Origin of the sequence: Shewanella sp. ALD9 (genome assembly GCF_002836315.1) — a bacterium.
Taxonomy (GTDB): Bacteria; Pseudomonadota; Gammaproteobacteria; order Enterobacterales; family Shewanellaceae; genus Shewanella.
Genome location: NZ_PJCD01000002.1, coordinates 749,727 through 807,397, shown reverse-complemented (window position 1 = coordinate 807,397; position 57,671 = coordinate 749,727). Strand labels below are relative to the sequence as shown.

Genomic DNA, 57,671 nt, shown 5'->3' with positions numbered 1-57,671 from the left:
ACCTACAGCCGTTGAAATTAGTTCAATTAAGCTACTCGAAAAAGAACATTTTGGGCCTATTTTGCATGTTATCCGTTATAAAGCGGCAGATTTGGCAAAAGTGGTTGATGAAATCAACAGCACAGGTTTTGGGTTAACATTGGGTATTCATAGCCGTAATGAAGGCCATGCGCTTAGCTTAGCAGACAAGGTTAACGTGGGTAACGTATACATTAACCGTAACCAAATTGGTGCAGTTGTAGGTGTACAACCATTTGGTGGCCAAGGGCTATCAGGTACTGGTCCTAAAGCGGGTGGCCCACACTACTTAACTCGTTTTGTGACTGAAAAGACTCGTACCAATAACATTACCGCTATTGGTGGCAATGCGACGTTATTGTCACTAGGCGATGCTGAAGAATAAACCTGAAGTAGTTGCATTAAGCCCACTTTTTAGTGGGCTTTTTGTTATCTCGAGTTTAGGTTATGTGACTCTAATGGGTATAAGGCTATTTAATTATGAGGCAATTTAATGATGACTCTGGATATCATTGCGTTGTAAGCCACGACTGACATTTTTACACAGTTTTCCAAAGCGGCTGATATCGCCAAGTGAAGGTATAACGCCCTGGGCAATGGCTGCGTCCCAGTAATTAACTTCAGCATCAACCAAATCGAGTAACTTTTTAGGGCAGCCAACACAGTTGTTGTTGGGGCCACAGCTAAATATACCGGGTTGATCAAATGGTAAGGTATTTTTTACTTGCTCAAGGAGTCGCTTCATTGCACTCACTCTGTCTGGTTTACGTTCCATAGCCTCACCTCTATATAAGTTAGAGAATCCTTGTCAGCGTAACAAATCGGCATTAGGTTATGATTAACGTACATCAATTTTTTAGTGAATAAAGAGACCTAAATAGATAAATTGATTATGGTTATGTAAAATATTTGTAGCAGTTCTCAGGTTTTAGAATAAAAAACGCTTTGGAAGCAAAGAAGTCTAGACGTCTAGATTGACAGCGGCGAACAGTTCTCTTATTCTTGGCACAACTTGTTATGATGTGACTGCAATATTTAGCACCTTTGAATCTGTTGTTAAATAATCACCGATGACCGAGATTGTGTCGTACTCGCTTTTCTCATCCAACAATCCCTATTCGTTAAGATAAAGAGAGATCATTTTGACCAAAGCTACTTCATCAGTTACCACAGCAGGAAACAGCCCGGCATCGTTTGTGGCGTTATTACCGTTATTTTTGTTTTTAGGATTATTTATTGGCGCAGGCTTATATTTTCAAAGCCAAGGTGTTGATTATGCGTTCTATCAATTACCCAGTGTGATTGCGATTCTCCCTGCCATCGTGTTGGCAGTTTTGTTGTCGAAACAGAAAATAAATAGTGCGATAGAAACCTTTATTGAAGGTATTGGCCATAGCAATATTATAGCCATGTGTTTAATTTATTTATTGGCAGGCGCATTTGCTGCAGTGGCTAAAGCCACTGGTGGCGTTGATGCCACCGTTGCGCTTGGTTTATCGTTTATCCCATCAAATTTATTATTGCCAGGTTTCTTTGTTATTGCCGCTTTTATCGCGACCTCAATGGGTACATCTATGGGCACCATCGCGGCGGTAGCACCAGTGGCACTAGGTGTCGCAGACCAAGCACAAATTGATTATGCCTTAATGGCGGGTGCGGTGATGTCTGGTGCATTATTTGGAGACAACTTATCGATTATTTCTGATACCACGATTGCGGCAACACGTACTCAAGGTTGTGAAATGAAAGACAAGTTCCGTGAAAACTTAGTCTTTTCGATACCGGCGGCGATCCTCACCTTGATTGCTTTTTCGATTGTAGGTCAAGGACAAGCGGATATTGCAGCTCAGGACATCGAAATATTAAAAGTATTACCGTATTTAACCATTCTGGTGTTAGCTGTGATCGGTTTAAACGTCTTTGTAGTGTTGTCGTTAGGGATTGTACTTGCTGGCATGACAGGCGTGCTGAGCTCGGGTTATAGCGTTATTCAATTTGGTAATGATATTTATACTGGTTTTACTAATATGCAGGAAATTTTTATTCTGTCGATGTTAGTCGGTGGTTTAGCGGCGTTAATGCAGCAACAAGGCGGATTAACTTTTGTCAGTAAGCAAATTGAAGGTTTAATCAGTCGCTTTTCAAAAGCCAATGGCGAAGCATCAAGTCGTGCGGCAGAGTTAGGCATGGCAGCGATTGTTGCCGCCACTAATACCTGTGTTGCTAACAATACAGTATCGATAGTGGTCACCGGTGACATTGCTAAAGAGCTTGCTGAAAAACATGGGGTATCGCCAAAACGAGCTGCGAGTATTTTAGATATCTTTGCATGTATTATTCAGGGATTAATTCCACATGGTGCCCAAGCATTATTAATTGCCTCGGTGTTTACCATCAGCCCATTAACTGCAGTGTCTAATGCTTGGTACTGTATGATTTTGGCCGTTGTAGCGGTGATAATTGTAATATTGCGTCAACGTAATTAAATTGGCTACAGGGTAAATCACACTGTCGCTAAGGTTAACAAGATTAAGGTTAAGGTGACGATTTAGCCACTATTGCAACCAATGCCCAGTCAGTAACGATTGGGCATTTTTATTTTTATTTTTGGTTTAAGTTTTTGGTTTAAGTTTTTGGTTTAAGTTTTTGTTTAAGTTTTTGTTTAAGTTTCGGCTTAGGTTTAGTTTTTTGGTTATGTGATTATCGGCTTTTACTTTTTGGCTTTCCGCGTTAACATTCTCATCCCATTTTTGACATAAGTATCGTTCAGTGACAGATAGAGTCCGTAATTATGATTTACACCTAGTGATTGTATTTATGTCATTGGCTGCGGCTGTAATCTGCTCTTTTGGTGTAGGAAGTGCGTTAATCGTGCAAGCCGACGGCATCAATTTGGACATGTTGATGATCCGCCCCGATACACTTGGCGATTATATGCATTCGTCGTTTGCAATCGTGTTCAATTTATCACTATTAGCAGGTGGCTCATGCTTCTTACTCGCCATGGTGGCGGTGTTTAATACTTTCCCTGATTTACTGAGCCGCTACATCGCCATTATTGGTGGCGTAGTGGGTGTGAGTATTGTGTTAATGGGTGTGTTTCCGATTAACTTTCTAGACTTACACCGTAAAGCGTCGACGCTTTATTTATTCAGTACTATTTTTTTGCATTGTATTTGCCTACTTGATTACTTTAAACCTGGCAGCACGATGACCAAGCGAATGCTTAGTTTGAGCATTATTTCACTGTGTAGTGGGTTATTATTATTAACGTTGTTCGATTGGAGTCAGCTGGATTTTACCGAGTGCTCAACGGATTTACCTCAGTATTGTATTGTGTCTTCAGCCATGTGGACATTAACGCAAGCGAATATTCTATGGTGTATTTGCCTTGGGTTAAGCCTACTGACAACCATTAAAACTCAACAACATAGTGTGTATCAATTTCTCGAAACCCGTTAACGTCTATTTATTCTTGCTTGAGTACTATCTATGACATCAATGCGATTAAATCTATGACATCAATGCGATTAAATCTATGACATCAATGCGATTAAATCTATGACATCAATGCGATTAAATCTATGACATCAATGCGATTAAGTCATTATTTGGCGGTGTGTGGTGTGGCGTCAAGACGCCAAGCTGCACGGCTTATCGACAGTGGTCGAGTGAGTATTAATCATCAATTAGCTAAACACACTGATCGAGTTAACCTTTGCGAAATCGAGACAATTCTAGTAGACGATAAACCGATCCTTGCTGTGCAAGATAAACAGTATTGGCTATATCATAAGCCTGTTGGAATGGATTGCCGTTTATTAGTTGATGATCCTCACAGCTTACTGCATGTATTACCTGAGTTACCAAGGTTGTATCCTGCAGGGCGTTTGGATAAAGATTCTCGTGGTTTGCTACTACTCACTAATGATGGTCAATTAACGCAAGCGCTCATGCATCCCGATTATTATCATCCTAAGACATACGTGGTCCAAGTTGATAAGCCAATTAGTGCTAGTTTTCTATCGATGATGACAAAGGGTGTCAGTTATGGCGATGTGCAAACTCGACCATGCGAAGTTCGGCCATTGAGCCTGGCGAGTGCAGAAGACAGGTTTGAGATTGTATTAACCCAAGGATTAAATCGGCAAATACGCCGTATGTGCAAAGCATTAGGTTACAAAGTGATTGATTTAATGCGAACACAATTATTAGATATACGTATTGATGAGCTTGCAGAAAAAACAATGCGGCCATTAACGACCGCAGAGTTATTGAGTCTTAAACGTGCAGTAAACTGAACGTTATCTAACGATTTCCATTTCAGCTAATAAGTTGTCAGCATTATCTAAATACTGCATTACCCATAGCATGTAGCGGCTGTCTACTTGGATAGAACGGTTACTTTGTGAGTCGTATCCCCAGTCTCCAATGATACTTTCGTACACACCATCAAACAGTAAACCCACTAGTTCAGCACGACCGTTTAAGGTGGGTGAGCCTGAGTTACCACCCGTTGTGTCTAGGGTAGATAAGAAGTTAACCGGTACAGAGTCAACCGCTTTGACGTAGTAATCGCCGTATTGCTTTTGTTTAATCAGCTCAAGTTGTTTAGCTGGCGCATCGAAAGGATCAACACCAGTGTCTTTGGCTAAAATGCCTTCTAAGCGGGTAAAAGGCACCGCCACTAAACCATCCTGTGGAGAATAACCTTTCACGTTACCTACCGTTACACGCAGGCTTGAGTTTGCATCAGCATAAACAGGTTTTCCTAACTCGCGATTGTAGGCAATGATAGCGTCCATATATTGTGGACGTACTTTCATTAAGTCACCTTCTAATTGCTTTTGCTCTTTTTCGCGCGCCATGTCAGCATCATAGGTTTGTACTGCAAATTGAATGAATGGGTCGTTAGATGCTTTAAAGTCGGCAACCGATTTGTTCATCCATGCTAAGCGAGTTTCTTTATTGTTTAGCTTGGTGTTGGCGTACATTTTATCGAGTGTTTTAGCTAATGCTTTAGCATCGAACTTGCTGCTAATACCAAAGGCTTTATCTAAAGCGGCTAAATGCTGCTCTGCAGGTAGTGCAGCATAACGTGTCAGTAAATCGGCTAGCAGGGCTTTATCGACACTGGCAGCATAACGGCGATCAATCCGTTCCATGCTTGAAGTGAAGTTGGTCATGTCACGTTGTTGGTAGCCTGGTTCACGTGCCATATCAGCTAAGGTTTTCTCATTAGCTAAGCGATACAAATCACGTGCGGTAGTGACCATAGTGGTGTAACCGATGTAACCTAATAAAATGTCACGTTGCTGATTTTGCTGACTCTTTGCCACTAACTTTTCTAAGCTTGATAGTGTTTCGCCATATTGCTGTTGGCGTTTTTTATCTTTACCAATCCAGTTTGCTAAATCGCTTTCTATTTTCTCACGATCAGCGAGCATGGTTGATTTTCCATAATACTCAATCATCGAGGTAAAGTTTTTAGCATAATTAGCTAAACCAGCAATCAAGCTTTCGTATTTAATCCGTTCGTCGCTGCCTTCAGAAGCTGTTTCTTTGATGATGCTAATCATGCGCTCTTGTAGGACTTTGCCTTCTGGATAAGCCCAATTAAACTGATTGTTAACTTCATCGGCTGTGCGGTAACGGTTGGTACGGCCAGGATAGCCAGCAACCATCACAAAGTCGCCATCGCTAACGCCTTTAGCTGATACTTTTAAAAAGCTTTTTGGCTCGTACGGTACATTGTCTTTGCTAAAATCGGCAGGCTTGCCGTCTTTAGATACGTAAGCACGATAAAATGAGAAGTCTCCAGTATGACGAGGCCACATCCAGTTATCGATATCACCGCCGTATTTGCCCACGCTAGCGGCTGGGTTATAGGCTAAACGTACGTCACGAATTTCTAACTGCTTAACAAGATAATATTCTAGGCCGCCATGGAAACTATACACCTGGCAACGGTAACCATCTTCTTTTTCACATTCAGCAACTAAGGTTTTTTCTTGTAGTTCTATACCTTTATAAAACTCATTACCCACTTTATCCATCTGGTTTGCTTTAACTTTATCAGTAACATTGGTTACCGCTTCAGTTACAAAAATACGTGAACCAGGTGTCGCAGGTAATTCTTCTGCGTAAGTTTTGGCTAAAAATCCGTCTTTAAGGAGGTTTTTTTCTGGGGTGGAGTTGTACTGAATTGAGCCATAGGCACAGTGATGGTTGGTAACCACTAAGCCTTTTGGCGACACAAATGATGCGGTACAACCACCCAGGCTGATAACGGCATTCATTGGGAATTCGGTTAATTTTGAAATTGAATCAGCGCTTATTTCTAAGCCTTTTGCTTTAAGTTCATCAGCCATTGCGGGAAGTTGATGTGGTTGCCACATACCTTCATCTGCCGCAGCGCCAAAGCTGGCTGCCATAGCGACAGTTAATAACCATTTTTTCATTATAATAATTCCATTTGGGGTGTTCACGGGTAATCAATATTGCCGTAAGTCGTGTCGATTTCTTGTTTAATCATCTAGGTCAGTGTTGGCGGACTATAAAAACGTCGGACCATAAAAACAAAAAAGTCAGGCTAAGCCTGACTTTAACAAATGTTTTACTATCTTAACAGCGTTTGAAAAACTCGCTTACAAATCCACTTTATCAGTCATCCGATTTAGGCTAATGCCACCATCAACTGCGCCACAACAATTAATGTGCCCAGTAATCCTGCGGCGATAAGCCCCAATGTGCCACCAGACACTTGATATCCGCCCATTTTCTGCGCGCGTTGCTTTAATGCCATCGCAATGGGTAAATAGATAATCATCACCACTAATGGAATGGCTGCAAAACCAAGCACTTTGAAAAATCCGTCTGGGTAGTAAAGCGCACATAACAGCGGCGGTATAAAGGTTATCAACCATGTTTTAGCACGACCAACAGCGTCATCTTTAGCTCGGGTCAGTTCGGCGACATAATCAAATAGGCTCATGGTGACACCTAAAAATGAGGTCACCAATGCAAGGTTGGCAAACAGATCAATTGCTTGGCTGATAATGTGTGACTGGGCTAAGCCTTGCAAAGCAGCAACCAGTTTAGGCAGTGAACCACCAAAGCTATGAACTGTTTCGCCGCCTAAAGAACCTAGCGTTACGAGCAACCACAGGATGTAACAAACCAGTGGAATGGTCGAGCCTATTAATAACACTTTTCTAAGTGATGCAGCATCACCTTCTAAGTAGCGCACAATGGTGGCAATACACACATGGAAACCAAATGAAGTGAATACCACTGGGATGGCTGCTAACCATAATTGTTGCAGGGCGGTGCCCGAAGCCACATCGGTTGAATAATTGTTTAATGCACTGATTAAATTAACGTCTGGTAATAGAAATGCCACCACAATGACCAGCAGCACCACCATAGAAGTAAATAAAATACGTGATACTTTATCAATCCATTTAACACCAATGGCAATCAAGCCACCAAAAATAACCGTAAACAGTATGACGGCGACTTGGTTGCTCATGTTAATGCCGATGGGTTGTAAACGGGTTTCTAATAGCGATGACCCTCCCATTAGATACACCATGGTTAAGGCGAATAATAAGCTAAGGAATGAGCCACCTTGAATGAGCTGGCCGACTTTGCCCAGTGTTTTACCGGTAATGGCATGGACGTTATCGCCGACACCACTATGAAGATTAATTTCTAACATCAGTAACGAGGTGTAAGCCGATAAACCCCAAATAACCACTAATAAGATTAATGCGGGGATCATCCCCAAAGCTGCTGTTGCTAATGGTAGCGCTAGCATGCCTCCGCCAATTGCCGTTCCCGCGACAATCGAAATAGAACCTAAAGTTTTAAAATTCACAGAAAACGTCCTGTTTAATTATTATTTTATTTGTGTCGGACATTAGCAGAAGGGTGACAGAGCAGGCAAGGATCTTTGACTGTTAAAGGCTAACAGCTATGTTTATAAACAATTACACAACAATAGACCAAACTTTTTTACACGTGATTATTGCAATAGCGTAGCATTACGGCGTTACGATTAGGGTAAGGTTATTTATATGTCGAATTTACAATGTAAAATGAGTGCGTTGAATAAAATTATTTAATCGTTATAATGCGACTTGTTTTAGGGGAGTAGCTAATCTTGTCTTGCTGTTATGGCACACAAGATGTCTGTATCAACATAATTGGCCTCACGCCATGGTGCAGACAGTAACACACTGTTAATCAGTGATTTTACCAAGCGAGACCTAAGCACAGTAACTGCATCAAGGGGTATGCGGTGGCTCGTGCTTAGTTGTCATTTACCCCTAGGAATATCACATTGGAAGCTTTATTCGCCTCAACTCTTACTGTTGCCATCGCTGAAATAGGCGACAAAACTCAATTATTAGCCTTACTGCTCGCGGTGAGATTTAGCAATAAAACCGCTATAATCTCAGGCATTTTGTTCGCCACATTATTAAATCATTTTCTTGCTGCATGGTTAGGTCAATGGGCCATTACGTGGATTGATCCACAATGGGCGACCTATCTGGTGGCCGGGTCATTTTTTGCTATTGCACTATGGGTGCTGATACCCGATAAAATGGATGATGATGATAATCGCTTCTATAAACTCGGTGCTTTTACTGCGACGTTTATTTTGTTTTTTATTGCTGAAATAGGGGATAAAACTCAAATTGCGACAGTAGTCTTAGCGGCAAAATACCAAGCACTGACATGGGTTGTCATCGGCACGACATTGGGAATGTTAATTGCTAATGTCCCCGTTGTGCTGGCTGGGCATTTTAGTGCTAACAAATTGCCCATGAAACTGATTCATCGCGGTTGTGCTGTGTTGTTTGCGCTACTTGGGGTCGCTACACTGCTGTGGTAAAAGGAGGTTCCATGTCCGATAACCAAGTTCTTGATGCAGATACTGCCCGCGGGTTGCCCTGGGTTGTTGCCATTGCTTTTTTCATGCAGTCACTCGATGGAACGATCCTTAATACTGCATTACCCGCTATGGCCAGTGATTTAAATGAAGACCCGCTGCGTATGCAAGGCGTGATTATCGCTTACATGCTCACCGTGGCATTGCTGATCCCTGCTTCTGGCTGGATCGCTGATCGCTTTGGCACCAAAAAAATCTTCTTTGGTGCGATCTTATTGTTCAGCTTTGGATCATTGCTTTGTGCATTGTCCAATTCATTAGACATGTTGATTGGTGCTCGGGTGGTACAAGGGTTAGGTGGTGCTTTAATGTTGCCAGTCGGCCGACTTGTAGTGCTGCGGGCATATCCACGTTCGGAATTGGTACGGATTATGGGCTTTATCACCATCCCCGGTTTACTGGGGCCACTGCTTGGTCCAACGATGGGCGGTTGGATGGTGCAATACTTGACATGGCATTGGATCTTTTTGATCAATCTGCCTGTCGGTGTAGTCGGTTGTTATGCGGTGTGGAAGTTCATTCCAGATCTGCGTGGTAAGGAAAAATCACGTTTCGATAGCTTCGGATTTTTGTTGTTTGGGGCTGCGATGTTATTGATCACCATCGCTATGGAAGGACTCGGCGAACTGCACTTGCCGCACTTACGGGTGATGTTGCTGTTATTTGGTGGTATGGCGTGTTTGATAGCATATTGGCTGCGGGCTGGTCGTATTAGTAATCCACTGTTTTCGCCATCGCTATTCAACACCAAAACATTTGCTATTGGTCTTTTTGGTAATCTGTTTGCGCGTTTGGGCAGTGGTGCATTGCCATTCTTGGTGCCGTTGTTGCTGCAAGTTGCACTGGGTTATTCACCATCTCAGGCTGGAATGAGTATGCTGCCGCTGGCCGCTGCAGCAATAATGGCCAAATCAGTGGCTCGACCGATTATCGAACGCTTAGGTTATCGAGTAGTGCTTACCGCGAATACTTTGGCGCTTGGCGTTATGCTGGCGACCATGGGCTTGGTTAGCGAACAAACTCCTTACTGGTTGCTATTAGCTCTGTTGGCGATTCTTGGCGCGATTAACTCGTTACAATTTACGGCCATGAATGCCGTGACCTTAATAGATCTTGATGATGTTAATGCCAGTAGCGGTAACAGTCTATTGTCGGTAGTAGGTCAATTATCATTAAGTTTAGGGGTTGCGTGTGCAGGTGCTTTGCTCGGTGGCTTCAGTACCGATGTCGGCAGCGGTACAGGGGGAACAGTACTTGGCGCTTTCCAACTGACGTTCGTTACCGTTGGTCTTATGACAATGTTAGCCGCAGTGATATTTTCGCAATTATCTAAAGACGATGGCCGTCGGATAACCCATTCATAACAGTGCATCATTTCGCCGATTTCGGATAAAAAAAGGTATTTTGCGATTATTTATAACGCGGTATTTTTTACCAAAATGATGCTCTGAATATGATGCAGATAAACCTCAATTTTAATTTCCCATTAGTTTTTTGTGCAGTCCGGCACACACTTCATTGTATGGTTGGTTAAAATATAATCATGCATAAGCTTTATGGATAGCCGTGTGCATGTAAATGTGTAAGCGGATGGTAAACGGATAGTAAGCTGATAGTTAAAGGAGTCACGATATGGATATGAAGAAACATGGTTTATCGATAGGCATAAACCGAATTGAAAATGTGTTTTTTGTGACATTAAAAGCCATTGGCACATTAACCCACGAAGACTATCTCGTCATTACCCCTATGCTAGAGGGGGCATTAAGCCAAGTTGATCAACCTAAAGTGAGTTTATTTCTCGATGCTACCGAGCTCGACGGCTGGGATTTACGCGCCGCGTGGGATGATTTAAAGCTGGGGTTAAAGCACAAATCTGAGTTTGAAAGAGTGGCGATTTTGGGCAATAGAGATTGGCAAGAATGGGCGGCCAAAGTCGGTAGTTGGTTTATTGCGGGCGAGATAAAATATTTCGACGATGAAGATGATGCGTTGAAATGGCTTCGATACTAATACGATGTTCAAGGTATGTTTATCTCGAATGATGCCTAGATCTTTACCGTTGTGATGGCATGATTAACCCTAGGAACAGATTCTCTAGGGCTATAAGCATTTACGCCGTGGTATTAACATTGTGACCACTGTTGCCAACGGGCTGCGGCGCAGGTGGTTGCGCTGCTTCAATGAGCTGCAATGCCATTTGACCTTCAATCTTTTGCTGTTCTTTAGCCATTACGGCCACTTTTAAGCTGCTGCCAGAATCAATCGTTGTTGGCATTGAAGACGGTGAATTAACACTAATTGACATGGTTAACCTTAATATAAAGTCGGATGGTAATAGTATATCGGCTGAAAATCAAAATGCTTGACACATTTTTGCTAAAAAGCATTCGTTGAGCTTTTTTTGATTATAGGTTGCGCACAACCAATGTTATAATTAACTCATATTATTGGTTAGTGGAGTGAAGCCTATGTCTAATAAAGCGCTTACTGAGTCTCAATTACCTTCAGCGCAAAACCCGCTAGCACTTGAAAATCAAGTGTGTTTTTCATTGTATAGTGCGACTAATGCGATGATCCGCGCATATCGACCATTATTAGATGAGTTATCGCTGACTTATCCTCAGTATTTAGTGATGATGGTACTTTGGAAAGAGCCGGGGATTAGTGTTAAAACCTTAGGTGAAAAATTACATCTAGATTCTGGAACGTTAACGCCCTTGCTAAAGCGTTTAGAAGGCAAGGGCTTAGTGAGCCGTGGTCGCAGTGAGTTAGATGAACGCGTGCGGGTGTTACATGTTACTGAGCAAGGCCAGCAATTACATCAGCAAGCGTTGAGTATTCCTGAACAGATGCGTTGTAAAGTAGGTGGCACTATTGAAAACTTACAACAATTAAAGCAACTGTGTGATCAAGCATTTACCATGTTAAATTCCGGAGAGGCGAGCAGCTGTGAAATGTGATTATTTTGAGCGTGGCGATTGTCTGTCATGCCGCAATATTCAACTACCTATGGTTGAGCAAGTGAGTGTAAAGCAACAACAATTAACCGATTTGTTTCGCGGCATCTCAGTTAAACAATGGTTAGCGCCAATATTAAGCGCAGAATCAGGTTTTCGTAATAAAGCCAAAATGGTCGTTTTAGGTGCAGCTCACAAACCTATTTTAGGTTTGGTTAATCCTAAAGGGGAGCCGGTCAGTTTATGTGACTGCTCGTTATACCCTAAAGATATGCAATTATTGTTACACCGTTTAGAACGATTTGTGCAGCAAGCTGGTATACCGCCTTATCGGGTCGATAAAAGCAAAGGCGAGCTAAAATTTATTTTATTGACTCGCAGCCAAAGTAGTGGCCAGTTTATGCTGCGTTTTGTATTACGTAGTGACCAAGCCATCGTGAGAATTGAACGAGAATTACCCCAATTATTACAAGAGTTTCCCGAAATCACCTTAGTCTCGGCCAATATTCAGCCAATCCACATGGCTATTCTAGAAGGCGAAAGGGAAATATTTTTAACGGAAACAACACGATTAGAAGAACAACTTAATAATGTACCGTTGTTCATACGGCCAAAAAGCTTTTTTCAAACTAATCCGGAGGTTGCCGCCCAGTTGTATCAAATAGCGAGGGAGTGGGTTACTGAATTCAAACCGAACTATATTTGGGACTTATTTTGTGGTGTCGGTGGATTTGGGCTTCATTGCGCTAACAGCAATACCCGTTTAACTGGAATTGAGATCGAATCTGAAGCAATAGAATGTGCCATCTTGTCAGCAACCAAACTAGGGCTTACGCAAGTGGATTTTAGTGCACTCGATTCAACTCATTTTGCTAAAGGACAATCTGCTCAAGATAAACCGGATCTTATTATTGTCAATCCACCTCGGCGTGGATTAGGCAAATCATTATGCGATTTATTGAGTGAGTTTGCGCCTAAAGCAATCGTGTACTCTAGTTGTAATCCACACACCTTAATGAGCGATTTAGAGTGCATTACGGGTTATCAAATCACCAAAGTTCAAATGTTTGATATGTTTCCTCATACCGATCATTTTGAAGTACTGGTTATGCTAGAACAGCTGTAATAGTCTTTGCTATCAATTAAGGTGTTTTATAATCGAAATTAAGTACTCGTTTGGTGTCGCTAAATTATAGGTTATATCGAACAAAGGTAGCTGTTAGGTTGTGGTATATATTGTCATCATAAAAATGTCATCTCAATGTCATAACATTGTTTATTAACATAAAAAAGGTACTAGGACGATGTGGCAAATTTTCAGTCGCTTTTTAGCGTTAGGGTTAATCAGTTTCGGTGGCCCTGCGGCTCACATAGGCTATTTTAGAAAAGCATTTGTTGACGACTTACAATGGCTAGACGGTAAACAATATTCAAGTTTTATCGCCCTGAGTCAGTTTATGCCTGGGCCAGGCTCAAGCCAGATAGGGTTTGCAATTGGATATCACCGAGGTGGTTTATTGGGCGGATTAGCCGCCTTTTTAGGTTTTACCTTGCCGTCTTTTTTACTGATGTTTTTATTTGCTGTGACCAGTGCTCAATGGTTGGAGATAACGGCCGTAGAGGGGGCTATTCATGGCTTAAAGCTACTGGCAGTGGTGGTCGTAGCGGATGCGACTTTGTCAATGTTCAATCAATTCTGTCAACGAAAAACCGCTAAAATACTCATGGCTGCCACCGCCGTTGCTGTCATATTAATGCCTTCATTATTAATGCAAATTGGCGTACTAGTTGTGGCCGCTATTGTTGGAGTCATGTTGATGACTCGGGGTGAGCGTATTACGCCAGACACACCTGCTATCGAGCTTAATTATGCTTGGTTAGCGTTATTTATTATAGGCATCGCAGCATCTTTATATTTGATCAATCAACCTGACAGTCTTGGACAGATTTTTGCGCAATTCTTCCAAGTGGGCAGTTTAGTATTTGGCGGTGGGCATGTGGTATTGCCCTTGCTTGAAACCAGTGTCGGTGAATACATTACCCCAGATCGATTTTTAACTGGCTATGCACTTGCGCAAGCCATTCCTGGCCCTATGTTTACCTTAGCAACCTTTTTAGGGGCAGATTTATGGTTAGAATCTCCTATTTTGGGTGCGTTAGTGGCGACGTTAGCTATTTTCCTTCCAGGTTTTTTATTGATGCTGGTGGGCTTAAAAAGTTGGCATTCTATTAGCCAACATCCTGCCATAGCCGGTGCGTTAGCGGGGGTAAATGCAGCCGTTGTTGGTTTATTGCTTTCAGCACTTTATCAACCTGTGTTTACTAGTGCGGTGATCATGCCGCTAGACATGGCATTAGTGATCATTGGTTTTAGTATATTAAAAGTCTTTAAGCCCGGTCTTGTATGGTTGGTAATAGGATTTGCAGCAATGGGCAGTGGATTGACAATGTTGTAAAAAGGTTATTATATTGGATGACTTTGCGATAGGTCTCACTTTATTGAGTTGCAATAGTTTGTTAGCTTAACCATCTATAATAAATAGACTATTATATTGATAGACTATTACCTTAAAAGACCTTCAAAAGGCTGGCCACTATGTTGAGATCTTCCCTACGCAATAAACTACTGGGGTTATCGCTAATTCCGCTTTCGTTAATCCTCGTCGTACTACTGAGTATTTTTTATGTTAATGAAGGCTCATCGCTGAAAAAAGATGTTGATAATTTTCGCAGTGAGTTAATTTCAGAACGTAAAAATCAACTAAAAGAATCGGTTCAAATTGCCCAAGGGGTTATCGAATACCAGTTGGCTCTGGGTGATAAAGGCAGCGTGAATGATGCATTAAGAGATTTACGTTTTGGCAGTGCAGGGTATTTTTTTATGTATGATGATGCCGGCGTCAATATTTTTCATGCGACTATGCCTGAACTTGAAGGGCAAAATAAAATCGATATGACCGATCCTAATGGCACCAAGATTATTGTTGGGCTATTAGATGCGGCTAAATCGGGTGCGGGTAATTTTTCCTTTTACTTCAAGAAACCGGGTAGCGAGCAGCTTGTTGAAAAACTCGGTTTCGCAGTAATGATCCCTAATACCAATTGGATGTTAGGCTCGGGCGCTTATATTGATGATATTGAAGAGTCTATTGGCGGGTATGAAACCTATAAAACTGAAGAGATGAATCAAAAAGCATTCATGTTTCTATTAATTGCTTTAGGTCTTACGGGGATTACTGCTTTTGGCGTGGTAGTGATGGCCCATAAAATGGTGGTGCCAATTCAAAATATGGCGTCATCGCTTAATGATATCGCTAAAGGTGAAGGTGATTTAACCAAACGTTTAGATATCACCAGTGAGGATGAGATTGGCCAATTAGGCAGCGCATTCAATCTGTTCATCGACAAATTACAACATATTATGGGTGATGTGGCTGGTGCGACCGACAGGGTTAAGCATGCGGCTCAAAGTATCAGTGGCCAAACAGTGTCAATGACAGAGCAACTCTACAATCACAATAATGAAATTGACCAAATTGTCACCGCGATCACCGAAATGTCGGCGACGGCGCATGACGTGGCCCACAATACTAATATGGTAGCTGAAGCCACGCATGCTGCCTCTGATAACGTCACGAAAGCGCAAGATTGTGTCGATACCTCATTAACGGAAGTGTCTAATTTAATGAACCAAATTGACAACGCTGCGGCCAACGTCAAATCATTAAGTGAACAATCTAAGAAAATTAATTCAGTGCTGAGTGTGATAGGTGGGATTGCTGACCAAACTAATTTACTGGCACTCAATGCGGCAATCGAAGCAGCCCGAGCGGGCGAGCAAGGTCGGGGTTTTGCGGTTGTTGCTGATGAAGTGAGAAACTTGGCTAGTCGAACCCAAGCCAGTACGGTTGAAATTAATGAAATGCTGGCAGAACTGAATAAGCTAGTGACTCAAACGGTACAAACTATGGAAGAAAGTCAGGTGAGTTGTTTGAGTTCGGTGGAGTCTTCTAGAGCGATTTCTGAAAGTTTAGGTGCCGTGACATCATCAGTAACCAGCATTAATGACATGAGTACTCAAATTGCCACCGCGGCTACTGAACAAAGCTCAGTGACCGAAGAAATCAATCGCAATATCAATTCAGTGCAAGAGATTGTTAATACGTTATTGGTGGCCAGTCAAGATGCGTCCGGTATGAGTAAAACCGTTGCTGATGATGGTCAGACGTTAGCGGAATTAGTGGGTCAATTTAAAATATAATGTTTACTTGGTAGGTAATTAAAAATGAACCCGAAGCGGTTCATTTTTTTTAGTCCAATTTTTAATCTACACCAGAGCCTAAATTTGAACCTATATTTGTTGAAGCAAACTTTAACATTATAAGCGGTCCATTTATTCTATTCATTCGTGGGTAAGCGTTTTTCCAGATGTTGATTTGATGAAATATATTCGTCATTTGTTTATTAATAATCGGCCTTCCGGTCTAGGTTTAGTGCCTATCATGGGGTAAAATACGCCGTTGCACCTTTTGTTAACCGCCAAATTTAAGTTGAATATTCATGTTTGAAGTTAATCCGGTAAAATTCAAAATTAAAGAGCTAGCCGAACGTACTGAGTTACTTCGGGGGTATCTTTGACTACGCTGCCAAAAGTGAGCGTTTAGAAGAAGTCAGTCGCGAGCTTGAAAGCCCTGAAGTGTGGAATGAGCCTGAACGTGCTCAAGCATTAGGTAAAGAGCGTGCTGCGTTAGTGGTTGTGGTCAAAACCATTGATGATATGGACACGGGTCTAGAAGACATCCAAGGGTTACTTGAGCTTGCCATTGAAGAAGATGACGAAGAAACCTTTAATGATGCTGCCGCAGAACTTGAGGAGTTAGACACTCGTCTGGCTGATCTCGAATTCCGCCGCATGTTTTCTGGTAAGAGTGATGCTTCAAACTGTTATCTTGATATTCAATCTGGTTCAGGCGGCACCGAAGCACAAGACTGGGCCAATATGGTTCTGCGCATGTATTTACGCTGGGGTGACGCGCATGGTTATAGCCCAGAGTTAATGGAAGTGACCGACGGCGATGTGGCAGGTATTAAGGGTGCTACGATTAAGTTCACTGGTGAGTACGCTTTTGGTTGGATGCGAACAGAGACGGGTGTGCACCGTTTAGTACGTAAATCGCCATTTGATTCATCAGGTAAACGTCATACTTCTTTCTGTTCTGTTTTCGTTTACCCTGAAATTGATGATGATATTGAAATCGATATCAATCCATCAGATTTACGTATCGACACTTACCGTGCTTCTGGCGCGGGTGGTCAGCACGTCAACAAAACCGATTCTGCGATACGTATTACACATTTACCAACCAACACTGTGGTGCAATGTCAAAACGATCGCTCGCAACATAAAAACCGTGACTCTGCTTTTAAGCAATTAAAGGCGAAGTTGTACGAGTTAGAAATGCATAAACAAAATGCCGATAAACAAGCTGCTGAAGATGCAAAATCAGATATCGGCTGGGGCAGTCAAATTCGTTCATACGTATTAGATGACGCCCGTATCAAAGATTTACGTACAGGGGTTGAGAACCGCAACACTCAAACTGTGCTGGATGGTGATTTAGATAAGTTTATTGAAGCCAGCCTAAAATCAGGACTTTAATTAAATTAACTTTTTCCGCCATGTAAGTGTGGCGAGTAAACGCGAGAATATAATATGACTGAACACGTACAAGATGAAAACAAACTGATTGCTGAACGTCGCGCTAAATTAGACCACATCCGCACCAACTGTCCTGCGAATGCTCATCCAAATACATGGCAGCGTAGTCATAAAGCGGCTGAGTTACAGGCTCAATATGGCGAGCAAACCAAAGAAGCGCTAGAAGCGTTAGCTTTTCAAACAAGTATTGCTGGCCGTGTTATGGCCAAGCGTGGTCCGTTTTTAGTGATTCAAGACGTGTCTGGCCGTATTCAAGCTTATGCTGGTAAGCCAGTACAAGGCGATTTAAAAGAGCGTTATCAAGGTTTAGACATCGGTGACATCATTGGTGTTAAAGGTCAGCTGCATTTATCTGGCAAGGGCGACTTGTACGTCAACATGGAAGAATACCAGTTGCTGACTAAAGCACTGCGTCCATTACCTGAAAAATTCCATGGTTTAACCGACCAAGAAACGCGTTATCGTCAGCGTTACGTTGATTTGATCGTTAACGAAGATTCGCGCAATGCCTTTATTATGCGTTCTAAAGTGGTTGCCGCAATCCGTAACTTTATGGTCAAAAAAGAGTTCATGGAAGTTGAAACCCCAATGATGCACGTTATTCCTGGTGGCGCTTCAGCACGTCCATTTGTAACGCATCACAATGCATTAGACATGGCGATGTACTTACGTATCGCGCCAGAGCTGTACCTTAAGCGTTTAGTGGTTGGTGGTTTTGAGCGTGTGTTCGAAATTAACCGTAACTTCCGTAACGAAGGTTTGTCACCACGTCATAACCCAGAATTCACCATGATGGAATTCTATATGGCATATGCTGATTACAAAGACCTAATGGACTTAACCGAAGAAATGCTGGGGTCAATTGCTCAAGAATTATTAGGCAGTACTAGCATGCCTTATGGTGAAGAAACTGTTGAGTTTGGTGGCGCTTATGCACGTTTAAGCATGTTAGAAGCGATTCAGAAATATAATCCTGACAATGCGACTATTCAAGCTATGACCTACGAGCAAGTTAAAGACGTAGAGTTTATGCGCGATTTAGCATCGAGCTTAGGCATCAAGCTAGAAAAATTCTGGACGTGTGGTCAGTTACTTGAAGAAATTTTCGGTGAAACGGCTGAAACTAAGTTAATGCAACCTACGTTCATTACTGGTTACCCAGCGGATATTTCACCTTTGGCGCGTCGCAATGATAACAATGACTTCATTACCGATCGTTTTGAGTTCTTTATCGGTGGCCGCGAAGTGGCTAACGGCTTTAGTGAGCTCAACGATGCTGAAGATCAAGACAACCGCTTTAAAGCGCAAGTTGATGCTAAAGATGCAGGCGATGACGAAGCAATGTTCTATGACGCTGACTACATCACAGCACTAGAGCACGGTTTACCACCAACAGCAGGTCAAGGTATTGGTATCGACCGTTTAGTGATGCTATTCACTAACACGCATACTATTCGTGACGTGATTTTATTCCCAGCGATGCGCCCACAAGCGTAATGGCATAGGTTGGCAGTAGCTGACACTGAGGAATAATCAAAACCAGCTTTCGGGCTGGTTTTTTTTGACTAAAATTAACTGGAAATTTGTCTCGTACTGGTTAATTTGCTGCTTGCAAAAAACGCTAGCCGATGACGCCACTTTTAGGTTGGATAAACTTTGCCGATGCTGTCACGAAAGCTTTATTGTTAACAAAGAGCGCAGCTTCTAATTGGTACATCCCTAAACGTTGGCTCACCAATCGACCGACAATTTTGATGGCATCACCAACCTTTATGGGGGCAATAAAGCGGATGGTCATTTCGGCGGTTAAGGCCTTAATACCTTGCATCAGCAAACAATGAGTCATCGCCGCATCGACTAAGGCACTGGCAACGCCGCCATGCAAGAAACTGTTGTAGCCTTGAAGCTGCGGACTCACTTTATGATAACCAACCACTTGATTGTCACCGTTAGCAAAAAATTTACACTGTAACGACAATGGATTTTGTTTAGCGTCGCCACAGACAACACATTGACTGTGGCTTTGTTTGCTCTCTTGATAACGGTTCACACAAGACCTTATTTATTGATGAGTATAAATCCCAGCAATGCTTTAAAAGCGCGCATTAACCATTTGGTAGGTTTTATAACCACCAGTGAGGTTACGCACTTTAAAACCATGCTGTATTAACATGCGATAAGCGACATGACCGCGTAAACCCACCTGGCAAAATACCAGTAACTCTTTGTCTTTAGGGAGTTCGTTTAGTCGGTCTCGAAGCTCTGGCAGTGGAATATTCATTGCGCCTGCAATTGATCCCACGGCCGTGAGTTCTCCAGGGTTTCGAACATCGACAATGATTTGTTCTGCGGTCAAAGCGTGTAAATCTCGAGTGTGACATATGGCTTCATCACCTAATAATACATTGGCTGCGACCATACCTGCTTGATTGACCACATCTCTTGCAGAACCAAATGGAGGCGCGTATGTGAGTTCAAGATCGGCTAAGTCATGCACCGTCATACCAGCGCGTTGCGCCACGGCTAATACGTCCATACGTTTATCAACGCCGTCAATCCCTGCTGCCTGCGCGCCTAAAATACGGCCTGAACTAGGGCAGAACAATAGCTTTAAGCTAATAGGGTGAGCCCCAGGATAATAGCTGGCGTGGCTTGCTGTGTGGACATAGATTTTTTCAAATGGGATATTTTGCTTGAGTAAACTTTTCTCATTTAATCCTGTTGAAGCAATGGCCATATCAAACAACTTACAAATAGCTGTGCCTTGAGTGGCACGATATTTTTTATCACCACCAAGCATGTTATCGGCAGCTAATCGTCCTTGGCGGTTGGCAGGGCCCGCAAGGGGGATGAGTGTCGGATTACCAGTAACAAAATCGGCGGTTTCGATGGCATCGCCCACAGCATAAATATCTGCATCGGAGGTTCGCATGCCTTCGTCAACCCGAATACCACCGAGTGGGCCTAATACTAAACCGCACTCAGACGCCAAGCTGGTCTCAGGTTTAACACCAATGGCGAGGATGACTAAATCGGTTGCTAAGGTGTTGTTATCACTCAATGCTAGTTGCAGATGGTAGTGAGGTAATATTGGCTTATCATAATCACCGGTATTATCGGCTTCAGCCAGTTGTATCGGGTATTCATCAACAGCGGTTAAGCCGGTTTTTAAGCGTAAATCAACGCCATTATCAACCAGTTTTTGATGCAGCATGTTGGCCATTTCAAGATCAACAGGCCCCATCACTTGGTCTGCTAGTTCGAGTAAGGTGACGTCTAACCCAAGGTGGCGCAGCGCTTCTACCATTTCTAAGCCAATAAACCCACCGCCTACTACCGTGGCATGTTTAGGTTTATGCAGTAGAAGATTCGACAGGATTTTATCCATATCAGGAATATTACGCAGGCTATGGACGAAATGGTTATTGTTGCCGCTAATGGGTGGTTTTATTGGTGATGCACCGGGGCTGAGTAATAGCTTTTCATATGACTCTTGATACATTTCATTGGTCATAAGGTTACGTACGGTTAATTGCTTGGCTTGTCTATCAATCGCCACGACTTCATTATGTACCCGTACATCGACATTAAAACGCGACTTAAAGCTTTCGGGTGTTTGCAGTAATAGTGCGTCTCGGGATTCAATTTCACCACTAATATGGTAAGGCAAACCACAGTTGGCAAATGAAACAAATTCGCCCCTTTCAAGGATGATTATTTCAGCGGCTTCAGATACGCGTTTTGCTCTTGCTGCTGCCGATGCACCACCAGCAACACCACCAATAATGACTATTTTGGTCATGCTATTCTCCAATAAAATTAACGATTAACCTAGCGACTATCAATCAGACTTTTTGTTTTCTGATTTGCTATTAAGTGCTTTTTGGCAAGCAAAGCAGTGACCGTACATATTGAGGCTGAGGTGGTGAATACTCATGCCGTGATGTTCTGCCGCTAATCCTAAGCGAAGCTCAATTAAGGGGTCGATAAAATCGATTAACTTGCCACAGGTTAAGCAAATTAGATGATCATGACGTGGTTTATTACTGAGCTCATAAACAGTATTTTTAGATTCAAATAATCGGCCTACGACGAGGCCTGCTTGTTCAAAATGCGCCATAATTCGGTCTACAGTATGAAGGCTAATGGTCTCTCCCTGTGCATTTAACCCTTGATAGATATTTTCTACCGTTAAATGCTGTTCATCGGTTTGAGTAAGAAACTCAAGTAACTTACACCTTTGAGTGGTTATTTTGAGACCAGATTCTTTCAATACTGCTTGCATTAGATTGACCTAAACACGTCGATACGTGTTAACTGTGTTTAATCTTCAGCTGATATTATTTGTCATCAACGCTTTGCCATTAATAAGACTATCAACCACCTTATGCCTAGCTCCTTTAACCAAGTTCGCCAACGTTTGACGAGAAATATTCATTGATTTAGCTGCTTCTTGTTGTTGCATCCCCAGTAAATCAACTAAGCGTAAAGCCTCCATTTCATCCTCTGCAAGTGGTACCTGTTCTAACTGCGTCATCGGAATACCATTGGGCTTAAAACAGATGTTGGCAGCTTGGCCGCATATAGTTCGGGGGATTTTAGGTCTTGCCATGTAACACCTCGTTTGTAGCATATGCTATATATACTGAATGTAGTTCACACATGCAAGCTCTATTCTTTATTGAGTATGAGATACAAACAGATCTTTGATCTAGCCCATAAAACTGACTATTCAACGATACTGATTTTATCACCGTGCTAAATCCAGCTGGCTTTGGAATTGTTAGTGACTGTTTAGTGATGCTATTGATTCATACGGTTACTATCCGAGAGATTATTGATTACCAGTGATACGCCCAACAGTGCCTGTATCTATGAGGTGCCAATTGCCAGTCAATCACACGAACAATGCAAATCAAATAACGCTGTTATGATTTTTTATTATCTCTGGTGGAGATAAACTTATAAGCTCCAGGTCTCAAGTGCGCCATCTGAGCTTAAGGTCAATAGCTTACCATTAGGTTTGATCACCATTGAAAATACCGTAGTGCCAGTGTTATAGGCGGTGATATCCCAATGAGAAAGCTCTTTTCCTGATGAAGCATCCCAATAGATAACACTTTGTTTTGACGTTGCGGTAATTAAGTTTTTGCCGTGATTGACGAATAACGCCTGCCGAAAATAGCGATAGCGCTCAAGGTAATCTAGATGACTTACTGGCTGCGTTGTTTGGGTATCGATAATGACATTGTTATCGAGTGCATCGGCAATAAATAAGCGCCGATTAGCGTCATCAAAACTCACGCTGGTGATTTGTTGAGGACGTGAGAAACTGCTGATCAACTCACCGCTATAAGCAGCCCAAATATGGACATCACCATCAAGTCCTGTCGATAAAACCTGTTGTTCAAAGCCTGATAGCTCAACATGATTAACGGCGGCGCTGTGTTGTTTAAACAATGACATTGTCATGCTACTTCGTTGTATCACTGTGATTGAACCATCATTCATCCCCACCAAAATAGTGCTGCCTGTTTGGCTCAGAAAAAGGCTCGAAATGCTGGCATCGGGATTAAATCCGTGGGCGGGCCAACGTATATCTAATTTGCCTGTCTCAAGGTTAAAAACGGATATTTTTTGTTTGCCAGCCGTCGCAAGGAATTGTTTGTTACCAGACAACGCCAGCAGATAATTGGTTTCATCAAAGTCATCGTCAGACCATTGGCGTAATAGTTGGCTTGTTGCCACATCCCAAATCGATAATGTACGGCTTCTGCCTAATGTGACAGCCATACTGGCATCGTTAGACAATACGCCATCAATTAGCGTTTCTTGTACGAGTGGTTGAATATTATCGGGGGTTTTCATCACCTCAGCTTGATTGCAGCCAGAGACAGCCATCATTATCGTGATGACGCTAATAAGGTGCACACTTATCTGTAATCTAAATCCGGCATTAGCTAACAATTTAATTCCCCCTATAAAAAGATGCTTTCAACATAATAGCATAGAGCGTTACCGCCGGTTTTATGGGCTCGCAACTGCATGAATCGTGAAATATTTACTATAAATGGCATGACTTTTTGCTATAGCAAAGTCAGCGTTCAAATTATGCATCTATTAAGAAAAAGTGAATTCAGGCACAATAACGGCTAACAATCTGTTATTTAAGCCAAGGAACCCACATGACGCAAATTACCTTAACCACTCCCGATGATTGGCATCTTCATTTTCGAGATGGGGATATGCTAGGTGAAACGGTTCCTGCAACGGCTAGACTGTTTCAACGCGCGATTGTGATGCCTAATTTAGTCCCACCAGTAACGACCGCTACAATGGCTTTAGCTTATCGAGATCGTATCTTGGCGGCGCGCCCAGCCGGAAGTAGTTTTCAGCCGTTAATGACGCTATTTTTAACTAATAATACCAGCGCTCAAGATATTATCGATGCCAAAGCGGCAGGGGTAGTGGCTGGAAAGTTATACCCAGCAGGTGCGACCACAAATTCAGATGCAGCAGTTAAAGCCTTGGATGAGTTGTTTCCGATATTTGAGGTTATGGCGCAACAAGGCATGTTGTTATTAGTACATGGTGAAGTAACAGAATCGCATATTGATATTTTTGATCGCGAAAAGATGTTTATCGATCGCTATTTATCGCGCATTGTCGAAGCCATTCCTAGCCTTAAAGTGGTGTTTGAACATATCACCACTAAAGAAGCGGCTGAGTTTGTCGCAGAGGCTTCAGCTAATGTTGCTGCAACCATTACCCCACAGCATTTATTGTTAAATCGTAATGATTTACTCGTCGGTGGTGTTCGTCCGCATAACTTTTGCTTACCCGTATTAAAACGCAACATTCACCAGCATGCATTGCAAGCTGCTGTGGCGACAGGCTCAAGTAAATTCTTTTTAGGTACTGATTCTGCCCCGCATGAAAAACACCGCAAAGAGTCAGCCTGTGGCTGCGCAGGTTGTTACAGTGCCTGGAGTGCATTAGAACTCTATGCACAAGTATTTGATAACTTAGGGGCATTAGATAAGTTAGAAGGTTTTGCCAGCTTACATGGCGCAGACTTTTATGGCTTACCACGCAACAGCGGCACTGTGACGCTAGTGAAGCAAGAATGGACGGTACCAGAAGAGATTATTCTGCCAAACGGCAATCCTATCGTGCCATTTTTTGCAGGACAAAAAGTGAATTGGAAAGTGAAAACGGCTTAAGTTAATCACTAAGTTATCTAGGTAATTAACGCAGCATGCTGTTTTTATCACGGGTAGCTAAGTAGAAATAGTTTAATAACCAAATAGATTTATTAATGCCTGTCAGTTTGCTGACAGGCATTTTGATCAGCGTCTTATTAAAGATCTCTTATTGGCTGTTTCATTTGTTGCCTGCGCCTGTAAAAGTGCTTCAAATGCTGCTTGGGGTAATGGTTTACTAAATAAGTAACCTTGGCCGTAATCACATTTCAATGCATTAAGCAGATGATACTGCTCTTCTGTTTCAACGCCTTCTGCCACGACCGTTAAATTGAGCCCATGCCCCATAGCGATTGCCGCACCAACAAGTTCTAGATCGCCCGGATCGACGGTTATATCGTTAATAAAGCTTTTATCTACTTTTAAGGTATTGAATGGGTAACTGCGCAGGTAACTGAGCGACGAATATCCGGTACCAAAATCGTCCATTGAGATACTGACACCAATGTTGTTAATGGATATCAAGTTACTGTCGATGACGGCGTCGCCACTGAGTAAGACTCCTTCGGTGATTTCCAGTTCAATAGTGCTAGGATTAATCTGATGTTTATCTAGCTGGATATTAAGCATATCAACAAAGGTATTTTCCCTGAATTGTTTTGGGGACACGTTAATGGCAATTTTAAAATGAGGATTATAGGTTTGTTGCCATTTTTTGGCTGTAGCAAATGCAACCTCGATAACATATTGACCGATTGTGACAATGAGTCCCGTTTGTTCAGCAATAGGGATAAACTCATCAGGAGTGACTTGACCGAGCAAAGCATTATTCCAGCGTAAAAGGGCTTCCGCGCCGATAATTTTGCGGCTCTTGATATCTACAAAAGGTTGAAAGTAAACCTCGAGTTCTTTTTGCTTCAATGCACTGCGTAATTGCTCTTCAACTTTCAAGCGCCGATTCATATCGTGGTTCATTTGATGTGTATAGAAATTATAGGTATTTCTGCCGCGATCCTTTGAATGGTACATGGCTGAATCTGCTTGTCTTAGCAATTCTTTAGGGTCTTCACTATCTAGCGGGTAAAGGGCAATACCAATACTGATGGTTGACACTAGCTCACGATTTTCGAGCCTAAAAGGCTGGTAAAATTGCTCGAGTAGCTTACGGGCAATAATTTCAACTTCAGTGGGTTCATTAATATTGCTCAATATAATGATAAATTCATCACCTCCCAACCTACCCACAACATCACTTTCTCTAATGGTATTTTTTAACCGAACCGCCGCTTGGATCAACAGTTCATCACCAACAGAGTGACCCATGGTGTCATTAACCTTTTTAAAATCGTCTAAATCAATAAACAATACTGCCACATTATTTTTGGCTCGATGGGCGTCTTTAAGCATTTGCGACAATCTATCAAGTGACAGTAGTCTATTAGGCAGGCCTGTTAAGCTATCGTAATGGGCTTGATGAAGAATTTTTTCTTCTTGTTGTTTGTATTGAGTGACATCTTGTTTTAGGGCTAGATAGTGTTTAGTGACGCCAGCGTTATCAAAAATAGGTGCAATATGAGCATGTTCCCAAAAAATATCGCCGTTTTTCTTTTTGTTTTGCAGCTCGCCTTGCCATGCATGTCCGGTAGAAATAGCATTCCATAATTCTTTATAAAGTGATTTTGGGGTTAATCCCGACTTTAGCATGCTGGCCGATTGGCCAATGACTTCACTCGCGGCGTAGCCAGAAATTTTTTCAAAGGCACTATTCACATATTCAATTTTGCTGTCGATATTAGTTAATATCATTGATATTGGGCTTTGTTCTATTGCTTGTGACAATGTAAGAGCTTGTTCTTCAGCCTTTTTTTGGGCGCTTAAATCGATATCGATACAGTACATTTCTGCTTCATTATCGGTATTGTTGATTAACGTATGGGATGAATAAACCGCTACATTACTACCATCTGCACGTTGCAGGAGTAATTCTTCAGCGAGAATAGGAACCCCTTCATTAATCCATGCATTGACGTTATTGATCACATGTTCTCGGTAAGGTGGGGGAATAATGAGGTCTTCTAATTGCTTCCCTAATGCTTGCTCTTTGGTATATCCATAAAGCTTTTCACTGGCCTGGTTCCAAAAAATGACCGAACGGTTTTTATCATAACCTTGGACCGAAATTGAGGGTATTTGTTCAAAAATATGTCTAAACTTAGATTCACTCAGAAGCAGTTTTTGTTCGGCATTAATGCGCTGTGAAATATCTTTAACAAAGCAGAATAACATCCCATCATCACCATCCCAAAAGCTGATGCTCACCTCAACATGAAACAAATGACCTAACTTATGTCGGTGTTGAGAGGTGTAATTAATAGACTTTGTTTGCTTAACTTTAATGACATTTTGAGTAGAATACTGGTGTTTTTCACTGGTTTCGATCTCTCCAATCGGTTTATTGCTCAGCTCGTCGAGAGTATAACCGGTCATATTAGCGAAACTCTGATTCGACTCAATTATTTTGCCGTCCACCGACACAATAACAAAGCCATCTTGCGCGGTACTGATAATATTACGATAAGTACTTTCACTGCGGCGTAACTGTTCTTCAATGAGTTTTCGGTCGGCCATATCTCGACTTACGCCCACAATCCCCTCAATTTCCCCAGACAAATTAGTAAAAGGCGTTTTATGGGTTTTAAAAATATGGGCGATTCCATCGGGTGTTGTGACCCATTCTTCATTCATCCACGGCTGGTTTTCTCGTAATACAAAGCGATCGGCTTTGATAAAGCTGTCTGCCTGTTGACGATCAAATAAGTCATAGTCTGTCTGATGCTTAATATCCTCGGGTTTAAGGTGTAACGCTTCAGAGAATGCCTTGTTACAACCTAAATAAATCCCGTCGACCGATTTGTAAAAAATGATATCGGGAATGCCATCAATAATGCTTTGTAACAGGTTTTTCTCGGTTTCGAGGAGGCCTTTGTGATGATGTAACTCTTGATATATTTGTTGCCTTTGTTGATGCTGTTTTAGCAATAACCCCACTAGCATGGTGCCACATGTATATACCGTTAATAATGTCGGACCAATTGTAAGAATAATGTCGTATTTATCTACCACCGGCATGAGTAATAAACACAGCAAAACGCCAATCTCCACCACAAACCCCATGGCCAGTAAGTTTTGCCAATTGGGTTGTTTGTTTGCAGATTTCATCCAGTATCGCCAGCCTAACCCAATGGCAGAGCTGATAATAATAATTAAGGTTCCAACGTATAAACCGGCGCCGCCTTGATAAATACGGAAACAAGCAGCGAGTAACACGGCAATCAATGTCGGGATAAAACCAAAAAATAGCCCACTTAAACTTAACAGTACCCAGCGAGTATCAAAAAATATTCCCGGCCTTAACTCCCAAGGATTATTCATGACACAAATTGCAATCATTCCGATAAAAACCCCACTCAAGACATTTCCATATTTCTTGGGGGCTATCTTTTGTAATTTTATGGCATCATAAATAACGACAAGTGCCAGTAACAATACGGTGTTACTCATCAAACTGAAAAAACTATCCATTCTTTCCCCGCATAAAAAGAGCATTGCCTTCATTTACTGTAGTTCAAATCTGATAATAATAAAAAATAAACTATTTTTATCATTACGTTAATAAGATTTTTACCATTATTATCTAACGCCTGTGACCATTAATATCTAACGCCTGTGACCATTGAAATCTGAGCAAAGGTTCAAATAAATGGCATGATCAAGTTTAGTCGTTAAACGGTATTTTTGTGTACTAAATCTTCATCCGTTGACGAGTTCTGTGAAACACCGCGCTTCATTTTTATCGGCTGTAAATGTAGGGGGAAAACGCAATCTAGCTAAAACGATAGAATGATGACTTATCTAAGGATGAATGGCTGAATATTGAACGATTATTCAGCTATTCAATAGCTTGAGTTTCTGTCGAATGACAGGGTGTTGAATGATCTGTCATTGGCGTGTGTTAATTCATTTCGGGGCTATGCATTATAAAGCCGATTACATTTATAAAATGCTAACTATCAATAATACAATAAGATAAAGCTTAACGAGTGACACTAATTTGTATTAAGTCATCTTTAATATAAAAAGTTGAAATTTATTTGTATATATCGAGGTCTTTTACATTAATACCAACATACTTAATCGTTAAGTATGAAATATGGATGAATATTATTATGACGACTTCATTTTCTGTAAAAATGTTACTCACCTCAACCACCGTAGGCTTAACGCTATTATTTGGCATGCCAGCTCAAGCATCGAGTATTACAGTACCGGACTCAATGATAGTTGAAACCGTGAATGGTCAGAACGTCAGTATAAAAAATACGATTGGACTTAGCCGTGGGCAACAATTGGTTGAAATTAACTATCGCGACTTATTTCAAGATAATGCTGATGATTCAGGCCATTGGGTACGTTCTGAATCCTTGTACCTCACATTAGAAGTTGCTGAAAATCAACGTTATGAGCTTGCTACACCTGATATTTATAGTGCAGAAGCTGCTCGTGATTTTTTAGATAACCCACAAGTCACGCTGAGTATTAATGGTCAACAACACAAAAGTGTCGCATTATTGACTCAGTCGCAGTTATTAACTCAATTAGTGTTGAGGTAAGTTTAAAAGTGGTTAGCAAGTCTTATCATCAGAAGCGGCTTGCTAAAAATTATTTTAAGACACTGCTACTCTCGTAATACGGATCTATATCGCCGATTCTATAACTTGTTATTGTGTAAATATTAATTTAAGTAATAATATTTCTAATTGTTAGTTTATTTGTTAGTTTATTTGTTAGTTTATTTGTTAGTTTATTGGTTTTTTTGATAACTTCAGCTCATTAATTTTATTGAGTTGATATTATTGAGTTGATATTGTCGATTAATGTTGTCGATTAATGTTGTTTGGATTATTTTGTTAATGATACCTATAGGTTGATTTATAGTTTTGTCGTGTTTTTAGATATTTATTGAAAATAGTAGATTCAGTTTCATCATTAATGTGTATTTAGTTTCCTCCATTCAAATTTTCAACACGCCAACTAGCTTTTATACTATGTTGTCGAACATATTTGCCATTTTTCTGGGGTATTGAGTTGTAGAATACAGCTGCCCAACGCTTATTGCTCATGAGTGTTTGCTTTAAATAATAGATACCGAGCCAATGACTTTTATCAATGGATTATATCGTAAACTATTGATAAATATGGGCTATTATGGCATCTAAAAATGGAGTTTATTTTTTTGTGTTCATCCTACGATGAACACAACTTACCAAAGCAGTCCTTAAACAATATCGTTGGTAAGCAAAGCATTGGTTCTTGTAAGATGAACTCGCGGCGCGATAATCAATTCATTTATTGATCATTCTCTGTATTTTAGTAAATCATTTGCGTTAATATACTGTTGCATTCTAGAGCAGTTATTTGTAATACAAATGGCTAACATAAAGTAAAATAAAGGAATATTAATGCAGTTACTTTTTAGGAAAGCTATCACTCCGTTATTGGTTACCGCCAGTTTAACCGTTGCAGGTTGCAGTGGTGGGGGAAGCGAGTCAGCCAGTAATAATGTCACACCTCCGGTGACAGACAGCAGTAGCATTACTTGGACCAAGGGCCAGTTTACTCCATACGCGGATGTCGCATTACAGTGCAAGGCCGATCAAACTGGATCTGAACTCACCGAAAAGCTTTGGCTTCGCTCATGGAGTAACGACACTTACCTTTGGTATGATGAAATTTTCGATCGCGATCCAGCTCCTTATACCGTAGCGCAATACTTTGATTTATTAATCACAGATGAGCTGTCTGAAACCGGTAATGTAAAAGATAAGTTTCATTTCTCAATGCCGACTGATGAATGGGAGCAATTAAATCAATCTGGCGCATCATTCGGTTACGGATTTAACCTGTCACTTCGCAATGCATCTGCGGGGGTAACTCGTCAGGTCACCATTACTTATAGCGAACCTAATTCACCGGCAGTTGCCGCGAGAATAAATCGCGGCGCTATTATTGTTGCTGTAGATGGCGTCAATGTGGCTAATGCTGACGATAGTGCAAGCATAGATACATTAAATGCAGGGTTGTTCCCAACTCAAAGTGGCAAACAAACGACATTTACCGTGCGAGATCTCAATGCCATTGTCGATCGCAATGTCATATTGTCGGCCACCACAGTTATCTCTACCCCGGTGCAAAATACCCAAGTGATCCAAACCGCAAGCGGCAAGATTGGATACTTACAATTTAATTCTCATATTGCGACTGCAGAGCGAGGGTTGTTTGATGCTATCACCACGTTAAGCGAAGCGGATGTAGAAGATTTAGTCCTAGATTTACGCTACAACGGTGGCGGTTTACTCGCCTTAGCGAGTCAGTTGGGTTACATGATAGCAGGTGATACCGCGACCAATAATCGCATATTTGAACGCACCAGTTTTAATGATAAATATCGAACTATCGATCCCGTAACTAGAGCAATACTCGAACCAACGCCGTTTATTCCGGAAACAATAGGCTTTAATACTGGGTTGCTGCGTGCAGGGATTACACTGCCTTCACTAAACCTCAAGCGGCTTTATGTATTAACAACAGCAGATACATGCTCGGCCAGTGAAGCATTGATGAATAGTCTGCGTGGTATTGATATTGAAGTGATTCAAATTGGTGGCACAACGTGCGGAAAGCCTTATGGATTTTACCCAACACCAAACTGCGGTACCACTTACTTTAGCATTCAATTTAAAGGCGTAAACGATAAAGGTTTTGGTGATTATTCAGATGGTTTTGTACCCACTACAAGTCCAACACTCGACAGTGAAATTGAAGGTTGTGCGCTAAGCGATGATTTAAACCATGCGCTTGGTGATACCAATGAGCGACTCTTAAGCGCCGCATTGTATTACCGTGATAATAACCAGTGTCCAGAGCTGACGTCATCAGCGGCTAAAGTGTCAGCGGCTCCAACAATGATGGATAAGGGCTTTATGTTGAAAGATGACCGTCACTCAACATTGCTTAAAAATAATCGGATAATGTCGACAGGAGCCATGTAATGTCCCGTTTACCTTCTGGTTTACTTATTGCTGTAGTGATGTTTTCCACGGCTTTTATGGGGTGTGGCACTTCAACGGCCGGAAACGATAGAGCGGTTCCTGCGCTAATCACGTCGCCAAATAGTGCCAGTGTGGATGAATTACAAGCGGCTATTGCCAGTTTGTTGAATACAGACCATGTGATGATTGCTCAAAGCGCGTTTACAGACACCAGTGTCTTGTCTATTGAACCTGCAATGCACAAAGACACTAATGGTCGTTTATTAATGGGTCGCTCTACCGAGATGCCAGAGAGTGTGCAATTATTTATGCAAGCTGATACTTGCTTGCTTGAGCATGCCAAAAGTGGCCAACGCAGAATACTGCAAATAACCACCTGCCGGGCCGAGTAACACTGGCTAACTTATGGCGTAGTTACCTGTTAATTCAGGCTTGGACTCAGTAGTACCAATGACGAAATATTATCATTGGTACTACTGGAATATTGCTGGTTTATTACCGGAGTTTTATTGTCAATCTGATGGATATTATTGTGGTTATTTAACGCTTCAGCGTTAATCACAATAATGAGTTAAAAGTTAAGAGTTAAGAGTTAAGAGTTAAGAGTTAAGAGTTAAGAGTTAAGGATTGAGTTAAGAACTAAATTCAGGACTAAATACAGACTACGTATTAACCTTGTGTCTGGTAAGTAAAATATTCTTAGTGAATAGAAAGGTAGCCTAGGCTGCCTTTCTATGATTACTTCTCCAGTGAGATAATTATCTATTATCTGTAGCAGAGGTTATTTATTATCTGAACGTATCACTAACTCAACGCGGCGGTTTTGTTTCTGGCCCGCTTCATCAAGATTATTGGCAATAGGCGAGTACTCACCAACCCCTTTGGCTTCAACTTGTTGTGCAGAAATAGAGAACTGTTTGATCAAACGGGTTTTAATTGCAGTCGCGCGTTTTTCTGACAAGGTTTGGTTATAAGCTTGCGAGCCCTGGTCGTCTGAGTGTCCTACAACATAAAACAGCTGCTTAGGGTGTGTTTGTAGGTATTGAGCTACCACTTCAACAATCGGATAAGCTTCTGGCAGTAATTCATCGCTATCATATTTAAACAACAAACCGTCTAGCGCCACATGGCCTGTTTTGGCTATCTCATCGGTTAAGCCCTGCAAATCAATTCCCACACGATTATTGTTTAATGTGATTTCTTCAATGATCCTGATTTCAGCGGATAATCGCCCTGAAAACCCAATAACGTAAACCATAGCGTAAACATTACCTTCAGCTCTTTCTAACTTATAGAGTCTATAAAATTGGTTTTCTTCGCGACCAATTGCTGAATGTAATGCTATCTTAGTTTCTAATGTATCTTCGTTTCCGCACGCCTTCCCTAAACAGGTATAAACTTCCGTAAAACCAAGTTTGGTTAATGCGTTATGGTAGTTTGCATCAATCTCAAATTCTGAGAAAGTACGTGGCAATATGTATGTAATATCGGTAACTTTCCCTTCCAGTTCCAACGTTTTATAGTTAGCTCCAGCAAGTACCATGGTTTGGTTAAAGCCATGAGTCATATATTCCTGTATGTAAGCTCCAGCGACTCTGCTAAGCATTGGGTGGTCAGCCGAGTTTTTAGTATCTTTATCGCTATTGTCTTTAACCGTTATTTCACTCACAGCTTGTGATAAATAACTTTGATTAGTGGCCACCAAATCTAATGGCTCAGCGATGACTTCTATAATATCCAATTCTAAATTGGTAGCATTCTGCCAGCTAATCGCATATATCGACACATAAACTTGTTTTTTAGGCAGGGTAATATGTGCTGTTATTAATGATGGCAAGCTACTGGAAATATTTGTCAAAGGCGAGATAAATGAAGATAGCTTACGTTCATGACCACAACTTGCTTGCTCGCATTCAAAGAGGATCTCGGCATTGAGCGCGTTAAGCTGATTTTTATAGTTATTGATTAAATGAGCAGGTGTATAAGACGGCGGCAGTTCATAGTTGGTTCTAGTTAGTTTACCTTTCACTTCTTTTGATTGAATATTTTTATCGTCAATTGCCGTGATCAATTGCACAGGCGTGAAGTGCCTTAATTCATTTTTTGTGTCTTTTACCTCTTTAGGCTCAGAAAATAATTCTTGTAATGTTGCCGAATAGGCATTCATCGCTGGTATCACTGCAATGATAATGGCTAATGACATAAGTACGGGTTTTAACATTTCAACTCCCTGTTGTGTGGTATCCAATATTTTGTGAAATAACATTAAGTGATCATAAGATATTCAAACATCAATAAGGTGTAAAACAATTTGTAATATGATGACTATATACCTATCACTTTTAGTGCCTTTTGTTTTTTGCTCCATCCTTAAGGATGTATTTAAGTGGTGAGTAATATTTTATTAGGAAAAGGTAACAGGTTTATTGGTGAACATTCTGTTGATGGTGATAAAATTTGAGTACATTAATAAGGATATTGCTCACTAATAATCATTATGGCCAAAATAATAGAGTTAGATGATAAATCTTGGTTTTATAACCTGTACATAAAAGGGATGCGTAACTTTAACGCGCAAAGTGACGTGGGTTTATATGTCGCTAATATAGGTTACCCTCTGTCTTTGGGCGTTTCGTTGTTACTGCTTATTTTGATGGTCGGTTTGGCTGTGCTACCTCTTAGTGTTCCTAATACTGAGCTTGCTCGTGCATTAGTATTAATCAACATTGGATTATTACCTGTCTACTTAATAGGACGTTATTGGCTGGTTAGGCGACGTTACGGTATTACCGGGACATTACGTTGCTATGTGAGCCAGCAGCGTATTGCCATTCCTGCGAATGCAATAATGGATAAGCCTGTGGGGCAGTTGGAGTTACAACGCGATGACATTGATCGCATAAAGGTAAAATATAAATCTCAAATGCATCGTTTACATGTGCGCAACCATATTACCGCGTGTGATATTGAGCTTAAGAGCGGTGAAGTCATTACCCTTAATGCGATGTATTTTCCGCTTAAACACATTGTTTACATGCTGTGTTTTTTCGACTACCCATTAACAACGCTGCACGGCAATTGGTCATGGGCTTTTTTGCCTAATATTATAGCCGTAATACTCCCTGTTTTAGTCAATGTCGTTGTCACAGGCATATTAGTGAAACACTATTTTTTGTAGTGTATATTCAATTGATTACATACATGATTGATTGTGAGTTTTTAAGCGTTAGTAAAGCAATAACGTAAAATTAAAAGGATGTTTTCATGTACAAATTAATCGCTATTATTTTATTACTATTTATCTCGACAGCGTCAATGGGAGCGACTGAAGATGAGCAAGCTCAGTGGATGGAAGCCGCAAAGAAAATTAACTTATCTGAACCGCATTCCTTGTGTAAAAAATCAGTTAATGTCGTAATCAATCAAGATGTAAAGTTATTCAGAACAATATTTGCTGAGATACCAGCAACAGATGAACAAGTAAAAATGCATTTAGCCGACTTACATGATAAATATTATAACAAGTCATATTTGGGTATCGATAATTACCGAATTGATGAAGGACGCGAGTTTGCGTTTGAAGATGCTAAAAACGCTAACAATAATTTAGTTCGTCAATCTGCGCAGATGCGTGGACATGATCTTGAGGTATGGGTGGGATATCGTTTTGATACTGTTTCACCGAAAACCAACAAACCTCGTCAAGCGAGTGGATACTGTAAACTAGCCTATCTACAAAACCAGTGGAAAATTATTTCGTTATTGTAGGCCATTATATGGTACCTGCTTATCCTTTTTGTTCATTACCGGCATGTTAATGACGTAATAGAATTATATGGCTAAAAATAGTCGATAACGAGGCTCTTTATATAGCTGGTAGACACTGACAACAATCTTAAAAATGTAAATTCGATTAAGGAACAGGATGTTTAACAAGTTAACAGGGACGTTATTGATTACCGCGTCATCATTTTCAATCGTGTCAGCCGTTGAAAAAATAAAGTGGATTTTTATATGTTTTAATCTGATTTATGTTGTGTTGGCGGTAAGTGTCTTTTCTTTTTCGGCTGAAACTGTCGGGCGTTTAATGCTCAGTATATTGTTGATCTTGGTAGCGTTTAGTTATCAATGTCGATGGTGTTTTGATGCCTCACGCAATGTGTTAATACAGTTCCATGGTTTCAAGTTAGGGGGGGATCCATTTATTCCCTTCAACAACAAGATGTTGATTACTCGATAATAAAAAATATTGAGTTAAAAGAAGTGCATAATACTTATAAAGTGATTTTGCATGTTAAAGAGAGTCAACAAGCTCAATTTCCTGAACCGATATCGATATCGTTAAAAGTGAAGCAACATAAGTTGCCCGCATTAGTGCAACAATGTCGAAAAGAGTTAATGTCGCAGGGGATTAATGTTGTCGGTCAATTTGATAGCGTTAGTCGTAAAGATTGGCCAACCTTTAGTTCAGTTCCGCTCGACCTAGATACCGTAAAAGCCTTTATCGGGATTAAGTTATTTAACGACCCGATAAAACTACAATACCCCGTCACACTGTTTATGCTGCCTTTACCTCGGCAATACTTTCATCAAGTCTGGGCTTCAAGTTATATTAGTTTTATGGCTGCCCTGTTTATCCTTTATTCCAGCCATAATATCGTAGCGGCCATAGTGGTTGCCTTATTTGGGGTAGCTGTGTCTGCTGTAAGGCGAAAGCTCATTTGCGATAAGCATTATACACAGGGTATATCGACTCCTAATGAGATTGTTATCAGTGAAAATTCACTTGTTATTTCAAGAGTGTATTTTGAGGACAAGCAAGTTAGACAGATAGAAAAGTCTGCGATTAAATCAATTAATATTGAGTGGAATTGGTATAAAGCTGGCGATGGTGACAGTACCCGGAGGCAATACAGGCGACCTTTTGTATTTAGAGTAAACATTGATGTGAGTAACGGTGAAAGCATTACGTTAGCCGGGCAAACATTTGATAGTAATAAATTTGTTATTGCACTGTCTCAACTCGGCTACAGTGCAACGTTGACGCAAATCCCAAAAATAGCAGCGGTATGGCGTTTTTACATACTCATACCGATGGCTATAGCGCTACTAGGTATGACAGGCTTTGGCTTGTTCTCGCTGTATATTCGTTATTTGGTTTAAGAATAAACATGGCCACCCCAAATTGTCGACTATGGCAAAATTAACATGAACATATATGGCTTGATTGTTTTCAAGTATTCAACTAACAGGATGTTATCGATGAACATGATGAAAAAAGCCAGCTTACTGGTGGCCATTACCACTGCCATTACCACAATGAGTTTTGCTGCATTGGCGAGTAACCAAGCTGCTATTGATGCATTTGAAGCTAAAACCAAACCCATAGCACAAGATGCAAAAGTGCTATCCGATAAGCAGCTAGTCTTGATGCAAGAGTTTAATCAGCTCATGGATTCTGGCAATGCGTCGGCTGTATTCCAAAGTGGCAAGGTGCAAGAATTACAAGCACTCGGTGAGCAGACGTTGGTGCAAGCTAGGTTGTTTGTAAAAGAGTATCAGCAGTTTTTATCGCAATTACCTGAAACATCTACCTGTTATACGCCAGAAAACGTCACAGAATATAACAGCTTGATTGATGAGGTCTCTGCTAATAACCAGTCGTTATCTGAATTGAGCGCTACAGTATCACCCGGCGATGATACAGGTGCCACCATGGCATTATTAAATGTACAAATGCATGCAGGACGGGTTAGCTCTTTTGTGCAAATGTTTCAGCTGGTGAAGATGTGTTATATAACCGAAGCCATGGGTTACACCAAGCAAGATGTTGAGCGTATGGAAGCGGAAGAAGATCAGTAAAGTTTACAAAAGCGAGCAAAATATTAATGTTGTATCAAAAATAAACCCCATTCGCTTTTGCTCATGGGGTTTATTTTTATATGTGAAAACGCCTTAAATTAAGCGACACAAATTACTATATGACTAGGGTTAAAATACCAGTGGATTTACCTGATCATATAAGTGTTGGTATAACGTTTGAGTAAACCCTGTGTTGTTATCAAAGGTGACTGACACATTGTTAGAAGCAGACGTTTGCATTTTTTCATTGAGTTCAACTCTGATCAACCGCTGCTCATCAAATAAGAAGTAGTCTGGATACACATATTCCTGTGCGGTGCCTTCGACGATTTCAGCCACTTTAATTAATAACTGATCACTTGGACTATTGCTTTTAGTCATTTGATAACGTTGTTCAATATTGCCATCGCTATCAAGCAAGGCAATGGTTTGGTTTTCTTCATCGATAATGATGTCGAGCGGGAAATAAAAATCAAATAAGACTTCGGCTACCATTGTTGTAGAAAGTGTTTCTTCAGTGACAAAGCTTGATAGCGCATATGTTTCATAATCTTCAACTACACGGCACATCACATCATCGGCTTGAGTGACCGTTAAACTATACAGCGTATCTGGCCAGGTTAATGCGTCTAATTTTAACATTTCTGGAGATGTATTTAACACTGATTGCCAAAAGTCGCTGGTGTTGGCGTTAGTGATCTTATTGATATCGATAGTAATAGGAACATTCGTGCCTGTATAAACCGTATTGTAGGTATTTCCTGTAATGCTAGGTTCAGTCACTGGGCCATTGTCTTCTGTATACCAGCGCTTGTCTGTTGTGTGCCAACATTCTGTAAGCTCGTCATCGTCTTCATCTAATGGTGCTTCAAATGCTAGGCCTTGGCCGGTTAGAGCGGAGACCCAGACCAACACTTTTGTGTTGTCGGCATTTTGCATAGAAAACCCACTTAGATCAGAAGATAAAGTAAGTGATAAGGTGTTAGCAAAACCGCTTTCATTAATGATATTACCTAGCACAACATCCCAATCATTTTGTGACAAAATACGAGAATCGATAGGTAATTCTGTAAATCCTAATGCGATGGCTGAGTCGCTAAAGAGTATATTAATGGCTAAGGTAAAGGCGTCATCTGAGAAGAACTCTTCGATAGAAAGGCCGCTATCACTTAATATTTGCCAAAGCTCTGCATAAGTCGCAGCAAGTATTTTTTCTGCTGCGATTATGTTTGGAATTTGAGTCGCGATGACTTGTTGTAAATAGGCAATGACATATTCTATGCGGGTAAAACTCGCGGTGGCTGACATTTCAGCAGAAACTGAGTACAGGGTATTTGCATCTAATTGATACAAAATAGCTAATAGCGTGTCTAACTCGGTTGATAGTTGACTAATGTCACTGTCAGACAGGTTTTGATTCATCATTTCCATCACCCGAGACTGCTTGATATGAGTCAGGTTGTTAATCGCGCCATTATATTGTGGGCTCGCGATTAATGTACCCTGCCCAGCCTCATTAACGATAGCTTTTGGCGCAGATCGGGTGGTCGGGTTTTTAACGTTAAGCGCCAAAGAACGTGCTTGAATTGCTTGGGTTGCCTTAGCCGCTTCCCAATTAGCTACTAAATAATAATCTGGTGTTTCGACTTCACTTTTCCAGTCTATTTGATAGTTACCGTCAACATCTGTAATAGTAAAAGGTTCATCGCTATCACAAACTAAGTTTTTATTTAAATCAGCACACACGGTTGCGCCAGATAATGCCCCTTGGTAGACCGCAAGGCCGTTTACCTGGTGAGTGTATTCTGATGCTACTGGCGGCGTAGTAATCGGGGGAGGTGTACCTGAATCTGGTTGCGTGATTTCGGTATTAGAGTCGTCGTCAGATGAACCGCAACCGACTAAGAGTGTGCCAGAGATTAATATGGCTAATATGCTTTTATGGTGCATTAATGTGTCCTTACATTATGGGGTGAAGTGTTTTTAAACAATGAAAATATCGAGTGTGAAATATTAAGCGAGCCTAATAATGTATCGTTTACTGGATACATTGTTAGGCTCACTTTTTAAGTGCTAACTGGAGTATTTGATAGAGGATTAACCGGCAGCGAAAGCAAATAATTGGCCACGGTTTTTAATCTTGGTTTTTTTATAAATATTCTGTACGTGCATTTTGACGGTATTAACAGAGATGTTGAGCTCTTTGGCCATTTCTTCGTTGGTTAATCCATGCAGTATAAGTGATAAGACTTGTTGTTCTTTTTTTGTGGTGACGGCAAGTATTTTGGCGCGATTACCTGATGATGGAATACGCTTTCTTTGGAGGATGTATTTAGAAACGGCTTTAGGGTTAAAGCTAATGTCGCCATCTTGCACTTGTTTAATGCTTTGTATTTGATGAGCGATAGAGTCAGAGACACTAATGGCGCCATGAAATCCAGATGAAATAAGGATAACTTCTAGTTCTACATTCAAAGCAGGACAAAATGCAATGTGCAGGTCGCTTTTAAATAATTCAGCAGATAAGTAACCAATTTCTTGTAATGGATTATCAAGATAATGAACCATAATGGCGCTGCCATTTTCGGCATTTGATGCAGCAGACAATTCTGATAACGCGCAGTTCGCATTGGTTGGAATTAAGTTAAATTCAATCAAACTAGCGAGATTTTGAAATTGTCCATGAAGGTGGACAGGGAAATCTACGATTATAAGGTTATTGCTGAACATGTCACATTCCTTGTTTAAAAAACCAGCGTCCGTTTGCTGTTGTTTTATACTTTTTCGATGTTTGTTTGTGCTATTTATTGAAAACTTGCAGCAACACTAGCATGTATCAAATCAATAAAAAATGCATTTTGTGTAATCTATTAGCATGAGTGATTATACAATGTTTACTGTAAACCGATGTTTTATTTACATTTGAGCAATATTGATTGTTTAAATAATGCTCAGAGCAGTATCCTACAACATAAAAAGACTATTGCATACGGTAAAATGATTATTTTTAACCCGTAAGCTTATCCTAAGCGGTGTATCACTTATGCTGTTTTTTGGATCAACGTTTAGGTTTTCTTGAATGACTTGGTTTACCTTTATTCGCCGCCGGCTTTTTAGGTTTCGCGCCTCGACCTTGTATAAAGTGCTCTGGACCTTCAATTTTATCTCGTAAACTTTGAGTCGGCTTTTTCTTGGCTTTTTTGGGCGCGTTTTTGACTTCTGAAGATGAATGTTCAATTAACTTCATTAGCGTGCTGAGTTCTTGCTCATCCAAATCGCGCCATTCTCCTACAGGCAGCCCTTTAAGCGACACATTCATAATTGACTGACGTTCTAGCTTGGTCACTTCAAAGTTGAAATGTTCGCACATTCGACGAATTTGACGATTAAGCCCTTGAACTAGAATTATGTTAAATACGAACGTTGAAACTTGTTCAACTTTACATTTTTTAGTGATGACACCTAACATCGGCACGCCTGCTCGCATACCTTGTAAAAATGCTTCGGTGATCGGCTTATTAACCGTGACCACATATTCTTTGTCGTGATTGTTGCCTGCGCGGAGAATTTTATTGACTAAGTCACCATTGCTGGTGAGAAATATTAACCCTTGTGAATCTTTGTCTAAACGACCAATCGGAAATACGCGTTCGCTGTGGTTTACAAAATCGACAATATTATCGCGTTCGGTATTTTCAGTGGTACTCACAATACCTACTGGTTTATTAAGGGCGATGAAAACAAGATCGGCTTCGTCTCGAGGGGCGATATCGTGACCATTCACTTTGACTTTATCGCCAAATTCGACGCTGTCACCAATTTTGGCGCGTTTACCGTTGATAAAAACATTACCTTGCTCAATGTAGCGGTCTGCTTCACGGCGTGAGCAAATACCACTCTCACTAATGTACTTATTTAGACGGGTTGCAGATTCACTCATGGTGGTTCCTTTATCAACATAAACGCACTGCAAAGGCAGGCTGGATCGGCGCAGATAATATCATAAAATAACCGGACAAAGAGCTGTTTGATAAACGTTTATTATCAGTCGTTGAGGTTTCCTATGTCATATAGGTGAGTATCACAAATCAAAACCCAGTTGCGTTGTGGTGTGCTGTTGTTGAGGTAATAGGTTAATGTCGGCTAATACTGATGCACTGTGTGCCAACTGTTGTTGCAGTAAACGGTACAAATCGATCGCTAATTGCGGTGCATTGTGATTGTCTGGGGTGTGGATAAACAAATAGGGTTGTTTGTTTTGCGCGATCCATAAAGGCAGCTGTTTAAGCCAGTTTTGGAAAAAATGTATATTGGCTTCCGCTTGCGGATGACCAATAAAGCGCACCACAGGATTGTTTGCGGTTGCAATGGCGTGTACTGGCACTTTAGGCTTTTTTTGGTGGGCATCTATCACTGCGGCTGTGGTTGGCGCGGCCGCAAAAACAGGCCTCGTATCCATAATGATACGATTGCAGTTATTGTCGATGAGTAAGCGGTTTAATGCTTGCTCTGCTTCACCTTTAGCAAAAAAGGCGCTATTACGTACTTCGACGCCATAGGTTAGGCCTTGTGGCACTTGAGTTAAAAATTGCGCTAACTGTGGCAACGATTGTGGCCCAAAACTGGCCGGAAGTTGAATTTTCCACACCCCGGTTCGGTTAATTAGCGGTTCCATTACGCTAAAGAATTGTTGTAGGGCCGGCCCTGCATGTTGTAGCTGTAATTCATGAGTGATGTGCTTGGGCAGTTTAAAGGTAAATTTAAAATCGTCATGGGTTGCGGCGTACCAATTTTGTACATTCTGTAACGACGGCGTGGCATAGAAAGTAGTGTTACCTTCAACGGTATTAAATATTTCGGCATAGCGCGCGAGCCGATGTGCTTGGCTATTGCCGTAGACGGTTTGTTGCCATTGGTTTTGTGACCACATGGCTAAACCTAATCTTAATGGCGGATAAATGGTCGCTGTTGAAGTGCAATTGTCCAAAACAATCCTTAGACTTGGGTAAGTGTTTTATATAAAAATATCGATATTGTGCTAATAAGGTCTTTAATGGGCTAAAAAACAACATTTAGTTATTTTTGTCTATATCTAATGGCTTTACCCATCTGATAAAATTATCACAATTAGTTACGCGATGTATTGAACATCTCAACCAAAAGTTAAATGGTGCGTTATTGTGATTTTATGCGTTAGATGGAGAGTTTGTGTCTAGTCCACATACAGACAGTCAGTTTGATAATTATCGACCTAATACATCTTCCGCCAAACCGGCTCCGGTTCGTCGCAGTAAAGCGGGTTGGTTATTCATCGTATTATTGTTAGCAACAGCCTATCTGATCGAGTTTGAGGTGCGGACATCGTATTATCAATCTTATTTTTTGCATCAATATGCGACTAAATTAACCTATAAAGTACGTGATTATCGCAGCGATGCAGTGATTTATCCTAAGTATGGTCCTTTTGATGATCGCCATGGTTATAGCCAATTACCGCAGAAAATAGCGCGTTTAATTGAGCGTAATTATCAAATCACTCAGCAAGTGGCATTTTCACCAATGTTGATGGATTATACCAATATTGGTTTTTTCCCGCCGTATCATGAAAAAGCCCAATCAGGCTTAATGATAAAAGATTGCCGTGACATGACGGTATTCGATTTCTCCTATCCTAAACGAGTGTATCAAGACCAAGATAAAATCCCCGACCAAATCATTAATACCTTATTGTTTATCGAAAACCGTGAAATGTTGAGTCCAGAAGCTAAATACAATCCTGTGGTTGACTGGCCTCGATTTGTGTTGGCTGCCGCCAGCCAGGTAGCGGGTATTTTTGGGGCTGATATGTCTAAAGCAGGTGGCAGTACCTTGGCCACCCAAATTGAAAAATTTAGGCATTCTAACCACGGCTTAACCTTGAGTATTAAGGATAAATTATTACAAATTGGTTCGGCAATTGTGCGAGTGTATCAGCAGGGTGAAAGCACCATTGGCGCTCGCCAACGTATCGTACAAGATTATCTCAACACAGTGCCATTATCATCGGCGCCTGGTTTTGGTGAAGTTCATGGTATTGGTGATGGCTTATGGGCCTGGTTTAAAACAGATTTTAATCAAGCTAACCAAATACTATTGAGCCGTCATACTCAGCAAAATGCTGCTGAGCGTGGCAAGGTGTTTCGTCAAATCGTGGCCTTAATGATTGCTCAGCGTCGGCCTTCGTATTACTTACGCCAAGGTCATGAGGATTTAGAATCGTTAGTAGACAGCTATTTACGTTTACTGGGCGGTGATGGTCTGATTGAAACGCAATTGATGGTGTCGGCACTTGAGCAAACATTACAATTTAATTCTAGTAAGTTAGCGACGACTAACCTCGCTAACAATAAAGGGGTTAATGCGGTACGTATTCGTACTGCGGGTATGTTGGGATTAAGTTTATTTGATCTCGATCGCTACGATTTATCGATTAACAGTACCTTTCATGGTGACTTGCAACAACAAGTTAGTGATTACTTACGTAGTTTAGCTCAGCCCAGTTCGGCTGAACGTATCGGACTACTGGGTGAGCGTTTACTGTCTGTGCAGCAGTTAGATAAAGTGTTGTACAGCTTTACCTTATATGAAAGCACCGACAGCGCCAATCGGGTACGGATTCAAACCGACAGTATTGATCAGCCGTTTGATATTAACGAAGGCAGTAAGTTGGAGCTTGGTTCAACGGCTAAGTTACGTGTATTAGCGACATATTTAGACATTATTGCCGAATTACAACAGCGTTTTTCGGCAATGACGGTGGCTGATTTACGCCAAGTGGATGTGGAACGTAAAGACCATATTACACGCTGGGTAGTTGATTATTTAATTACTACCCGAGACCGTAATTTAACCCGAATGTTAGATGCAGCACTGCAGCGCGAATATTCGGCTTCACCAGAAGAACGTTTCTTCACCGGTGGTGGTTTGCATGTATTTAACAATTTTAATAAAAAAGAAAACAGCCGCATACCAACATTATATCAAGCATTGCAAGAGTCAATAAACTTGCCTTTTGTGCGCTTAATGCAAGACATTGTTAATTACAGTAGTAGTTATAACAGTGAAGGCAGTGTGTCGCAGCTATTGCGTAACGACAAAGATCCGCGCCGTGAAGAATACCTAAAAGCATTTGCTAAGCGTGAGGGCAGTTCGTTTGTAAAACGTTTTTATCGCAAGTATCGTCAGCTTGCACCAGAGCAACGTCTTGAGGTGTTATTTGATGGTATTCAACAACAAGAGCACAAGTTAACGGCGGTTTACCGTTATTTAAAACCTTACGATGGTGCCCGTGAGTTAAAGGCTTTTCTTGCACAGCGTTTACCAGCAAAAACCTTTACTGATAAACAAATTAATGTGCTGTACAACAAGTATGGCGAAGAAAAGTTCAATTTGGCTGATCAAGGCTATATTGCGCGGGTGCACCCGTTGGAGCTGTGGGTATTACGTTATTTAAATGACTATCCAGAAACGGGTCTTACTCAAGTATTAGAAGACGCACAACCGCAGCTACAAGAAGTATATCGCTGGCTGTTTAGAACGCGTCATCAAAATGCACGTGATGTGCGTATTCAAGTGATGTTAGAAGTTGAAGCTTTTTTAAGTATTCATCAGCGATGGGTGAGAATGGGTTATCCGTTTGAATACATGGTGCCTTCATTAGGCTCAGCTTTAGGCAGCTCGGGCGACAGACCTGCAGCATTGGCTGAGTTAATGGGTATTATTCAAAATGATGGCTATCGTTACCCTACAGTGAGAATTGATGAGCTGCAGTTTGCCAAGGACACACCATATGAGGTGACATTGGCTAATAATAAGCAAACAGTAACGCGGGTGATGCATCAAGAAGTTGCGCGAGCGTTGAAAAAAGCACTGGCAAATGTGGTCGAAAATGGCACTGCGAGAAGACTCAAAGGCAGCTTGGTGGATAGCAATGGCCAGGCTGTTGTTATGGGTGGTAAAACGGGTACTGGTGATAATCGTATTGCGACTGAAATTCGTAATGGCCGTAAAGTGTCTTCAACCGCTATAAACCGTACCGCAACGTTTGTGTTCTATTTAGGCGATCGTCACTTTGGAACCTTAACGGCGTTTGTGCCAGGGGAGAAGGCTGACGACTTTAGCTTTACTTCAGCACTGCCATTACAAGTACTTAAAGGCATGATGCCGATTTTATCACCGATGATAAACCAGCAAGAACAGTGTCAAACTGGTTTATAAATGATGAATCCAGCTTGCTGCGATCAACAAAAAAGCCCATGCTGTAAAGTATGGGCTTTTTGTTCGAATTAACATGTTGTTAAACGCTAAAAAGACTGAGCATAACAATAATGTGGCATACTACAGCAGCACTGGTTAATATTGTGCGTAATGTGAGGTAGCTGGTGGTGGTTGATAATTGTTTGGCTTTAAATTCAATATACAATAAATACAGATAACCACTGGCGAGTAGGATAAGCGCGGATAATGCAAATGGTGTTAACAGTGCAATCCAACAAGCGAGAGCGATGATATTACTAATGATAAGTAACTTAGCGATGTTGTCATCTAAGGTTAATATAACCGCTTTGCCCCACAGAGTACCGGCAACAAAACTTAAAATCACTGCGCTATAGCTAACAAACCCTAGCATAGTATGTTCGGGTGCTAATAGGCTATGATTGAAGGCTAATACACTGAGAATAATAAAAGGTAAAAGGCCAGCAAAGCCCAACCATTGCCATGTTTTAATGCTTTTCATCCTGTAGTCCTTTAATGCATGTTGATACGGTTACTCATCGTCAAGCGTGTCGATGAATGAGAATATATAACCTCAATTATGGATAATAAACGGTCATCAAACAGGCATTTCCGCTATCAGTGTTGAATCGACTTACAATAGGCGAGCTATTGATACGTCCAATATGCCTTGTTAGCAAAACACATGGCAAGTTTGATATTGCAGACTTGAATTAAACCCGTTTTTAACGATTTATCCCATCTCTTTTTAGAGCTGAGGTTATCTATAATATAAATGATCTTGGTGACACAACATAGAAAAGGCGAACCCGAAATGAATATTTCTCTTCATCCCATTACTGAAGCAGATTTAGATATATTGTTTGAATTTGAAAACGACCCTATTGCTAATAAAATGGCAGATTTTGTGCCGCGTAAACGTAAGGCTTTTAACCTGCATTGGCAGCAAAAAGTATTGGCTAATGAAAAGGCGATAGCACAAGGGATTTGGATAGATGATGTTTTAGTGGGTAATGTATTATCGTGGATTAATACCGACGCAGCCGCAAAGTCAGATCCGCAAATGCGTTTAGTTGGCTATTGGATTGGACGTGAACATTGGGGCAAGGGCATTGCCACCAAAGCAGTGGAAATGTTTTTAAAGCAATTTATTTCGAGCCCAGTTTTTGCTTATATCGAGAAACAGAATCAAGGCTCAGTGGCAGTGGCGTATGCCAATGGCTTTTTCGACGTTACAGCGCAGTATCCGCAATTAATCAGTAAAGACAATTTACGTTTATTCAGACGTGGTAACGTTTAATATTCTCGTGGATTAATGATTGCCGCCGCCACATCCACCGCAACAACTGCCACCATTAGCTTGTTTTTTTGGTAGTATTTTCAGCCTGAGATACTTTTTCTGTTGCAGAGTTCGAGTCTGTTGCAGCAGTGTCCTGGGCTGTAGGCGCCACATTGCTAACTGGTTCAGCTTGCTTGGCTGGCTTGAAAATACCGCTAATTGAAAAACTCATGGTGATACCTCGTTATGGGAGCTGATTGTGTAATGTTGTGATGAAATCTAGTGGCTAAATTTAAACATGTTTTTTATTTGCATGTATAAATTGTATAAGGCTTACTTTTTTAGTCAAGTGATATCTGCCGCAAAAAGCTCGACCTGCTTAAGATGTGTTGAGCATCACATTTACCAGCCGTGTTAATTAACGATAATCCAAGCAAGCACTGCCTAGAGCCTTTGTTTTAATCTGAATGAGCGTGATAAACTGCGCATCCACATGTTTGGAGTTTTTATGTCTTTTGCAGATTTATCGTTACATCCCATATTGATTAACCGTCTAGCTGAATTAAAATATCAGCAACCTACGCCAATCCAATTACAGGCTATTCCGGTTATTTTAAGCGGTAAAGACGTGATGGCGGGGGCGCAAACGGGCACCGGGAAAACGGCTGCATTTGCATTACCGTTACTGCATCAACTATTGACACATAAAGATGCTCTAGTCGCTCAGCCAGATACTCAATATATTCATTTAACCCCTATTACCGCGCTTGTATTGGTCCCAACTCGAGAGTTAGCCCAGCAAGTGCACAGTAGTATTGAGCAATATGCTTATGGCAGTTCAGTCACTAGCGTGATGGTTTATGGCGGGGTTAGCATTGGTGAACAAATCCGCCTGTTAGCCAATGGCACTAATATTTTGGTAGCGACCCCCGGACGTTTATTAGACTTGTTACGTAAGCGTGCGTTGTCATTGTCGCAATTAACTCATTTGGTATTTGATGAAGCCGATCGCATGCTGGACATGGGCTTTAAAGATGAAATTGTCGAGGTGCTTAAGCGTTTACCAAGTACACGACAAACATTACTATTTTCAGCCACCTTAGATGACCGTATGCTCAGTTTTAGCCGACGCTTATTACGCTCACCACAAGTGATTGAAGTGGCTCAGCGAAATACCACCGCCAGCAGTATTGTTGAGCGAGTGTTTAATGTCGACGCTAACCGAAAATGCGCCATGCTGTGTCATTTAATCAGCCAAGAAGGTTGGCAGCAAAGCTTAATATTTAGCCGCACCAAACAAGGTGCTGATGCACTGGTAAAGCAAATGAATCAAGCTGGTGTAGCGGCTGAAGCATTTCATGCTGACCTAACTCAAGCAGCACGTGAACAAGTATTAGCAGCATTTAAAGCCGGTGATGTGGCCGCGTTAGTCGCCACCGATGTGGCTGCTAGAGGGTTAGATATTAACGAGTTGAATTATGTCGTTAATATGGAGTTACCGTTTCAAGTTGAAGACTACGTCCACCGAATAGGCCGCACAGGCAGAGCAGGTAAAGCAGGGCAAGCTATTACATTATTAAGCATCGATGACGAGCCATTATTAACTAAACTAGAAGCCTTTTTAGACCGACGTTTACCACAGCAATGGCTGGCAGGTTTTGAGCCAGACCTTGATTTAATTGCTCCAGTTACCCGTAAAACAACCAAATCTGCATTAAAACAACAAGCACGTAAAAAGGCATTAGCGGCATCTTCACGCGGTAAAAAACGCTAACATGAGTTTTATATTGATTCCATCACACATGACAGTGTGGTGAGTGGCTTTTTACTGCCACATTAATGTCATCTAGTTTGAACCGAGTTGTCACATTAGACGCTTATCTTAACTGACAAATAATTATACCTATATTTGATCCGTTATTTTCAGAGCATATCTAAGGACAATTTATGAGCAAGGCGACATTTGATCCAACTCGTTTTAACAACAGTAAAAATACCCCCTTCAATGAAGTGATGGATAATCATCTATCACGTCGTAATTTTGTTAAGCGTGGTTTAGGCCTTAGTGCTATGACGGCGTTTGGTGGCTTCGGATTAAGTGCTTGTGGCTCTGACAATGACACTGTTGCAGAAACGCCAACAACGCCGACCACGCCAACAGCACCAACAAAAAGTTCTGCCGTATTAGGTTTTGAGTCTATTGCCGGTTCTAAAACCGATGCAGTTGCGGTAGCTGCTGGTTATTCAGCTTATGTGTTAGCACCTTGGGGAACACCCTTAAATTCGAAAGCTGCAGCGTGGAAAGCCGATGGCAGTAATACTGCTATCGATCAGGAAAACTCAGTCGGTATGCATCATGATGGTATGCATTTCTTCCCGTTGAATGATTCGGCAGATGACGGTTTATTTTGTATTAACCACGAATACATTGACCAGGATGCTTTACATCCAACAGGTCCAACGTTTGATGCTGATGGTAAGCGCACTGTAATTGATGAAATCCGCAAAGAAATCAACGCCCATGGTATTTCAGTTGTCCGTATTAAATTAGTTTCTGGACGATGGCAAGTGGTCGAAAACGACAGCCATAACCGTCGTTTTACCGGTGCAACCGTGATGGATATTGCTGGCCCACTAGCGTACAGCTCATACCTTGAAACGCGTTATTCGCCCGATGGCAGCCAAGCGCGCGGTACCTTGAATAACTGTGGTAATGGTTATACGCCTTGGGGCACATATTTAACATGTGAAGAAAACTGGCCTGGTTACTTTGTTAATAAAGGCACCTTAACGCAAGAGCAAACCCGCATTGGTATTTCGACTTCTGACACTCGTTATGGCTGGAGCCATTTAGCCGGTGATGACGATGAGCGTTTAGACGAATTTGCTCGTTTTGATGTGACGCCAACGGGCTCAAGTGCGACTAACGATTACCGTAACGAAGCCAATGGCCATGGTTATATTGTTGAAATTGATCCATACAATCCCAACTCGCGCGCCATTAAGCGTACTGCATTAGGTCGCTTCCGCCACGAGGGTTGTGCCTTTGGTAAACTTGAAGAAGGCAAACCAATCACATTTTATTCAGGCCACGATTCACGTTTTGAATATCTGTATAAGTTTGTTTCTGACGCAGCATGGGATCCAGCAGATGCTAACAGTACTAACCGCTTAACAGTAGGCGATAAGTACATGAATGCCGGAACCTTATATGCAGCTAAGTTTACCGAAGACGGTGTGGGTGAATGGTTACCGCTGACGTTAGATGGGGTGACTGCCGACGGAAGCACGCTTGCGAGCAGCTTTGACTCACAAGCCGCGATTATATTAAATACTGCTGGCGCTGCTGACTTAGTTGGTGCTACACCAATGGATCGCCCAGAATGGACAACTGTCGATCCATTTACAGGTACGGTATACCTAACGTTAACCAACAACAGTAAACGTACCGACAGCACCAACCCTGCTAACCCACGTTTAAATAACAACTTTGGTCATATTATCCGTTGGGATGAAGGTGATGCAGCAACTGAATTTAGTTGGGATATCTTTATATTTGGTTCACCTGCAGATGGTGATGCTGAAACAAACTTATCTGGCTTAACTGACTTAAACCAGTTTGCTAGTCCAGACGGCTTGGCGTTCGATCAACGTGGTATTTTGTGGGTGCAAACCGATAACGGTGCCTCTGAAGTTACCGAAGAAACCAACGATCAAATGTTAGCGATTGTGCCATCAACGATGGTAGATGCAGACGGTAATCAACAAGTGGTAACGGCTGAAAACCAAACTCAGCTTAAGCGTTTCTTTGTTGGCCCTAACGGCTGTGAAGTGACTGGTTTTGCCATGTCGCCAGATTACACCGCAATGTTTGCCAATATTCAGCATCCTGACAACTGGCCATACTCTGATAGAGCAGATGAAGAAACGCCTGCAGGCACAACGGTTCGTCCACGTGCGGCCACAGTGATGTTTATTAAAGATGACGGCGGTGAAATCGGCGTTTAATGTAAACCACTTTCTCTGGAAGTCATTAACCTTGCTTTAGTTTTGTTTATGACTTTAAAAGCGTATATCAACCCTGATAGACTTGTTCTATCAGGGTTTTACTTTTTTCTGTGTACAAAATCTAATGATCAGTTCTAATTACCAGCTTTAATTATTAATAGTCTATTTACAAGGACAGCCATGCTAAATGGAATTCATCACGTCGCGATTATCTGTGCCGATTACCCACGTTCAAAAGCATTTTATACGCAAGTTTTAGGGTTAAAAGTTATTGCTGAGCATTACCGTCAAGCACGGGATTCTTACAAGCTCGATTTAGCTTTGCCCGATGGCAGCCAAATTGAACTATTTTCATTTAATGGTGCGCCGCCAAGACCCAGTTATCCTGAAGCCCAGGGCTTACGTCATTTAGCGTTTAAAGTTGATGATCTCGATGCTGTCGTGGCTCATTTGCAGCAAAACCAAATATCAGTCGAACCCATTCGTATTGACGAATATACCGGTAAACAATATACCTTTTTTAGCGATCCAGACGGTTTACCGTTAGAGCTTTATCAAGTCAGTTAATCTATGTCAACCAGGCCGCTGTTTCTGAGTGGTATTCAAGCTGTTATTAATGAAGCTTTTTATCAATAAGCGCGGTTATCAATAACGGCTACCTACCTGCTTATTTTGTCCTTTTGTTAGTTTAATTTCATATTTAATAAATCTTTACACAAATGATAATGATTTGCATTTGCGATCTTTGTTTCATTTATGTAAAGTGCATCACATAAATGAAATTTAGTTAACGCTTATTAATAACAGGATGATGTTAAGCATGAAGTCGAGTAATTACAGTAAGTTATCGTTAGGCGCTCAAGCCGTTGCAGCCGCATTAGTCTTCAGTAGCCCAGCGCTATATGCTGCAGACACTAAAAATGAAACTTGTGATAAGGATATATTGGCGAAATGTAAACCCGCGCAAACGGACGAATCAATAGAGCGAATTCGTGTTCATGGTGTGCAAAACTCGGTTTACATGTTTAATAACTCAGCCGACAAACGCCGAATGGCTGCACTTGTCGATACGCCTCAAGTGATTACCGTGTTAACTCAAGACCAAATTCAAGAGTCAGGAAATACCGACTTAAAAGACATTTTGTCAGCTCAAGCGGGTGTCACCCTTGGTACGGGTGAAAACGGTAATGCATTCGGTGATCGTTATATTATCCGTGGTCACGAAGCACGTAGCGACGTGTTTGTAGATGGACTTCGCGACCCTGGCATGACCACTCGTGAAAGTTTTGCCACCGAGCGAGTTGAAATTACCAAAGGTCCAAGTTCAACATTTGCTGGCCGTGGTTCATCAGGCGGTGCCATTAACAGTGTGACTAAAAAATCCTCAGTAGCTTACGATTTTGGTCGCGTCGATTTGGGTATTGGTACTGACGATCACACTCGTCTAACGGTGGACTATAACTTACCGATATCAGACAAAGTGGCAGTACGCCTTAATGGCTTAGCGGCTGAAGAAGACAAGCCGGGCCGCGAAGGCATTACGAGTGAACGCCAAGGTGTTCAGTTATCGGGTGTGTATGAAGCCACCGATGCATTGTCATTTACCGCCGATGGTTACTACCTAGACGCGAAAGATGTGCCAGATTTAGGCAGTTATTTTGATCGAGATACTCGTAAGCCGCTAGAAGATATTCCTGTTTATGCTCAAGATGGTGACTTTCTAAATTCTAAGGTCACCACGTTTACCTTACGTACCGAATATGAGTTAAATGACAGCATTACGTTGTACAACGCCACACGCGTTGGACATACCGAAAATGGCTATATTACAACCGGTATGGGCGGCACAACGCGGGCAGATACCGACCCAACAGCGCCTGGTGCCAGCACCTTAACGCTTAGTACTCACCAAGGTAACCAAGATGTTGATTATGTCAGCACTCAATTCAACTTATTTTGGAACACTCAAGCACTTGGTTTTAATCATAAGTTAGTATTTGGCCTTGAATACACAGATGAAAATGTTGATAACGGCGTATATAGCATCACCAACAACAATGATGGAAATTGTTTGACCAATGGTCGCGGTGGCGTATCAGAGTCTTATTGTATTATTGATGGTGACGGCAATACTGTCGATAATATCGGCCAATTAATCAATCGCAGCTATGTTGATGGTGGATCAGATGCGATATACGACATCGAAACCGTGTCGGCATACATGATGGATACGGTAGAATTAACCGATCAGTTAGCATTATTTTTTGGTTTTAGACAAGACAGCTTTGATTACAGTAACAACACCACAGGTCGTGATGGCGAAGTGGATTATGCCTATTCCGATACCATGTATAACGGCAATATTGGCTTAGTTTACGACTTATCTGAAGATGCCAATATCTACGCCAATTACAGTACTGCAACCAACATCAACGGCGGTGAGTCTGACTTAGGTGCTAACTGTGGTTACGGTGGTATTTGTGGTACACAAGAGCAAGCTGCTGAAGCCGATGCCGAAATCGTTGAAAACCTAGAGCTTGGCACCAAGTGGATGTTGTTTGACGACAAAATGATGTTTTCAGCATCGATCTTCCAAATCACTAAAAGTGATGTAATGGAAAGTGTTGGCGACAGCTACTCAACTTTGGGGACACTTAATACCGGTAAAAACCGCGTTAAAGGTATTGAGTTTGGTATGGTCGGCAATATTACTGACAAACTCAGCATACAATTCTCGGCAGCCAAAATGGATTCAGAAATTTTAGAATCTTATAATCCAGCTAACATTGGTTTAGTACTGAGTAACTTTGCAGACGAGAGCGCTTATTTGCAACTGCGTTATGAACTAACAGAGTCATTTGTATTTGGTGGTAGTTACACTTATCAAAGTGAAATGTATGGTGGACAACCAGACACTGCAGCAGGTTATGATAGCGACAATAGCCGTTACAGCATTGTGGTGCCTAACTATCAAGTAGTTGATTTATTTGCCAGTTACAATGCTACTGAGGATTTAACTTTCCGCATAAACGTAGGTAACATATTGAACGAAGAATATTGGACTGCAGCTTATCGTTCTGGCTCATTTATGTACTTAGGTGATGCCCGTAATGCTAAATTGTCGATGACCTATGAGTTTTAATTAAAGGTATTTGCATGATTGTTATTGAACAAATTCTCTCGAAACAGGATGTCAGCGCTTATCGTCAGCAATTGGCTGAATGTCCGTGGGGCGACGGTCGCACAACCGCAATGGGAATGGCGGCGTCGGTTAAAAATAACAATCAAGCAGATGCGCAACACGCTAATGTGCGCCAACTGGCTAACCAACTACTGGCGCGTATTGGCGAAACGCCTAAAATTGTATCAGCGGCGTTACCGCATAAGATATTTCCGCCGTGCTTTAATCGTTATAGCGAAACTGAAGAGTATGGTTACCATGTCGATGCAGCCATCATGCGGATCCCCAATACCTCTGAAGTGATCCGCAGTGATGTATCCATGACGGTATTTTTGAGTGAACCCGAAGAGTATGACGGTGGTGAGTTAGTTATTGCCACTGAATTTGGCCTGCAGCAAATTAAATTACCTGCAGGATACGCCGTAGTATACCCGTCGAGTAGTTTGCATAAAGTGACCGCGGTAACCCGAGGGCAACGCGTAGCAGCTATTACCTGGATGCAAAGTATGGTGGCCGATGTCACTTTACGCCAAACCTTGTATCAGCTCGATCAAAGCATTCAAAACTTGATCAAAACCAATAACACAGATCGCGCCGAGTTAGATAACCTGCATAATGTGTATCACAATTTGATAAGGCAGTTTACCCAGCTGTAATCGCTCTAGTGGGCTTTGAATGACGGGGTAATAATGGTTGGTTTTGAATTGTTAGCTTGTCTTAATGCCAATTAAAATCAATTGGTAAAAATAGTTAAGCGAAGGTGACTCAAAAAATGGTGACTCAAAAAAATGAGACTCAATAAAGGGACGAGGTTACAAACAGCGGTATCTTCTGTTGAATAGACGGTGACAGTACGATTGCTAACGCGTGCTATCACCGTTAATTTATTAACTTACCACCATTTGACCGGTATAAAGTATAAAGTTACGTAATAATATGACGCCCAATAAACTCAGACATGCTGTTCCGGCAACATAGGAAAACTTGCGTTTTGAAGTGGCGGTCATAAATAAGTTCATCGCTAATGGGGCCGACAATCCTAGTCCCATAATGCCGAACCAGAATATAAATCCCCAAAAGCCTACTCCGATAGCATTGAATGCCGCAACCTTGCTTTGGCCACCACTGAAGACCAATCCTAGGAAGAAGGTGAACATAAGGAGTATCTCGCCTAAAATCAATGGGATCTCTATTTTATGAATAAAACGTACTTCAGCACCATTGGGATTGCCTTTGAGTAACACACCACCTAATAGTGATGCAGCGGCACCTGAAGACAAGCCAGAAGCTAAAAATAGTAAGGGTAATACTCCGGTATTCCACATCGGGAAGTGAGGTTGAGCCGATAATAAAAATCCGGTATAGGCACCTAGCGACACTGAGAAAATCACTAGTAAACCGGTTATACCTGCTTCATATCGCGCTAGCAGCCTGGTTAACGTACAGACGATTGGTAAATGTTTTTCACAAAATTTATCAATGGGTTGTCTGAATGCTACTGCAATCCAAGCATACATAAATACTTGATATAGCATTAAGATAATCACACCCATCGACATCACCGACGTAGGATTGTAAAACACTAGAATCTTCCAAAAGTCCCAAGGTTTTGTTAAATCTAATACCAACACTCCTAAGCCAGCTAAAACGGAAATTGCCGCAATAATACAAGCAGCTATAATAAATCCAGACTGATATGCTTTCTCTTTTAAGCAAAAATGTTTCAATAAAACAGCGAAGAACATGGCGCCTGCGGATGCCCCGGCTAAAAATAGGTATATTGCAATGGGCCAGTGCCAAACCAATGTATCAAAATGAAAAGCACTCATAATATAATCTCCCCTTGTTTCGCTTTGATACGAAATATTTTAGGTCGGGTACCTAAATCTTGCTTAAAGCGCTCAGTCGGATTCGCCTTTAATAGTGCAACCAGTTCAGACTCGGGATCTTTAAGATTGCCAAACACTAATGCTTTTGTCGGACATATTTCTACACAGGCAGGTTGTTTACCCTGTTTGAGATTAGTTTCACGGCAGAAGTCACATTTGTCGGCAGCTTTAGTAACAGGATTAATAAAACGCACTTCATAAGGGCAGGCCGCAATACAGTATTGGCAACCGACACATTTATCTGCATTTACTGCAACAATACCGGTTTCTTTATTAATAAAGGCGGCCCCGGTTGGACAAACAGAAACGCAAGGTGCGTTCTCGCAATGTTCACAAGAATGTCGAGAAAAATGATAAAACTGATTAGGGTATTCTCCAAACGGCCCAGTTCTTTCAATGCTTAGTCGTGTGACACCTTCAGGTACATGATTCACTTCTCGACATGCTTCAACACAGGCATTACAGCCAATGCATTTAGTTTCATCATGTAACAAAGCGTACTTTATGTTGTTTATAGCGGGTTCCATTTCGGCATTGGCATTATTACCACTGAGTGGATATACCGACACGCCTGCAACCAATGCGCAGGTGCTTTTAAGGAAATGCCTTCTTGAGTTTTCCATGATTACTTACCTCTGCACCGTGTGACAATTTCGGCACACATTACTGCGATCTTTTGATCCTAAGCCCATTATGGGGTCAGATTCAGGATGCAGTTTATGGCAAGATGTACAACTCACTTTTTGAGCATGTACGTTGTGAGTCCACTCTGCTTGGGATATCTTTTTAGGCGAATGGCATTTCAAACAAACGTCATTTTTAGCGTCTATTGTAATGTCGTTTCCCGCCGAAAATACCATCAGGTCATTGGGTTTTTTAGGGTGATTTCCTTGCTCACCATGGCATGAGCTACAGCTCATTTTTAGCTGTGCTTGGGCATGGTGGCCTAGCATTGCACCATTGCGTTTATGGCATCTCATACATGAGTCATTGTTAATTTTCTCAGTAGAGTTAGCGCTATTTGCTCCCTGACTAATAAGGGCAAACGACAATACGCCTACACTTAACATCAGTAGCCAGTTATTCCGGGACATAATCAGTCCTCTCTACAATCATGGGTTATCAAAAAATATCGGGTGAAAACAGATTGTCTTCACCCGACAGGGTCTTCATACCGGTAGGGATAGCTTTAACATTTGCATGTCGTAAGGTTT

At 41.4% G+C, this 57,671-nt stretch carries 49 protein-coding genes and 1 riboswitch (2 of these 50 cut by a window edge); of the genes, 28 read left to right on the top strand and 21 right to left on the bottom strand.

All coding sequences use genetic code 11. From position 1 onward, the window contains the following. A protein-coding gene (gene putA, locus CXF88_RS06950; protein ID WP_197708415.1) for a bifunctional proline dehydrogenase/L-glutamate gamma-semialdehyde dehydrogenase PutA crosses the window boundary here: on the top strand, window positions 1-403 show its 3' end. The gene continues 2,792 nt to the left of window position 1, outside the view; the window shows 403 of its 3,195 coding nt (coding positions 2,793-3,195); its start codon lies beyond the left edge, outside the window; its stop codon occupies window positions 401-403. Between the two features lie 105 nt (window positions 404-508). Here the strand turns inward: putA and CXF88_RS06945 are convergent, their stop codons facing one another. After that, entirely contained in the window at window positions 509-793 is a 285-nt protein-coding gene (locus CXF88_RS06945) for a hypothetical protein (RefSeq protein WP_101086168.1), read from the bottom strand. Window positions 794-1,160: 367 nt separating this feature from the next. On the opposite strand from CXF88_RS06945, the gene CXF88_RS06940 reads away from it, so the two are divergent. The 3 genes from CXF88_RS06940 (at window position 1,161) to CXF88_RS06930 (ending at window position 4,319) form a co-directional block, all read left to right on the top strand. Further along, window positions 1,161-2,504: a Na+/H+ antiporter NhaC family protein gene (locus CXF88_RS06940; RefSeq protein WP_101086167.1), complete on the top strand. Its 1,344-nt coding sequence runs from the start codon at window positions 1,161-1,163 to the stop codon at window positions 2,502-2,504. 283 nt (window positions 2,505-2,787) lie between these two features. Then, on the top strand, window positions 2,788-3,480 hold the full coding sequence (locus CXF88_RS06935) for a hypothetical protein (protein WP_157822783.1): 693 nt from the start codon (window positions 2,788-2,790) through the stop codon (window positions 3,478-3,480). A 131-nt stretch (window positions 3,481-3,611) separates the two neighbouring features. Further along, window positions 3,612-4,319 carry a 23S rRNA pseudouridine(2604) synthase RluF gene (locus CXF88_RS06930; RefSeq protein WP_192115790.1) on the top strand — a complete coding sequence of 236 codons (708 nt, stop codon included), beginning with the start codon at window positions 3,612-3,614 and terminating at the stop codon, window positions 4,317-4,319. A 3-nt stretch (window positions 4,320-4,322) separates the two neighbouring features. Here CXF88_RS06930 and CXF88_RS06925 read toward each other — a convergent pair whose 3' ends face one another. Both CXF88_RS06925 and CXF88_RS06920 read right to left on the bottom strand, forming a co-directional pair. Beyond that, window positions 4,323-6,479, bottom strand: coding sequence for a S46 family peptidase (locus tag CXF88_RS06925; RefSeq protein WP_101086164.1), 2,157 nt, complete (start codon window positions 6,477-6,479; stop codon window positions 4,323-4,325). Between the two features lie 215 nt (window positions 6,480-6,694). Continuing rightward, entirely contained in the window at window positions 6,695-7,897 is a 1,203-nt protein-coding gene (locus CXF88_RS06920) for an aromatic amino acid transport family protein (protein ID WP_101086163.1), read from the bottom strand. A 258-nt stretch (window positions 7,898-8,155) separates the two neighbouring features. Beyond that, window positions 8,156-8,266, top strand: a riboswitch (yybP-ykoY riboswitch). 96 nt (window positions 8,267-8,362) lie between these two features. Here CXF88_RS06920 and CXF88_RS06915 point away from each other — a divergent pair. From CXF88_RS06915 to CXF88_RS06905, 3 genes are all read left to right on the top strand, one after another. After that, the gene (locus tag CXF88_RS06915) at window positions 8,363-8,917 is read left to right on the top strand and encodes a TMEM165/GDT1 family protein (RefSeq protein ID WP_101086162.1); all 555 of its coding nucleotides are present in this window, start codon (window positions 8,363-8,365) and stop codon (window positions 8,915-8,917) included. A gap of 11 nt (window positions 8,918-8,928) precedes the next feature. Beyond that, window positions 8,929-10,338, top strand: a complete 1,410-nt coding sequence (mdtD, locus tag CXF88_RS06910) for a multidrug transporter subunit MdtD (protein ID WP_101086161.1) — start codon at window positions 8,929-8,931, stop codon at window positions 10,336-10,338. 268 nt (window positions 10,339-10,606) lie between these two features. After that, entirely contained in the window at window positions 10,607-10,987 is a 381-nt protein-coding gene (locus CXF88_RS06905; protein ID WP_182743555.1) for an STAS/SEC14 domain-containing protein, read from the top strand. A gap of 100 nt (window positions 10,988-11,087) precedes the next feature. Here the strand turns inward: CXF88_RS06905 and CXF88_RS06900 are convergent, their stop codons facing one another. Continuing rightward, window positions 11,088-11,282 carry a cytoplasmic protein gene (locus CXF88_RS06900; protein ID WP_101086160.1) on the bottom strand — a complete coding sequence of 65 codons (195 nt, stop codon included), beginning with the start codon at window positions 11,280-11,282 and terminating at the stop codon, window positions 11,088-11,090. A gap of 163 nt (window positions 11,283-11,445) precedes the next feature. Between CXF88_RS06900 and CXF88_RS06895 the strand changes: the two genes are divergently transcribed. From CXF88_RS06895 to lysS, 6 genes are all read left to right on the top strand, one after another. Next, window positions 11,446-11,937, top strand: a complete 492-nt coding sequence (locus CXF88_RS06895; RefSeq protein ID WP_101086159.1) for a MarR family transcriptional regulator — start codon at window positions 11,446-11,448, stop codon at window positions 11,935-11,937. After that, window positions 11,927-13,060: a 23S rRNA (uracil(747)-C(5))-methyltransferase RlmC gene (gene rlmC / locus CXF88_RS06890; protein ID WP_101086158.1), complete on the top strand. Its 1,134-nt coding sequence runs from the start codon at window positions 11,927-11,929 to the stop codon at window positions 13,058-13,060. The genes CXF88_RS06895 and rlmC overlap by 11 nt, the downstream gene beginning before the upstream one ends. Window positions 13,061-13,238: 178 nt before the next feature. Then, window positions 13,239-14,390, top strand: a complete 1,152-nt coding sequence (gene chrA, locus CXF88_RS06885) for a chromate efflux transporter (RefSeq protein WP_101086157.1) — start codon at window positions 13,239-13,241, stop codon at window positions 14,388-14,390. Between the two features lie 140 nt (window positions 14,391-14,530). Then, complete coding sequence (locus CXF88_RS06880) at window positions 14,531-16,195, top strand: methyl-accepting chemotaxis protein (protein ID WP_101086156.1); 1,665 nt, start codon at window positions 14,531-14,533, stop codon at window positions 16,193-16,195. A 299-nt stretch (window positions 16,196-16,494) separates the two neighbouring features. Beyond that, window positions 16,495-17,593 (top strand): peptide chain release factor 2 gene (gene prfB, locus CXF88_RS06875; RefSeq protein WP_162022282.1). Its coding sequence is split into 2 segments (ribosomal slippage): window positions 16,495-16,569 and window positions 16,571-17,593, totalling 1,098 coding nucleotides; the frame shifts between segments, so codons are not numbered across the junction. Between the two features lie 54 nt (window positions 17,594-17,647). After that, the gene (lysS, locus tag CXF88_RS06870; protein WP_101086154.1) at window positions 17,648-19,150 is read left to right on the top strand and encodes a lysine--tRNA ligase; all 1,503 of its coding nucleotides are present in this window, start codon (window positions 17,648-17,650) and stop codon (window positions 19,148-19,150) included. A 124-nt stretch (window positions 19,151-19,274) separates the two neighbouring features. Here the strand turns inward: lysS and CXF88_RS06865 are convergent, their stop codons facing one another. From CXF88_RS06865 to CXF88_RS06845, 5 genes are all read right to left on the bottom strand, one after another. Next, on the bottom strand, window positions 19,275-19,703 hold the full coding sequence (locus tag CXF88_RS06865) for a PaaI family thioesterase (RefSeq protein WP_101086153.1): 429 nt from the start codon (window positions 19,701-19,703) through the stop codon (window positions 19,275-19,277). 42 nt (window positions 19,704-19,745) lie between these two features. Continuing rightward, the gene (locus CXF88_RS06860; RefSeq protein WP_101086152.1) at window positions 19,746-21,455 is read right to left on the bottom strand and encodes an FAD-dependent oxidoreductase; all 1,710 of its coding nucleotides are present in this window, start codon (window positions 21,453-21,455) and stop codon (window positions 19,746-19,748) included. 39 nt (window positions 21,456-21,494) lie between these two features. Then, window positions 21,495-21,938, bottom strand: a complete 444-nt coding sequence (locus CXF88_RS06855; RefSeq protein ID WP_101086151.1) for a transcriptional repressor — start codon at window positions 21,936-21,938, stop codon at window positions 21,495-21,497. A 45-nt stretch (window positions 21,939-21,983) separates the two neighbouring features. Beyond that, window positions 21,984-22,265 (bottom strand): DUF134 domain-containing protein, encoded by a 282-nt coding sequence (locus CXF88_RS06850; RefSeq protein WP_059747677.1) that lies wholly within the window; start codon window positions 22,263-22,265, stop codon window positions 21,984-21,986. Between the two features lie 350 nt (window positions 22,266-22,615). Beyond that, window positions 22,616-23,620, bottom strand: coding sequence for a WD40 repeat domain-containing protein (locus tag CXF88_RS06845; RefSeq protein WP_242445108.1), 1,005 nt, complete (start codon window positions 23,618-23,620; stop codon window positions 22,616-22,618). A gap of 218 nt (window positions 23,621-23,838) precedes the next feature. Here CXF88_RS06845 and pyrC point away from each other — a divergent pair, with 218 nt between their 5' ends. Next, entirely contained in the window at window positions 23,839-24,876 is a 1,038-nt protein-coding gene (pyrC, locus tag CXF88_RS06840; RefSeq protein ID WP_101086150.1) for a dihydroorotase, read from the top strand. 126 nt (window positions 24,877-25,002) lie between these two features. Here the strand turns inward: pyrC and CXF88_RS06835 are convergent, their stop codons facing one another. Next, window positions 25,003-28,437, bottom strand: a complete 3,435-nt coding sequence (locus CXF88_RS06835; protein ID WP_197708414.1) for an EAL domain-containing protein — start codon at window positions 28,435-28,437, stop codon at window positions 25,003-25,005. Window positions 28,438-29,081: 644 nt separating this feature from the next. On the opposite strand from CXF88_RS06835, the gene CXF88_RS06830 reads away from it, so the two are divergent. The 3 genes from CXF88_RS06830 (at window position 29,082) to CXF88_RS06820 (ending at window position 32,356) form a co-directional block, all read left to right on the top strand. Then, window positions 29,082-29,525: a DUF2057 family protein gene (locus CXF88_RS06830; RefSeq protein WP_157822782.1), complete on the top strand. Its 444-nt coding sequence runs from the start codon at window positions 29,082-29,084 to the stop codon at window positions 29,523-29,525. 849 nt (window positions 29,526-30,374) lie between these two features. Further along, entirely contained in the window at window positions 30,375-31,964 is a 1,590-nt protein-coding gene (locus tag CXF88_RS06825; protein ID WP_101086147.1) for a S41 family peptidase, read from the top strand. Then, window positions 31,964-32,356: a hypothetical protein gene (locus CXF88_RS06820; protein ID WP_101086146.1), complete on the top strand. Its 393-nt coding sequence runs from the start codon at window positions 31,964-31,966 to the stop codon at window positions 32,354-32,356. Before CXF88_RS06825 ends, CXF88_RS06820 begins: the two co-directional genes overlap by 1 nt. Window positions 32,357-32,745: 389 nt before the next feature. On the opposite strand, the gene CXF88_RS06815 is transcribed toward CXF88_RS06820, so the two are convergent. Next, window positions 32,746-34,185 carry an OmpA family protein gene (locus CXF88_RS06815; protein WP_101086145.1) on the bottom strand — a complete coding sequence of 480 codons (1,440 nt, stop codon included), beginning with the start codon at window positions 34,183-34,185 and terminating at the stop codon, window positions 32,746-32,748. 276 nt (window positions 34,186-34,461) lie between these two features. Between CXF88_RS06815 and CXF88_RS06810 the strand changes: the two genes are divergently transcribed. The 4 genes from CXF88_RS06810 to CXF88_RS06790 all read left to right on the top strand — a co-directional run bounded on the left by CXF88_RS06810 (window position 34,462) and on the right by CXF88_RS06790 (window position 37,826). Continuing rightward, window positions 34,462-35,142 carry a hypothetical protein gene (locus tag CXF88_RS06810; RefSeq protein ID WP_101086144.1) on the top strand — a complete coding sequence of 227 codons (681 nt, stop codon included), beginning with the start codon at window positions 34,462-34,464 and terminating at the stop codon, window positions 35,140-35,142. 86 nt (window positions 35,143-35,228) lie between these two features. After that, complete coding sequence (locus tag CXF88_RS06805; protein WP_101086143.1) at window positions 35,229-35,732, top strand: hypothetical protein; 504 nt, start codon at window positions 35,229-35,231, stop codon at window positions 35,730-35,732. Between the two features lie 495 nt (window positions 35,733-36,227). Then, the gene (locus CXF88_RS06795) at window positions 36,228-37,127 is read left to right on the top strand and encodes a hypothetical protein (protein WP_101086141.1); all 900 of its coding nucleotides are present in this window, start codon (window positions 36,228-36,230) and stop codon (window positions 37,125-37,127) included. Window positions 37,128-37,226: 99 nt separating this feature from the next. Next, a complete protein-coding gene (locus CXF88_RS06790) occupies window positions 37,227-37,826 on the top strand; it encodes a hypothetical protein (RefSeq protein WP_101086140.1) in 600 nt (199 codons plus the stop codon). Window positions 37,827-37,955: 129 nt separating this feature from the next. Here the strand turns inward: CXF88_RS06790 and CXF88_RS06785 are convergent, their stop codons facing one another. The 4 genes from CXF88_RS06785 to CXF88_RS06770 all read right to left on the bottom strand — a co-directional run bounded on the left by CXF88_RS06785 (window position 37,956) and on the right by CXF88_RS06770 (window position 42,756). Next, a complete protein-coding gene (locus tag CXF88_RS06785; RefSeq protein WP_101086139.1) occupies window positions 37,956-39,776 on the bottom strand; it encodes a hypothetical protein in 1,821 nt (606 codons plus the stop codon). Between the two features lie 147 nt (window positions 39,777-39,923). Beyond that, window positions 39,924-40,556 (bottom strand): response regulator transcription factor, encoded by a 633-nt coding sequence (locus CXF88_RS06780; RefSeq protein WP_101086138.1) that lies wholly within the window; start codon window positions 40,554-40,556, stop codon window positions 39,924-39,926. Window positions 40,557-40,884: 328 nt separating this feature from the next. After that, on the bottom strand, window positions 40,885-41,766 hold the full coding sequence (rluF, locus tag CXF88_RS06775; protein ID WP_101086137.1) for a 23S rRNA pseudouridine(2604) synthase RluF: 882 nt from the start codon (window positions 41,764-41,766) through the stop codon (window positions 40,885-40,887). 141 nt (window positions 41,767-41,907) lie between these two features. Beyond that, entirely contained in the window at window positions 41,908-42,756 is an 849-nt protein-coding gene (locus CXF88_RS06770; protein WP_101086324.1) for a DUF72 domain-containing protein, read from the bottom strand. Between the two features lie 278 nt (window positions 42,757-43,034). Between CXF88_RS06770 and CXF88_RS06765 the strand changes: the two genes are divergently transcribed. Beyond that, a complete protein-coding gene (locus tag CXF88_RS06765) occupies window positions 43,035-46,082 on the top strand; it encodes a transglycosylase domain-containing protein (RefSeq protein ID WP_101086136.1) in 3,048 nt (1,015 codons plus the stop codon). 79 nt (window positions 46,083-46,161) lie between these two features. On the opposite strand, the gene CXF88_RS06760 is transcribed toward CXF88_RS06765, so the two are convergent. Continuing rightward, entirely contained in the window at window positions 46,162-46,602 is a 441-nt protein-coding gene (locus tag CXF88_RS06760; protein ID WP_101086135.1) for a DUF3429 domain-containing protein, read from the bottom strand. A 312-nt stretch (window positions 46,603-46,914) separates the two neighbouring features. Between CXF88_RS06760 and CXF88_RS06755 the strand changes: the two genes are divergently transcribed. After that, on the top strand, window positions 46,915-47,400 hold the full coding sequence (locus tag CXF88_RS06755) for a GNAT family N-acetyltransferase (RefSeq protein WP_157822781.1): 486 nt from the start codon (window positions 46,915-46,917) through the stop codon (window positions 47,398-47,400). 55 nt (window positions 47,401-47,455) lie between these two features. On the opposite strand, the gene CXF88_RS21910 is transcribed toward CXF88_RS06755, so the two are convergent. Beyond that, window positions 47,456-47,611 carry a hypothetical protein gene (locus tag CXF88_RS21910; protein WP_157822780.1) on the bottom strand — a complete coding sequence of 52 codons (156 nt, stop codon included), beginning with the start codon at window positions 47,609-47,611 and terminating at the stop codon, window positions 47,456-47,458. Window positions 47,612-47,887: 276 nt separating this feature from the next. On the opposite strand from CXF88_RS21910, the gene CXF88_RS06750 reads away from it, so the two are divergent. The 5 genes from CXF88_RS06750 to CXF88_RS06730 all read left to right on the top strand — a co-directional run bounded on the left by CXF88_RS06750 (window position 47,888) and on the right by CXF88_RS06730 (window position 55,224). Further along, a complete protein-coding gene (locus CXF88_RS06750) occupies window positions 47,888-49,153 on the top strand; it encodes a DEAD/DEAH box helicase (RefSeq protein WP_101086133.1) in 1,266 nt (421 codons plus the stop codon). 173 nt (window positions 49,154-49,326) lie between these two features. Next, window positions 49,327-51,387, top strand: coding sequence for a PhoX family phosphatase (locus tag CXF88_RS06745; RefSeq protein WP_101086132.1), 2,061 nt, complete (start codon window positions 49,327-49,329; stop codon window positions 51,385-51,387). Between the two features lie 180 nt (window positions 51,388-51,567). Further along, window positions 51,568-51,954 carry a VOC family protein gene (locus CXF88_RS06740; protein WP_101086131.1) on the top strand — a complete coding sequence of 129 codons (387 nt, stop codon included), beginning with the start codon at window positions 51,568-51,570 and terminating at the stop codon, window positions 51,952-51,954. A 253-nt stretch (window positions 51,955-52,207) separates the two neighbouring features. Next, the gene (locus CXF88_RS06735) at window positions 52,208-54,529 is read left to right on the top strand and encodes a TonB-dependent receptor (protein ID WP_101086130.1); all 2,322 of its coding nucleotides are present in this window, start codon (window positions 52,208-52,210) and stop codon (window positions 54,527-54,529) included. A 14-nt stretch (window positions 54,530-54,543) separates the two neighbouring features. Next, on the top strand, window positions 54,544-55,224 hold the full coding sequence (locus CXF88_RS06730; protein WP_101086129.1) for a Fe2+-dependent dioxygenase: 681 nt from the start codon (window positions 54,544-54,546) through the stop codon (window positions 55,222-55,224). 231 nt (window positions 55,225-55,455) lie between these two features. Here CXF88_RS06730 and nrfD read toward each other — a convergent pair whose 3' ends face one another. The 4 genes from nrfD to CXF88_RS06710 all read right to left on the bottom strand — a co-directional run. Further along, window positions 55,456-56,397, bottom strand: coding sequence for an NrfD/PsrC family molybdoenzyme membrane anchor subunit (gene nrfD / locus CXF88_RS06725; protein ID WP_101086128.1), 942 nt, complete (start codon window positions 56,395-56,397; stop codon window positions 55,456-55,458). Further along, the gene (locus tag CXF88_RS06720; RefSeq protein WP_101086127.1) at window positions 56,394-57,080 is read right to left on the bottom strand and encodes a 4Fe-4S dicluster domain-containing protein; all 687 of its coding nucleotides are present in this window, start codon (window positions 57,078-57,080) and stop codon (window positions 56,394-56,396) included. The genes nrfD and CXF88_RS06720 overlap by 4 nt, the downstream gene beginning before the upstream one ends. Before the next feature lie 6 nt (window positions 57,081-57,086). After that, complete coding sequence (locus CXF88_RS06715; protein WP_101086126.1) at window positions 57,087-57,551, bottom strand: cytochrome c3 family protein; 465 nt, start codon at window positions 57,549-57,551, stop codon at window positions 57,087-57,089. Window positions 57,552-57,626: 75 nt separating this feature from the next. Next, a protein-coding gene (locus CXF88_RS06710; RefSeq protein WP_101086125.1) for a hypothetical protein crosses the window boundary here: on the bottom strand, window positions 57,627-57,671 show its end. It continues 420 nt past the right edge of the window; the window shows 45 of its 465 coding nt (coding positions 421-465); its start codon lies beyond the right edge, outside the window — the gene reads right to left on this strand; the stop codon is at window positions 57,627-57,629.

Bases quoted from the DNA above. Each gene is read 5' to 3' on its own strand.
- CXF88_RS06790 (WP_101086140.1), top strand. From the start codon at position 37,227: ATGAACATGATGAAAAAAGCCAGCTTACTGGTGGCCATTACCACTGCC.
- CXF88_RS06825 (WP_101086147.1), top strand. From the start codon at position 30,375: ATGCAGTTACTTTTTAGGAAAGCTATCACTCCGTTATTGGTTACCGCC.
- nrfD (WP_101086128.1), bottom strand. From the start codon at position 56,397: ATGAGTGCTTTTCATTTTGATACATTGGTTTGGCACTGGCCCATTGCA.
- chrA (WP_101086157.1), top strand. From the start codon at position 13,239: ATGTGGCAAATTTTCAGTCGCTTTTTAGCGTTAGGGTTAATCAGTTTC.
- CXF88_RS06815 (WP_101086145.1), bottom strand. From the start codon at position 34,185: ATGTTAAAACCCGTACTTATGTCATTAGCCATTATCATTGCAGTGATA.
- CXF88_RS06850 (WP_059747677.1), bottom strand. From the start codon at position 22,265: ATGGCAAGACCTAAAATCCCCCGAACTATATGCGGCCAAGCTGCCAAC.
- CXF88_RS06820 (WP_101086146.1), top strand. From the start codon at position 31,964: ATGTCCCGTTTACCTTCTGGTTTACTTATTGCTGTAGTGATGTTTTCC.
- CXF88_RS06930 (WP_192115790.1), top strand. From the start codon at position 3,612: ATGCGATTAAGTCATTATTTGGCGGTGTGTGGTGTGGCGTCAAGACGC.
- CXF88_RS06785 (WP_101086139.1), bottom strand. From the start codon at position 39,776: ATGCACCATAAAAGCATATTAGCCATATTAATCTCTGGCACACTCTTA.
- CXF88_RS06780 (WP_101086138.1), bottom strand. From the start codon at position 40,556: ATGTTCAGCAATAACCTTATAATCGTAGATTTCCCTGTCCACCTTCAT.
- CXF88_RS06860 (WP_101086152.1), bottom strand. From the start codon at position 21,455: ATGACCAAAATAGTCATTATTGGTGGTGTTGCTGGTGGTGCATCGGCA.
- CXF88_RS06715 (WP_101086126.1), bottom strand. From the start codon at position 57,551: ATGTCCCGGAATAACTGGCTACTGATGTTAAGTGTAGGCGTATTGTCG.
- CXF88_RS06895 (WP_101086159.1), top strand. From the start codon at position 11,446: ATGTCTAATAAAGCGCTTACTGAGTCTCAATTACCTTCAGCGCAAAAC.
- lysS (WP_101086154.1), top strand. From the start codon at position 17,648: ATGACTGAACACGTACAAGATGAAAACAAACTGATTGCTGAACGTCGC.
- CXF88_RS06925 (WP_101086164.1), bottom strand. From the start codon at position 6,479: ATGAAAAAATGGTTATTAACTGTCGCTATGGCAGCCAGCTTTGGCGCT.
- CXF88_RS06905 (WP_182743555.1), top strand. From the start codon at position 10,607: ATGGATATGAAGAAACATGGTTTATCGATAGGCATAAACCGAATTGAA.
- CXF88_RS06740 (WP_101086131.1), top strand. From the start codon at position 51,568: ATGCTAAATGGAATTCATCACGTCGCGATTATCTGTGCCGATTACCCA.
- CXF88_RS06805 (WP_101086143.1), top strand. From the start codon at position 35,229: ATGTACAAATTAATCGCTATTATTTTATTACTATTTATCTCGACAGCG.
- CXF88_RS06900 (WP_101086160.1), bottom strand. From the start codon at position 11,282: ATGTCAATTAGTGTTAATTCACCGTCTTCAATGCCAACAACGATTGAT.
- CXF88_RS06745 (WP_101086132.1), top strand. From the start codon at position 49,327: ATGAGCAAGGCGACATTTGATCCAACTCGTTTTAACAACAGTAAAAAT.
- CXF88_RS06735 (WP_101086130.1), top strand. From the start codon at position 52,208: ATGAAGTCGAGTAATTACAGTAAGTTATCGTTAGGCGCTCAAGCCGTT.
- CXF88_RS06810 (WP_101086144.1), top strand. From the start codon at position 34,462: ATGGCCAAAATAATAGAGTTAGATGATAAATCTTGGTTTTATAACCTG.
- CXF88_RS06855 (WP_101086151.1), bottom strand. From the start codon at position 21,938: ATGCAAGCAGTATTGAAAGAATCTGGTCTCAAAATAACCACTCAAAGG.
- CXF88_RS06835 (WP_197708414.1), bottom strand. From the start codon at position 28,437: ATGGATAGTTTTTTCAGTTTGATGAGTAACACCGTATTGTTACTGGCA.
- CXF88_RS06830 (WP_157822782.1), top strand. From the start codon at position 29,082: ATGACGACTTCATTTTCTGTAAAAATGTTACTCACCTCAACCACCGTA.
- CXF88_RS06760 (WP_101086135.1), bottom strand. From the start codon at position 46,602: ATGAAAAGCATTAAAACATGGCAATGGTTGGGCTTTGCTGGCCTTTTA.
- CXF88_RS21910 (WP_157822780.1), bottom strand. From the start codon at position 47,611: ATGAGTTTTTCAATTAGCGGTATTTTCAAGCCAGCCAAGCAAGCTGAA.
- CXF88_RS06880 (WP_101086156.1), top strand. From the start codon at position 14,531: ATGTTGAGATCTTCCCTACGCAATAAACTACTGGGGTTATCGCTAATT.
- CXF88_RS06945 (WP_101086168.1), bottom strand. From the start codon at position 793: ATGGAACGTAAACCAGACAGAGTGAGTGCAATGAAGCGACTCCTTGAG.
- CXF88_RS06770 (WP_101086324.1), bottom strand. From the start codon at position 42,756: ATGTGGTCACAAAACCAATGGCAACAAACCGTCTACGGCAATAGCCAA.
- pyrC (WP_101086150.1), top strand. From the start codon at position 23,839: ATGACGCAAATTACCTTAACCACTCCCGATGATTGGCATCTTCATTTT.
- rluF (WP_101086137.1), bottom strand. From the start codon at position 41,766: ATGAGTGAATCTGCAACCCGTCTAAATAAGTACATTAGTGAGAGTGGT.
- CXF88_RS06755 (WP_157822781.1), top strand. From the start codon at position 46,915: ATGAATATTTCTCTTCATCCCATTACTGAAGCAGATTTAGATATATTG.
- CXF88_RS06730 (WP_101086129.1), top strand. From the start codon at position 54,544: ATGATTGTTATTGAACAAATTCTCTCGAAACAGGATGTCAGCGCTTAT.
- CXF88_RS06750 (WP_101086133.1), top strand. From the start codon at position 47,888: ATGTCTTTTGCAGATTTATCGTTACATCCCATATTGATTAACCGTCTA.
- mdtD (WP_101086161.1), top strand. From the start codon at position 8,929: ATGTCCGATAACCAAGTTCTTGATGCAGATACTGCCCGCGGGTTGCCC.
- CXF88_RS06720 (WP_101086127.1), bottom strand. From the start codon at position 57,080: ATGGAAAACTCAAGAAGGCATTTCCTTAAAAGCACCTGCGCATTGGTT.